At 45.1% G+C, this 57,671-nt stretch carries 53 protein-coding genes and 1 pseudogene (1 of these 54 running past the window's edge); 27 read left to right on the top strand and 27 right to left on the bottom strand.

Going from position 1 to position 57,671, the window contains the following annotated elements; translation table 11 throughout:
• The 6 genes from B5D06_RS02825 to B5D06_RS02795 all read right to left on the bottom strand — a co-directional run.
• Nucleotides 1-913: the 5' portion of an NAD-dependent epimerase/dehydratase family protein gene (locus B5D06_RS02825; protein ID WP_078736517.1), read on the bottom strand. The gene continues 116 nt to the left of window position 1, outside the view; the window shows 913 of its 1,029 coding nt (coding positions 1-913); the start codon lies at nt 911-913; its stop codon lies beyond the left edge, outside the window.
• Between the two features lie 339 nt (nt 914-1,252).
• On the bottom strand, nt 1,253-1,954 hold the full coding sequence (locus tag B5D06_RS02815) for an HIRAN domain-containing protein (protein WP_078736515.1): 702 nt from the start codon (nt 1,952-1,954) through the stop codon (nt 1,253-1,255).
• The gene (locus B5D06_RS02810) at nt 1,942-2,985 is read right to left on the bottom strand and encodes a HipA domain-containing protein (protein WP_078736514.1); all 1,044 of its coding nucleotides are present in this window, start codon (nt 2,983-2,985) and stop codon (nt 1,942-1,944) included. Before B5D06_RS02810 ends, B5D06_RS02815 begins: the two co-directional genes overlap by 13 nt.
• A 141-nt stretch (nt 2,986-3,126) precedes the next feature.
• Nucleotides 3,127-3,570 (bottom strand): methyltransferase family protein, encoded by a 444-nt coding sequence (locus B5D06_RS02805; RefSeq protein WP_078736513.1) that lies wholly within the window; start codon nt 3,568-3,570, stop codon nt 3,127-3,129.
• A 523-nt stretch (nt 3,571-4,093) separates the two neighbouring features.
• Nucleotides 4,094-5,557: a catalase gene (locus B5D06_RS02800; protein WP_184227876.1), complete on the bottom strand. Its 1,464-nt coding sequence runs from the start codon at nt 5,555-5,557 to the stop codon at nt 4,094-4,096.
• A gap of 38 nt (nt 5,558-5,595) precedes the next feature.
• Nucleotides 5,596-6,042: a flavodoxin family protein gene (locus B5D06_RS02795; RefSeq protein ID WP_078736512.1), complete on the bottom strand. Its 447-nt coding sequence runs from the start codon at nt 6,040-6,042 to the stop codon at nt 5,596-5,598.
• 490 nt (nt 6,043-6,532) lie between these two features.
• Between B5D06_RS02795 and B5D06_RS02790 the strand changes: the two genes are divergently transcribed.
• A complete protein-coding gene (locus B5D06_RS02790) occupies nt 6,533-7,183 on the top strand; it encodes a hypothetical protein (RefSeq protein WP_078736511.1) in 651 nt (216 codons plus the stop codon).
• 227 nt (nt 7,184-7,410) lie between these two features.
• Here the strand turns inward: B5D06_RS02790 and rplS are convergent, their stop codons facing one another.
• The 13 genes from rplS to B5D06_RS09110 form a co-directional block, all read right to left on the bottom strand.
• Nucleotides 7,411-7,776 (bottom strand): 50S ribosomal protein L19, encoded by a 366-nt coding sequence (rplS, locus tag B5D06_RS02785; RefSeq protein ID WP_078736510.1) that lies wholly within the window; start codon nt 7,774-7,776, stop codon nt 7,411-7,413.
• 202 nt (nt 7,777-7,978) lie between these two features.
• Complete coding sequence (ispG, locus tag B5D06_RS02780) at nt 7,979-9,763, bottom strand: (E)-4-hydroxy-3-methylbut-2-enyl-diphosphate synthase (protein WP_078736509.1); 1,785 nt, start codon at nt 9,761-9,763, stop codon at nt 7,979-7,981.
• A 304-nt stretch (nt 9,764-10,067) separates the two neighbouring features.
• Entirely contained in the window at nt 10,068-10,574 is a 507-nt protein-coding gene (gene purE / locus B5D06_RS02775; protein WP_078736508.1) for a 5-(carboxyamino)imidazole ribonucleotide mutase, read from the bottom strand.
• A gap of 42 nt (nt 10,575-10,616) precedes the next feature.
• Nucleotides 10,617-10,994: a glycine cleavage system protein GcvH gene (gene gcvH / locus B5D06_RS02770; RefSeq protein ID WP_078736507.1), complete on the bottom strand. Its 378-nt coding sequence runs from the start codon at nt 10,992-10,994 to the stop codon at nt 10,617-10,619.
• A 188-nt stretch (nt 10,995-11,182) separates the two neighbouring features.
• Nucleotides 11,183-12,235 (bottom strand): tetratricopeptide repeat protein, encoded by a 1,053-nt coding sequence (locus B5D06_RS02765; protein ID WP_078736506.1) that lies wholly within the window; start codon nt 12,233-12,235, stop codon nt 11,183-11,185.
• Nucleotides 12,236-12,455: 220 nt separating this feature from the next.
• The gene (locus B5D06_RS02760) at nt 12,456-13,034 is read right to left on the bottom strand and encodes a hypothetical protein (RefSeq protein WP_078736505.1); all 579 of its coding nucleotides are present in this window, start codon (nt 13,032-13,034) and stop codon (nt 12,456-12,458) included.
• 192 nt (nt 13,035-13,226) lie between these two features.
• Nucleotides 13,227-13,712: a hypothetical protein gene (locus B5D06_RS02755; RefSeq protein ID WP_159442676.1), complete on the bottom strand. Its 486-nt coding sequence runs from the start codon at nt 13,710-13,712 to the stop codon at nt 13,227-13,229.
• 101 nt (nt 13,713-13,813) lie between these two features.
• Complete coding sequence (locus B5D06_RS02750) at nt 13,814-15,016, bottom strand: C10 family peptidase (protein ID WP_143742592.1); 1,203 nt, start codon at nt 15,014-15,016, stop codon at nt 13,814-13,816.
• Nucleotides 15,017-15,228: 212 nt separating this feature from the next.
• The gene (locus B5D06_RS02745) at nt 15,229-16,509 is read right to left on the bottom strand and encodes a leucine-rich repeat domain-containing protein (RefSeq protein WP_143742591.1); all 1,281 of its coding nucleotides are present in this window, start codon (nt 16,507-16,509) and stop codon (nt 15,229-15,231) included.
• A 184-nt stretch (nt 16,510-16,693) separates the two neighbouring features.
• Nucleotides 16,694-17,266, bottom strand: a complete 573-nt coding sequence (locus tag B5D06_RS02740; protein WP_078736501.1) for a hypothetical protein — start codon at nt 17,264-17,266, stop codon at nt 16,694-16,696.
• A 163-nt stretch (nt 17,267-17,429) separates the two neighbouring features.
• Nucleotides 17,430-17,846: a protein-export chaperone SecB gene (locus tag B5D06_RS02735; protein WP_078736500.1), complete on the bottom strand. Its 417-nt coding sequence runs from the start codon at nt 17,844-17,846 to the stop codon at nt 17,430-17,432.
• Nucleotides 17,847-17,850: 4 nt separating this feature from the next.
• Nucleotides 17,851-18,252 carry a hypothetical protein gene (locus B5D06_RS02730; protein ID WP_078736499.1) on the bottom strand — a complete coding sequence of 134 codons (402 nt, stop codon included), beginning with the start codon at nt 18,250-18,252 and terminating at the stop codon, nt 17,851-17,853.
• A 118-nt stretch (nt 18,253-18,370) separates the two neighbouring features.
• Nucleotides 18,371-18,493 (bottom strand): hypothetical protein, encoded by a 123-nt coding sequence (locus B5D06_RS09110; RefSeq protein ID WP_260398601.1) that lies wholly within the window; start codon nt 18,491-18,493, stop codon nt 18,371-18,373.
• A 1,022-nt stretch (nt 18,494-19,515) separates the two neighbouring features.
• Here B5D06_RS09110 and B5D06_RS02715 point away from each other — a divergent pair.
• From B5D06_RS02715 to B5D06_RS02670, 10 genes are all read left to right on the top strand, one after another.
• On the top strand, nt 19,516-20,706 hold the full coding sequence (locus B5D06_RS02715) for a DUF4369 domain-containing protein (protein ID WP_078736496.1): 1,191 nt from the start codon (nt 19,516-19,518) through the stop codon (nt 20,704-20,706).
• Between the two features lie 6 nt (nt 20,707-20,712).
• The gene (locus tag B5D06_RS02710; protein WP_078736495.1) at nt 20,713-21,708 is read left to right on the top strand and encodes a GSCFA domain-containing protein; all 996 of its coding nucleotides are present in this window, start codon (nt 20,713-20,715) and stop codon (nt 21,706-21,708) included.
• 43 nt (nt 21,709-21,751) lie between these two features.
• Nucleotides 21,752-24,232 carry a bifunctional UDP-N-acetylmuramoyl-tripeptide:D-alanyl-D-alanine ligase/alanine racemase gene (locus B5D06_RS02705; RefSeq protein WP_078736494.1) on the top strand — a complete coding sequence of 827 codons (2,481 nt, stop codon included), beginning with the start codon at nt 21,752-21,754 and terminating at the stop codon, nt 24,230-24,232.
• A 56-nt stretch (nt 24,233-24,288) separates the two neighbouring features.
• A complete protein-coding gene (dnaG, locus tag B5D06_RS02700) occupies nt 24,289-26,262 on the top strand; it encodes a DNA primase (RefSeq protein ID WP_078736493.1) in 1,974 nt (657 codons plus the stop codon).
• A gap of 30 nt (nt 26,263-26,292) precedes the next feature.
• Nucleotides 26,293-27,519, top strand: coding sequence for a class I SAM-dependent rRNA methyltransferase (locus tag B5D06_RS02695; protein ID WP_078736492.1), 1,227 nt, complete (start codon nt 26,293-26,295; stop codon nt 27,517-27,519).
• 35 nt (nt 27,520-27,554) lie between these two features.
• Entirely contained in the window at nt 27,555-29,162 is a 1,608-nt protein-coding gene (locus B5D06_RS02690) for an AAA family ATPase (protein WP_078736491.1), read from the top strand.
• Complete coding sequence (gene mcrC / locus B5D06_RS02685; RefSeq protein ID WP_078736490.1) at nt 29,159-30,208, top strand: 5-methylcytosine-specific restriction endonuclease system specificity protein McrC; 1,050 nt, start codon at nt 29,159-29,161, stop codon at nt 30,206-30,208. The genes B5D06_RS02690 and mcrC overlap by 4 nt, the downstream gene beginning before the upstream one ends.
• A gap of 157 nt (nt 30,209-30,365) precedes the next feature.
• Nucleotides 30,366-31,436 (top strand): AAA family ATPase, encoded by a 1,071-nt coding sequence (locus tag B5D06_RS02680; protein WP_078736489.1) that lies wholly within the window; start codon nt 30,366-30,368, stop codon nt 31,434-31,436.
• Nucleotides 31,433-32,101 carry a DUF4276 family protein gene (locus tag B5D06_RS02675; protein WP_078736488.1) on the top strand — a complete coding sequence of 223 codons (669 nt, stop codon included), beginning with the start codon at nt 31,433-31,435 and terminating at the stop codon, nt 32,099-32,101. The genes B5D06_RS02680 and B5D06_RS02675 overlap by 4 nt, the downstream gene beginning before the upstream one ends.
• A 148-nt stretch (nt 32,102-32,249) precedes the next feature.
• Entirely contained in the window at nt 32,250-32,690 is a 441-nt protein-coding gene (locus B5D06_RS02670) for a hypothetical protein (RefSeq protein WP_078736487.1), read from the top strand.
• On the opposite strand, the gene B5D06_RS08945 is transcribed toward B5D06_RS02670, so the two are convergent.
• The gene (locus B5D06_RS08945) at nt 32,658-32,822 is read right to left on the bottom strand and encodes a hypothetical protein (RefSeq protein WP_159442675.1); all 165 of its coding nucleotides are present in this window, start codon (nt 32,820-32,822) and stop codon (nt 32,658-32,660) included. The two genes, B5D06_RS02670 and B5D06_RS08945, sit on opposite strands and share 33 nt — an antisense overlap.
• A gap of 433 nt (nt 32,823-33,255) precedes the next feature.
• Between B5D06_RS08945 and B5D06_RS02665 the strand changes: the two genes are divergently transcribed.
• From B5D06_RS02665 to B5D06_RS02615, 9 genes are all read left to right on the top strand, one after another.
• Entirely contained in the window at nt 33,256-34,302 is a 1,047-nt protein-coding gene (locus B5D06_RS02665) for an adenine-specific methyltransferase EcoRI family protein (protein WP_078736486.1), read from the top strand.
• 149 nt (nt 34,303-34,451) lie between these two features.
• The gene (locus B5D06_RS02655) at nt 34,452-35,624 is read left to right on the top strand and encodes an HNH endonuclease family protein (RefSeq protein WP_078736484.1); all 1,173 of its coding nucleotides are present in this window, start codon (nt 34,452-34,454) and stop codon (nt 35,622-35,624) included.
• A 67-nt stretch (nt 35,625-35,691) separates the two neighbouring features.
• A complete protein-coding gene (locus B5D06_RS09060; RefSeq protein WP_234989547.1) occupies nt 35,692-36,189 on the top strand; it encodes a tyrosine-type recombinase/integrase in 498 nt (165 codons plus the stop codon).
• Between the two features lie 887 nt (nt 36,190-37,076).
• Nucleotides 37,077-37,286 carry a hypothetical protein gene (locus tag B5D06_RS09130; RefSeq protein ID WP_078736483.1) on the top strand — a complete coding sequence of 70 codons (210 nt, stop codon included), beginning with the start codon at nt 37,077-37,079 and terminating at the stop codon, nt 37,284-37,286.
• A gap of 422 nt (nt 37,287-37,708) precedes the next feature.
• Nucleotides 37,709-39,007, top strand: coding sequence for an AAA family ATPase (locus tag B5D06_RS02635; RefSeq protein ID WP_078736482.1), 1,299 nt, complete (start codon nt 37,709-37,711; stop codon nt 39,005-39,007).
• A 4-nt stretch (nt 39,008-39,011) separates the two neighbouring features.
• The gene (locus tag B5D06_RS02630; RefSeq protein WP_078736481.1) at nt 39,012-39,614 is read left to right on the top strand and encodes an RloB family protein; all 603 of its coding nucleotides are present in this window, start codon (nt 39,012-39,014) and stop codon (nt 39,612-39,614) included.
• Nucleotides 39,615-39,637: 23 nt separating this feature from the next.
• Nucleotides 39,638-40,579: a nucleotidyltransferase family protein gene (locus B5D06_RS02625; protein ID WP_078736480.1), complete on the top strand. Its 942-nt coding sequence runs from the start codon at nt 39,638-39,640 to the stop codon at nt 40,577-40,579.
• Nucleotides 40,580-40,590: 11 nt separating this feature from the next.
• Nucleotides 40,591-42,246, top strand: a complete 1,656-nt coding sequence (locus B5D06_RS02620; RefSeq protein ID WP_184227885.1) for a ThiF family adenylyltransferase — start codon at nt 40,591-40,593, stop codon at nt 42,244-42,246.
• The gene (locus B5D06_RS02615; RefSeq protein WP_078736478.1) at nt 42,243-43,511 is read left to right on the top strand and encodes a DUF6602 domain-containing protein; all 1,269 of its coding nucleotides are present in this window, start codon (nt 42,243-42,245) and stop codon (nt 43,509-43,511) included. Before B5D06_RS02620 ends, B5D06_RS02615 begins: the two co-directional genes overlap by 4 nt.
• A gap of 468 nt (nt 43,512-43,979) precedes the next feature.
• On the opposite strand, the pseudogene B5D06_RS02605 reads toward B5D06_RS02615, so the two are convergent.
• Nucleotides 43,980-44,408: pseudogene (locus B5D06_RS02605) on the bottom strand (DUF3408 domain-containing protein).
• A 177-nt stretch (nt 44,409-44,585) separates the two neighbouring features.
• On the opposite strand from B5D06_RS02605, the gene B5D06_RS09055 reads away from it, so the two are divergent.
• The 3 genes from B5D06_RS09055 (at nt 44,586) to B5D06_RS02595 (ending at nt 46,671) form a co-directional block, all read left to right on the top strand.
• Nucleotides 44,586-45,074: an ISAs1 family transposase gene (locus B5D06_RS09055; RefSeq protein ID WP_234989545.1), complete on the top strand. Its 489-nt coding sequence runs from the start codon at nt 44,586-44,588 to the stop codon at nt 45,072-45,074.
• Nucleotides 45,075-45,199: 125 nt separating this feature from the next.
• Nucleotides 45,200-45,721 (top strand): ISAs1 family transposase, encoded by a 522-nt coding sequence (locus B5D06_RS09050; RefSeq protein ID WP_234989544.1) that lies wholly within the window; start codon nt 45,200-45,202, stop codon nt 45,719-45,721.
• A gap of 206 nt (nt 45,722-45,927) precedes the next feature.
• Nucleotides 45,928-46,671: a M15 family metallopeptidase gene (locus B5D06_RS02595; protein WP_234989543.1), complete on the top strand. Its 744-nt coding sequence runs from the start codon at nt 45,928-45,930 to the stop codon at nt 46,669-46,671.
• Between the two features lie 123 nt (nt 46,672-46,794).
• On the opposite strand, the gene B5D06_RS02590 is transcribed toward B5D06_RS02595, so the two are convergent.
• From B5D06_RS02590 to B5D06_RS02580, 3 genes are all read right to left on the bottom strand, one after another.
• Nucleotides 46,795-47,979 (bottom strand): hypothetical protein, encoded by a 1,185-nt coding sequence (locus B5D06_RS02590; protein ID WP_078736476.1) that lies wholly within the window; start codon nt 47,977-47,979, stop codon nt 46,795-46,797.
• A gap of 386 nt (nt 47,980-48,365) precedes the next feature.
• Nucleotides 48,366-48,569, bottom strand: coding sequence for a hypothetical protein (locus B5D06_RS02585; protein ID WP_143742589.1), 204 nt, complete (start codon nt 48,567-48,569; stop codon nt 48,366-48,368).
• Between the two features lie 133 nt (nt 48,570-48,702).
• Nucleotides 48,703-48,987: a cupin domain-containing protein gene (locus B5D06_RS02580; protein WP_078736474.1), complete on the bottom strand. Its 285-nt coding sequence runs from the start codon at nt 48,985-48,987 to the stop codon at nt 48,703-48,705.
• A 601-nt stretch (nt 48,988-49,588) separates the two neighbouring features.
• On the opposite strand from B5D06_RS02580, the gene B5D06_RS02575 reads away from it, so the two are divergent.
• The 4 genes from B5D06_RS02575 (at nt 49,589) to B5D06_RS02560 (ending at nt 52,289) form a co-directional block, all read left to right on the top strand.
• A complete protein-coding gene (locus B5D06_RS02575) occupies nt 49,589-50,113 on the top strand; it encodes a KdsC family phosphatase (protein WP_078736473.1) in 525 nt (174 codons plus the stop codon).
• Between the two features lie 69 nt (nt 50,114-50,182).
• Nucleotides 50,183-50,812: a Maf-like protein gene (locus B5D06_RS02570; protein WP_078736472.1), complete on the top strand. Its 630-nt coding sequence runs from the start codon at nt 50,183-50,185 to the stop codon at nt 50,810-50,812.
• A gap of 27 nt (nt 50,813-50,839) precedes the next feature.
• On the top strand, nt 50,840-50,986 hold the full coding sequence (gene rpmH / locus B5D06_RS02565; RefSeq protein ID WP_025842589.1) for a 50S ribosomal protein L34: 147 nt from the start codon (nt 50,840-50,842) through the stop codon (nt 50,984-50,986).
• 592 nt (nt 50,987-51,578) lie between these two features.
• Entirely contained in the window at nt 51,579-52,289 is a 711-nt protein-coding gene (locus B5D06_RS02560) for a DUF6808 domain-containing protein (protein ID WP_078736471.1), read from the top strand.
• Between the two features lie 389 nt (nt 52,290-52,678).
• On the opposite strand, the gene B5D06_RS02550 is transcribed toward B5D06_RS02560, so the two are convergent.
• The 3 genes from B5D06_RS02550 to B5D06_RS02540 form a co-directional block, all read right to left on the bottom strand.
• Nucleotides 52,679-55,420, bottom strand: a complete 2,742-nt coding sequence (locus B5D06_RS02550; protein ID WP_078736469.1) for a DEAD/DEAH box helicase family protein — start codon at nt 55,418-55,420, stop codon at nt 52,679-52,681.
• Nucleotides 55,413-56,996: a site-specific DNA-methyltransferase gene (locus tag B5D06_RS02545; RefSeq protein ID WP_078736468.1), complete on the bottom strand. Its 1,584-nt coding sequence runs from the start codon at nt 56,994-56,996 to the stop codon at nt 55,413-55,415. The genes B5D06_RS02550 and B5D06_RS02545 overlap by 8 nt, the downstream gene beginning before the upstream one ends.
• A gap of 127 nt (nt 56,997-57,123) precedes the next feature.
• The gene (locus B5D06_RS02540) at nt 57,124-57,576 is read right to left on the bottom strand and encodes a DUF6078 family protein (RefSeq protein ID WP_078736467.1); all 453 of its coding nucleotides are present in this window, start codon (nt 57,574-57,576) and stop codon (nt 57,124-57,126) included.
• Between the last annotated feature and the right edge of the window lie 95 nt (nt 57,577-57,671).

Here is a 57,671-nt window from a genome sequence, read left to right as displayed (position 1 = left end):
TCAAAACATACTGCCATGCGGGGATGCTATCCTCTACACGCTTCCAATAGGAAGCAAGGTTATCACGCCGAAAGTGCAAGATACTCTCCAGCTCATCTCCATCGGCATAATAGGCGCAGTGAAAGTTCTTCTCGGCAAAGGCCTTTGCGGGAAGGTTGAATTTACCCAATCCAAAGAGCCTGAAATTATTGACCAACAAGTCACGGAAGAAGATTCTATTCTCTGCTCCTCCACCGAGATTAAAGATTTTACCCTCGAGCAAATCAACCTGTTGTAGCGCATTGACAAAGGCACGCGCTGTATCTTCGGGCGAAATTATCTCTATGGGGGTGCCAAGTGGCATGCGATACATCAGTGAACCCATCTTGTGATTTTGAGCTCCCATAATGGCCGCAAGACGAAAGATAGTCCAACGTAGTTTACTCCCACGCACAATCTTCTCGGCCGCCACCTTGGTGACTGCATAGTAGTCCCGTTCGGAGGGCTTCAACGGGTCTGTTACACGAATCCAAGGGTCCTGTACACGATCGCCATAAACAGAGATGGAAGAACCATAAGCAAAGAAAGCATTGGGCGAATAGCTCTCCAAGTTGCTGATGAGGTCACGCGTACCCTCTACGTTAACACGCTGTGCCAACTGCCTATTTTCATAAGCCAAAGGCGGGATTACCGCTGCCAAATGAATCACGTAATCCACACCCCGACATACCGTAACCAATTGATTGGACTGCGTTACATCGCCATAAACCAACCTCACTCTATCCCTAAAAGGCTCCAGAGCGTGCCTGCTTTTGGGTGTTTCTATATCAAAAACCGTAACATCGAAGCACATACTCTGCGCCACAAGCTGTTTCAACACTTCGTAGCCTACGGTACCCGATGCTCCTGTTACTAATACTCTCTTCTTTTTCATAAAAAGGATTCTTCTACGCTAACCTCTTTACTTTTCTCTCGCATAACGAGACCCAATAAGGAAAGTGGCTGAGGATACAAGTCCCCAAAAGAAACACCCTCAACTACTTTCCGAGGAAGAGGGGGTATTGCATTATCCGCAAGTGTGGCAAAAAGCCTTTCAAAAAAACAAGAATAATAAACCTCTAACAAAATGGAGATAGAATACTCACCCCCTCTCTTATTTATTTAGACAAGAAGAACATTCGGAGGTTTATCCTTCTCTATACATTTTTTCACAAAAAGAGACTATCCAATAGATAGCCTCTGGAAAATAGATAACATGCGTTGCCCTCGATGCTTAGCGTGAAGCGGCTGGTATCTGACAGGAAATAAATACCTGCTTGATATTTTCAGTATCTATAATGTGTACGATATCAACCTTGAGGGGAGCCAATTGAGAGAACAAACAATTAATTCCCCGCTTTAGGTAGCCTATCTTTCTACGCTCTTGAGTCATCACGCAAACAGCCATCTCATCGTACTGGTTATCGGGTTCTGCCTCACAAATAACTCTCTCCCCGACAGACAACTGTTTGAGATCTATCTGGGAATAGCTTATACCTGCAATATCCGTAACAAATGTATAAGGAATAGACATCTGCTGTAAGACAGGCAAAAACTCAAATTCATCGTTAGCACTGCGCCCTTGAGTTGCCCCCAAAAGGTACAACTTATTGGGCATTAGCTCGGGCTTTATGCCCCAAAAAGCGAGTTTATGCTCGGCGTCTTCTCGTTCTGTATTGATAATTCGTCTAAGAAATAAATCAAAAGCGGTCTTCTGATCAATCGGGTTCTCTAAAGGAAGTCCGTGAAAACCCATAAACCCCTCCTTTTTGATTTCCGAGACACCTGCTCGGTAAGAGAATAGAGCCCCTCTCTCTTCGTCTAAAGTAATCTCTCCGACAATATGTCGACATTGGCCTAATCCAGCCCGCCAACTCACCAGAATGGTTCTAAAGGGACAATCTTTTACCCAAGCTGGGTCTACTATATGGCACATAATGTTTCCTCCATTTTAATGATACGCTCTATACGCTCCGTAATGAGCCGATACATAAACTCCTTTCGCTCCTTGCTCAATCTATATTGCTCTGGGACTTTATCGATACACTTCCTATCCACGTTGTCCAATATAAATCGAATCGTATCTCTGTGATAAGCCTTTCTCATCTTTTGTATTACCTCTCTCATAGGTTTCTCATAATCACAGTTGGACAAAAGGTATTTTATCGTTTCAAGAAAGGATATCTTCTTTTCCACTACTCTAATATCAGGCTTTCCAGAAAGGATATATTTTTCCATTGCCTCCGAATCGTGCACCATACGCACAATTTTATCTTCTACAATCTCTCTACCCAAGGAGCTTCCATTGTCGTATAAAGGAGAGAAACGCATCAACGCAGAAATAAGTTTCTTTATCACCCAATCAATCTTATCCCAAAATGGTTTTTCCTGCTCTCCAGACTTTGCGTTTTCACCCTCAGAAGCCTCTTCCAAGTTTTTTAGAAATCTGGAGAAACTATCTGTAATGATAAAAGCCCAGTTTTCTGAGTGTCGGTCTGTATTACCGATAATGGCATCAAAAAGCATACACTCAAACACCCGCTTCGACTCCTTCTCTAAGCCGTGAGATTTGAGGGTTCTGAGAATCAGTTCTAAACGATGCTCCTCCTTATAAGTATGGCTAAATAGTGGGTAATACTGTACAATTAGACTATACCCAGAGACCAGCTCTTCATCCAAAGCATGAACAGACTCGACCAAAGCTCCTACTGTTTGCACCTTACCCTCGGAAGTGATAATACCTAAATTATAGTCCGCCACAGAAAATCCCAAAGCTTTGCCAATTTTGCTTGCTACAATCTCTGACCAAAACTCAAAGGGATAACTCTTTCCCATTTTATTGAGCGACTTCTTAAAGTAATACGTCTTCCCATCCTCAGGACTTATCAACACGTTCTTATCTCGTGTCCCCTCGGCCTGAATTTGCTGTTCCGTCCATTGAGATACATCTACTATCTGGGCTAACATAAAACTAAAACCCTCCTCACAACAACAAAGTTATAGAGAAAAAGCAAAAAGAGGTACATTTCATTGTATGGAAAGATATGGGCTTGAGAAGAATCTCTCCACCTTTCTTTTGGATTTTTCAAAAGAAAGGCTCTATTCTGATTAGAGCCATCTGCGAGTTTTCTGACAGTACTTCTCGAAAGTTGCCCCAAACTTAGCCTTGAGCATCTGCTCTTCGGGGCAGATTTGAAAGTAGTTCATATATAGCACGAAGCCGACTACACCGAGTAAAGCGAGCATCTCGCCCAACCAAAAAGCCCAACCGAAGAGGATTATTGCCATACCCAAATACATCGGGTTGCGACTTAGAGCATAGATTCCCGAGTCTACAAGAGCTTTGCAGCCATCGAACTTCTGCGGGTGGACAGTAGTTTGTGCTTTCCGAAAGGCAACTACGCCCGCAAGGGCTACACCTCCCCCGAGAAGAATTGAGATGCCTGCCACGTAAAGTGAACGAAAATGTAGCAGCGAAAAGTTCCATGCAACACCCCACATCAACACGGCAAAGAGTGCGCATACAACCACTGGCGGAATTTTCAGTTTCATACCCTCTCCTATCACTTATTTTCAAACACCCCCTCTTACGACTTACTTTTAACACAAAAATATATCACAAATTATTTCCATTGATAGTTTGCACAGGTGCTAATGAAAGTTTATACCCGAGAGGAGTAAAGTTTACTCGGGAGGAAAGTGAAGTTTGCACGAGTGGTTTTGTGCGTTGGAATATATCCCTTTTTGGGAGAACCTCCATCAGAAGCCCCAGAAACCTCCTCCGACAAATAAAAGAGAGCCTGCCCATTCTTCCTTTATGGGAGAAAGAAAAGAGGACAGACTCTAAAAAAGAAACTAAATCACAAATCTTATCACATATCCAAGAGGGTTGTACAGACTCCCTAAGGTCTGTTTCAACAAACTTTTTCTTGCCAAAAGAGAAGGCCTATGGGAACACATCCGACCTTTTTGACCGAAAAGAATTTGATAGAGACACATTGCCGAAAGAGCTTTCCCCCAGCTTCGAGCCTCGGAAGGGTCGGGTCCCTCTTTGAGTCTCTCAATGCAAGAGCTTTTACAGCTCTACTTCGTCCATACTGATGCCCAAGGCCTTAGCAACCCCTTTTCCGTACTCTTCGTCGGCACGGTAGCAGTTGACAATGTGCCTTATTTTGATATGCTTAGGAATATCTCCCATAGCACGGGCCGTATTTTCAAAAAGTACTTGTTGCTGTTCAGGGCTCATCAATCTAAAGAGGGCACGAGGCTGAGAGTAGTAGTCGCAGTCGTCCTCTCTGAAATCCCACTGATACGCCGCCCCGTCAAGCTCGAGCATCGGTTCTTTGTATTCGTTCTGATCGGCCCAGTGTCCGTAGCTATTGGGTTCGTAGCCCAAACGAGAGCCGTAGTTACCATCTACACGCATCGCCCCATCTCTATGGTACATATTGAGGAAGGGACAACGGCTCTTATTAACAGGTATCTGGTGATGGTTCACTCCCAAGCGGTAGCGGTGCGCATCGCCATAGGCAAAGAGACGCCCCTGTAGCATACGGTCGGGCGAGAAACTGATACCAGGTACTACATCGGCAGGGTTAAAAGCTGATTGCTCTACCTCTGCAAAGTAGTTTTCAGGATTACGATTGAGCTCCAAGACACCCACTTCGATAAGAGGGAACTCCTTTTGAGACCATACCTTCGTGAGATCGAAAGGATTGTAAGGCATCTCCTTAGCCTGTTGCTCGGTCATAATTTGCACCTTCATAGTCCAACGAGGGAAATCTCCCCGCTCAATAGCTTCATACAAATCGCGCTGATGACTCTCACGATCCTTACCGATGATTGCCTCTGCTTCTGCATCGGTTACATTCTTAATACCCTGATGCGTGTGGAAGTGAAACTTAACCCAGTGGCGCACCCCCTCTGCATTGATGAATGAGAATGTATGGCTACCATAACCATGCATATGACGGTAAGAGTAAGGAATACCTCTATCACTCATCGTGATGGTTACTTGGTGGAGTGCCTCAGGGAGGAGCGTCCAGAAGTCCCAGTTGTTGTGTGCGCTTCGCATGTTCGTACGGGGATCGCGCTTTACCACGTGGTTCAAATCGGGGAACTTAAGAGGGTCGCGCAGAAAGAACACAGGTGTATTGTTACCTACCAAGTCCCAGTTGCCCTCTTCGGTGTAGAACTTAACCGCAAAGCCACGAATATCTCGCTCATGGTCAGCAGCACCACGCTCACCCGCTACAGTAGAAAAGCGAGCAAACACCTCTGTTTCCTTACCGATTTGGCTGAAAATAGCCGCCTTGGTATATTGGGTAATGTCGTGCGTTACGGTAAACTTTCCGTACGCTCCACTGCCCTTAGCGTGCATACGACGCTCGGGGATTACCTCACGATTGAAGTGCGACATTTTTTCAATGTACCATACATCTTGCAGCAACATAGGGCCACGTTTACCCGCTGTCGCAACGTTCTGATTGTCTCCAACGGGAGCACCCGCTGCGGTAGTCAATTTTTTGATTTCGTCCATAATCTTTTTATTATTTATTTCTTGCTTTTCTTTTGAGTTTATGTAGCCTTTTGCTGACCACGTACCTGCTGCGCTATACAATTCAGGCTACTTTTTTGCTCTTCGGTAAGCGCTCCCGTTTTGGACTTTAGGGTGTGTACCGCCTCTACGCCACCCAAAGGCAAGTGATGCTTCATGTTTTTGAACATCGACCCTGTGCGAAACTTGTAGGTCGTAAAGAGCAAAAGATGCTTAGGCAGGGGAGTTGTAAGTTGCTGCTGTGCGAACTGTACCCAACGACGATTGGGATGTTGATGGACAACGAACCATCCACTGGTCCAGCAGCCCAGCACCAAGAGTTCGCAGTCGTTCATCTTTTCGGGCGTAAAGTCGGCCGTCGAACAGAGGCTCACACTGAGCCCTTGACTCCAGAGGTGCATCGCAATCTCTCGAGCGTATTGTGCCGTTTTTCCACGACGACTGCTGTACAGGATAGTTGCCTTCATAGCTAATTTTCTTTTTTATTTGCGACAAAGGTATTAGCTCTCGTTGCGTTTCTTAATTGTATGTATTTATAGATTTATAGGCACTATCTATAAAAGTATATATAAGAGGTAAAAAAGTCGCTTTTTATGCGGAGAGAGGATAGCACAAACCCATCGTTTAACTCTTTTTGGAGTATTAAAATCGAGAGAGAAGCCCACCTCCCCAAGGGAGCCTACACGAATATCCCCTCTATTATTCTCTCATCATGTCAAAGATAGAAATTTATTTCACAATTTACACCTAAAGACACGTTACATCTATTTTTATATAAAAAGCCTCATAGAGATATACCCCCCCAATCACACTATGAATACAAGGGGAAATAGCGTACAGAGTAGACTTATAGCCTGTTTTCTCTAAAAATCTTCTTGTTGTAACGATAGAAAAAACAGACGAATTAGTTTTTTATATATATTTACCACGTAAAAAACTTCAAAAAAACAAGATTCTATGAAGAAGCTCCTATTCTTTCTATCCTTTGCCCTTCTTATATTGGGCAGTACCCTCTATGCACAAGAGACTAAAAAAGAGACACGTTTCCTCTCTCTCCATGGTCGGATAGGTATGACCAAACTCGTTACGGAGAGCAGTATGCGTAGCGAAATAACCCGTTCTTCCGAATTATTACTGGACAAGAGAGCGTTGGAAGAGGGTACACTTTCTCTAATGTACGGTACGCAATACAACCGTTTCGGGGTGAGCTACTCTATGCAGGAAATCAACTATGCTGCCAGCCCCATCCCTACGGGTGGAGAAAATCAATGGATGCTTAACACGCACCGCATACTTCTCAAAACAAGTCAGTATCGCCCCATCACTAAAAACCTCTTTTGGGTATTAGACGAGGGCTTCGGATATGCCAATCAAAGACTGGTAGGCAACCTCGGCAAGGGAGAGATGAACCATGGAGTAGCCATCGACTTGGGTACACATCTCGCTTTCAAACTGGGAGGATCGACTTTAGAAGTAGGTCTTTCGTACCAAATAAATGGGTTCTGGGGTGTAACGCAAAGCAATGGAAAAAAGGGGAGGAGAACTTTCCACTCCTTCATGCCTATGATATCTTATAGCATACCTCTTTGGACGCACCGTGCGAAATAAGAAGTACTTCTGAGCCTCTCGGAGAGAAAGACCTCTGAGTAAGACTTTTCTGACTTCGGGAAATACATCAAAAGCATTGTACACCACCTTTTTAAGAGGCACACGGCACAATGCTTTTTTATCTATCTATAAAAAAAGACACCCTAACAGCTTAGGATGTCTCTTTATGTTATCAGAGTAAGGCAACACCCATCGGTTCTACCCTCTCTTTCGTGCAAGTTTCTCTCTTACTTAACGCTCTTTGAGAGAGAACGACGCTCTTTGATACGAGCAGCACGACCCATACGACCACGGAGGTAGTAAAGCTTAGCGCGGCGTACCTTACCATGTTTTTCTACTGTAATAGCTTCGATAAATGGGCTATCGTAAGGGAAGATACGCTCTACACCTACTTCGCCAGAAACCTTACGTACAGTGAAACGACGCTTATCGCCATGACCACGAAAAGCAATTACAGTACCACGATACTTCTGAATACGCTCCTTACCACCTTCTGAGATGCGGTAATCGATGGTGATAGTATCACCTACTGTAAACTTGGGGTGCTCTTTGCCAGACTTGAACTCTTCGTGCACCAACTTAATGAAATCCATATTTTCTCTTCTTTTTTAATTAGTATGTATGCTACCAAACGCAATGTAACGAGCCGCTCTAACGGATTATGTCTCGACAGAGATTGCGCAAAGCGGAGGCAAAGTTAGCCAAAACATTCGATATACCAAAGAGTTAGCTCTTTTTGCCCCAAGTTCGAGTACCTTCGCTCGTTTGAAACGTCTGAATTTGTGTCGAGAGATCTTATTCGGCAGGCTCAATCCAATCACCATGCGAGCGGATGAGTTCGATGAGTGCCTCTACCGCCTCCGTCTCAGGGATGCCTCGCACTTGACACTCTTGCCCCTTGTAGAGGTCTATTTTGCCTGGTGCTCCTCCCACATAGCCGTAGTCGGCATCTGCCATCTCTCCTGGGCCATTTACGATGCACCCCATGATACCAATCTTCAAATTGGGCAGGTGTGCCGTAGCCTTTTTAACGCGCGCGATAGTTCCCTCTAAATCGAACAGGGTGCGCCCACATCCAGGACAACTGATAAACTCGGTGTGAGAGAAGCGTAAGCGCGTAGCCTGCAAGATACCCAAGCCGACAGAGTACAACTCCTCGGCTCTATAACAAGGCGACGATAGGACAATCCCCGAAGCGACCTCCTCTAACAGAAGTAACCCGATATCGGCAGAGGCGAAGAGTTGGATATCTTCCCAAGCCTCCTCCTCGAAACTACGATACAAAAAAAGAGGTGCCGTACAATTCTCCTCGGTCAGAAGTGCTACCGCTCTGCGCCACGCACCTACCGCATTGGCTCCCGTAGCGTGCAGGAGTAGTACTGTGCAGGCGTCGCTCTTCACTTTGACTATATCGGCAGGAGTCAATCGCTCGGCATCAAAGCATCGGAAGTGCACTCCCTCTGCTGCCTCGACAGAAAGATGCTCCCACTCCACACCATAGGGCAAGAGGGCATCCCCTGCGATGAGGGGTTTCTCCCCCCCTCTTATCTCTCCGCAGACCAACACTTTAGGGAGAGTTGTTCCTCCGTAACAATCTGCTACACAACGGCTCTCCGTACGGGGCAACATAGCAGGAGTGTACTCCAGAGCACCTGCATAGCTAAGCAGAGGAGCCTCGGCACGCTGGGTTACGTGGTACACCAATCGCTGTGCTACAGGCAACTCTGCCTCAGGGGCTTCGCTCAGAGAGACCCGAAGTGTATCGCCTATACCATCTAAGAGCAGAGAGCCGATACCGACAGCACTCTTGATGCGTCCATCTTCGCCCTCGCCCGCCTCGGTAACCCCCAAGTGGAGGGGAAAGTTCCATCCATGCGCATCAAGACGGGCTGCCAATAGACGCACCGCTTGTGTCATTACCTGCACGTTGGAGCTCTTCATCGAAATAACAATATCGTCGAACTGATGCGCCTGTGCCACAGAGAGATATTCCCAACAGCTCTCGACCATTCCCTCGGGCGTATTGCCCCAACGGTGGAGCATCCGCTCACTCAAAGAGCCATGGTTAATACCCAAACGCAATACCCGACCGAGCCTTTTGGCCTCTTCGACAAAAGCTCCGAACACCTCCGAAACCCGTTGTGCTCCCGCCTCATACCATGCCTCTTCGGAGGGATACTGGGCTCTATCTCCCTTACGATCGGCAAAGTTACCTGGATTGATGCGTACCTTCTCGACATGCTTTAGGGCTTCGTACGCCGCTTGCGGATTGAAATGAATATCTGCCACCAGGGGAATAGGGCAACCTTTCTCTCGCAAGACCCTATGAATCTCGCCCAGAGCTATAGCCTCACGCACTCCTTGAGCTGTAAAGCGCATATAGTCGCACCCCACGGCATAAACCCGCAAGGTCTGCGCCACACCCTGCTCCACGTCGTTGGTCGAAACATTGGCCATGGTCTGTATGCGTAAGGGGTGGAGGCTCCCCAAAGGAATACCCCCGATGGTAACCGTTTTCGTGGCGCGACGGCAATAATTCAGCGCACTGTGAGATGCCTCTGCTGTTTTCTGTTTTTGCATGGGTAACTTTTTCTTCTCTTTTTCAACGTGAGCTTTGGATTTTTATGGGATTTTACGGCGTTCCCATTCTTATACAAAGATACAGGGTGGAAAAGGTTGACGTCACAACTTCCACACAATCCCAAAGAGAGCCTATGCCATATAAACAATCCATGTATAACAAAGAAAGCAACCGTACACCTCACCTCCGTTGGGGTGGTATGTACCGTTGCTTCCTCTTAGACAAGTCTCTATTTATTTATGTTCTCCCCCCGATTGGGGATTCAAAGACTATATACTTGACCGAAATAGAACGAAAGCTTTTTCAGTTTACCTTGTATTGGAACTTGATTTCACTCAGGTCTTTATTGGCACGCACTACCTTCTCCTTGAGCGACTCTTTGAACTCTTTCATGCGCTTCATCAAGCCCTCATCGCCCAAAGCGAGCATCTGAGCGGCAAGTAAAGCTGCATTCTGTGCTCCATCTATCGCCACAGTAGCCACGGGAATACCAGGAGGCATCTGCACAATAGCCAAGAGAGCGTCCATACCATCCAACGAAGCTTTAATGGGAACTCCAATGACAGGTAGTGGCGTCATCGAAGCCACCACGCCACACAAATGGGCAGCCATACCAGCAGCGGCGATAATCACCTTCACGCCACGCGCCTCGGCTGCAGTGGCAAACTCGGCCACCTCATCGGGCGTACGGTGCGCAGAGAGAGCCAACATCTCGAAAGGGATCTGCAACGCCTCTAACTGGCGTGCCGCTTTCTCCATAACGGGCAAGTCCGAAGTGCTACCCATTATGATGCTAACGAGTGGAGTCATCATGCTTTTTCGGTCAATCTATTAAAACGTACTACCTAACGATTATCCCAAGAATGCTTGGTAAGCAGCAGCATCCATAAGAGCATCGATTTGAGCCGCATCTGCAATGCGTACTTTCACGATCCAACCCTTACCGTAAGGATCATTGTTCACCAACTCGGGTTGCTCTTCCAACTCTGCATTCAACTCGATAACCTCTCCCTCTACGGGCATGAGAAGGTCTGCTACGGTCTTCACAGCTTCGATAGAGCCAAATACCTCGCCTTGCGCTACGGTTTCACCTTCGGTAGGAACGTCTACGAATACGATTTCGCCCAACTCGCCTTGAGCGTAATCTGTGATACCAATAGTTGCTACATCGCCATCGAGGCTCACCCACTCATGATCGGTGGTGTACTTAAGATTTGCAGGAATATTCATATTTCCGTTTTCTATGATTATAATGTTGTAATTACTATTTGTCTATTCTGTGCCACCCTCTGCGAAAAGGGGGTAAAATGCGCCACAAAAGCACCTCGCAAAGATAGTAGTTCCTTTTTGAATAACAATACATTTCCGAGCGATGCGCCTCGCCTACGAATGCCACACACGCACCATCCCGCTCCAAGCTATACGCCTTCCGATTGCTCCGCCTCCTCGGCTCGTTCGAAATACTCATTAGCCTGCTCCTCATCCTTGCGAACATCTTCGAGGAATAGGGCATAGCTATAAAGAAAATCTGGATGATTAGGTGCTATCTCAAGAGCTTTTAGATAATACGTCTCTGCCCCATCATAGTCTTCAAGAACCTCTTCCAAGAAAACAGCATAGTTGCCCAGATTATTGGCGTGCTTAGGGTCGGCTTCAAGAGCCCGCTTGTAGTACTCTTCTGCCTTTTCATAATCTTTTCGAACATGCTGCAAGAAAACAGCATAGTTGCCAAGAGCATTGGTAGCCTTCGGGTCAACTTCAATCGCTCGCAGGAAGTACTCTTCTGCTCTATCATGGTCTTCGACAATATCGTCCAAGAAAACAGCATAGTTGCTAAGAGCCTTGACATCCTTCGGGTTGGCTTCGATTGCTCGCTTGTAGTACTCCTCTGCCCTATCATAATCTTCTCGGAAATTCTGCAAGAAAAGAGCATAGATGCCAAGAGCATTGGCATCCTTCGGTTCAACTTCAATCGCGCGCTGATAGTACTCTTCTGCCCTATCGTAATCTTCTCGGACATACTGCAAGAAAAGAGCATAGTTGTAAAGAGCATTAGCATATTGAGGATCGACTTCGATCGCCCACTTGTAGTACCCCTCTGCCTTATCGTAATCTTTTCGTACATCCTGCAAGAAAAGAGCATACATACCAAGAGCATTAGCATATTGAGGATCGACTTCGATCGCGCGCTGATAGCACTCCTCTGCCCTATCGTAATCTTTTCGTACATCCTGCAAGAAAAGAGCATAGTTGTAAAGAGCATTAGCATATTGAGGATCGACTTCGATCGCGCGCTGATAGTACTCTTCTGCTCTATCATGATCTTCGACAATATCGTCCAAGAAAACAGCATAGTTGCCAAGAGTATCGGCATCCTTAGGGTCGGCTTCAATCGCCCACTGAAAATACTCCTCTACCTTGTTGAGATTTATATTCTTCTCTTCCTCGGGTTGATTTTCTAAATTGCTCATACCATTTATACCGAATAATTGGAGTTTTGAGTAGTGGCTATTTTAGCAAGTTTTCAGCTTACGAAGACAATTACTACACCACATACTATACAGACGACAAAAGTATAAAACAAATCCTATAAATAATCTATTAACACTCTTAACTTACATAATAGAAAAGGGCAGACCCTACCGAAAAGAGCCTGCCTCTGCTATCAAAGCAAAAAGGTTGTGATGCGCCCTACTGCGGGTCTTTTGGGGTGTTAAACTGCACCTCGAAGTAGGGGAAGCGGTAGGGGGTACTCTGCTGCACGAGGCGACAGAGGCGGAAGCCCTTTGCCCCATCGATATAGTTGATAACGGGCACTTTGTTTTCCGTTATGCCAAGCTCGAGACGTCCACACTCTTTCCCTTGGGCATCGGCTATGGTAAGTAGGACGGCATAACTTTTCTGAATGCCCCACATCGCCTTAACAGATTGATTAGCAGGCATGAGAGGTTTCTCGGTAAGAGAGGGGATACCAAAAGTAACCTCTACGCTGTTCCTCCCCAGAATGGGCTTCTCATAGGGGGCATACAGACCTGCCTCGCTATTCTTTAGTGCAAAGTGGTAGGCACTCCAATCGTACTCAGGCTCGTCGCCATAGACGAAAAGCAAGGTGAGTGCCGCTGGGGCTGGTCGGTCGGGGTTAAGAGGGTCTTGTGCTCTCTTATCTTGCTCCCTTACAATGGGTTCTTTCTGTCCGTTGGGTCGGCAACTCACCAACCCCATACTGCCCCAAAGGAGGAGCAGTAGTCCTATTACTACATAATGTTTCATACGCTATTCTATATGGAGACTCTTGCCCACACCGCACTTACCCAGCGATTGTCGATATTCAGGTCGGGGCTCGCACCTCTCTGCACTTTTCCTCCTCTCGGTCTCAACACCCTGCAACAACGGCACGCAACAAAGCCTCCTCCAATTATTTTCTATCGAAGAGAGTCCTGCGACCCCCTTTTTAACTATTCCTTACAAGCCCTCTTCCGAAGTAAAACGCACCTCAAAGTAGGGCAATCGGTTGGGCGACTTCTGATCTACCCAACGGCAAAGCGACCAGCCATCGGCTCGTGCTACGGGGCCCACGATAGGCGCACCCGCTTCCTCTCTCAGTAGGAAGAAGATACTCGCCACTCTGCTCCCTTGGTCTTTGTAAACGATAAGCTCCATGGGCGTCGATTTATCCCTACCCCAAAAGGCATTTATCTCCTCTATGGGCTTAGGAATGAGGGGCTTCTCTGTCAAGGTGGGCTTACCGAAGAAAAGCTCTACCTCTCGACGATGAACAACGGGCATAGCAAAGGGAGCATAAGCCTCTGTCGCTACATTTTTGAGGGCAAAGTGATAGCAATCCCAATCGAAATCTGAGTGATGTGCATAAACCAAACTAAAGTGTAGCGTGGAGGGTGAGGGCTCACTGGGATAGGAAGAGGGGGTAGACTCCTCTTGCATGTTCATTTTTTCTTTCAACAAAAATTTATCAGCCCCCTTGGAGGTACATGCAACCAAAAGATAAGCACTAATCAAGAGCCAAAAGATGCTCAATGTTTTTATTTCTCTCATTTTTTTACCACTAATTTTACTCGTTTCCTTTTAGGATAAACCTGTGACATCTTTATAAAGTATTCATAATTTCGAATATCATTATCTGTTCGTAATTCTTCAGTTGTAGGGAATAGAGACCCTACATCTGTGTTAACACAAAAAGAATTTGCATAATAATAGCCATTCAAACTACGTGAGTTTCCCCATCCCCAATTTACATGCACCAATTCATACTCCTCCTCTTTTGTCCTCTCTTTGACTTTTGCATAACCATCTAATAACCATGCATGCCCCGAAGTAATCGTAATTTCACCTTGCCCTGAAGGATCTTTCTCTCCCCTAAATCCCTCCATATAGGTTAAATTGCCTTTTCGTAATGCATTCACCACCTCTTGAAGATTGTATTCTTGCATTCTAGGATTGCAAATAAATCCATTCCTCTGCGCTAATTCTAAAGCCTTTTTTGAGGACATACCAGTTCCCCTTTCTCCATAACTAGCATCACTATTTTGCCCAATCCACCACAAAACTTCCTCCACATCCGACAAAAGATTTTTAGGAGAAGTCCTAGTTAACTCTCCATTGTTTCTAATAGACTCTTCTGACAAACCATCCCAATCTATTTTTCTTCCAGCAATAGGATTTTCGATAGTGCCATAAAAAGTAAAAATCTGAGATAAAGCAACGGCGACACAGCCAGCATATTTATGATTATTCTTCGAAAAGTAGGGAGTTGACTGATTCCATCGAGTATGCACTTTATGTTCTATTAAGTCAACAACATCAAACCCCAAACTATCTAAAACATGGCGATCATAAGTGTATTCTATCGGTGATTGAAGAGGGTTGTCAGGGAAACTAATCAGGTCTTCTATGGCAAAACTAAGGATTTGATAGATTATAGTATCCACCTGATGATCAGACTGTTTCTGCACATCAAAATACCCTTTATCAACAATCGCTATAGGAGCGATTTTATCCCCTGTAGTAAGAATGGCAAACCCTTTATCTTCCGCAAAGTTAACCACACAAACACCAAGATTGCCTCTGTTCGAATCCTCTGAACGCAATCTCGGCATTGACAAATAGGAAAAATCTGAAACCCTCAAATCTTCTTTGGCACGTAACCCTGAGGCAAACAAAGAAGAGCGCAAAGAGAGAGCCTTACCCTCTAAGTACTCTTGAGTTTCAAAGACAGAACTCTGCCGTTGTTCCAAGACCTCCTTCCGAGAACAAGAGAGAAACACCCCTAGCAGAACTACAAAAAAACGATACAACTACAAAATCTATCCTTCATGAGAAAATAATAATATATAACTACTTGGCAAATGTAGATTTTTTATCACACACAAACACTCAACTGTCCCCAAAAAACAACATAGAAGTATCAATTAGCTATTATTGGAAAGAGATAAAAATCAGATGCTCTTTACTTCCCCTCGTACACGGCACCATGCGTATAAAAATTGAAGTCCCAATCAAAAGTCTTCGCCACTTGATAGCAGGTCCAGTTGCGCTCGGTAGCTATCGCCACATCACTTTTGAGACACGAGTTGAGCTCTCTCTCAGCGAGTGGATTAACTATCGCAATTTTGGACTTCTCGCCACGGATAGGGAGCGACGCAACCATTTGTGTCATAGATTTACCCACTATTTTATTCTCAAAGCAAGCTACATGAAAGAGCTTTGAAGAGTGTGATAAATCTAACTTAGAGAGCTGATTACGATAGCAGTAGAGAGACCTTAAAACAGGAAGTCCCGAGAGATCTAAGTGCGTCAGTTGATTATCATCAAGTTCCAAAATACTCAAGTGCGGATGCTCTCCGAGGTATATCGTTTGCAATCTGTTAACAGAGGCAGTAAGAGTTTGTAGGTTGCGATTGTTACGCACATCAAGGGTAGTCAAAGCATTCCACCTCACATCAATATGAGACAACTCACGATTATGTGTTAGGTCAAGAGCTGCCAATTCACAACTATGGCACTCCAAAACGTTCAATCGAGTCATATGGCGCACATCAATTCTCTTCAACGGATTGTTCGACACAGAGAGCGTATTCAGAAGAGCATTTTGCGAGAGGTCCAAATCAGTAAGCTGATTATCATTACAATAGAACGAATACAACTTTCTATTCTGCGTTACATCAAGGCTTGTTAGTTTGCTGTGAGGAACGAGTAAGTAGGCAAGATTGGGAGCCTTAGAAACATTGACATACTCCAAAGTAGGCTTTTCCGTCAAGTGAGAATTGTTGTAAATAAGGCTCTTCAAGAAAGTTGTAGGGCTCACAACGATAGATTTTATGCGGTTGCTCTCCTCCAGTTCGTTCAAATCGGCATCGGTTCGAGTAGACAAATCAAGCACAGTAATGGGTCCCTTAAGCTTAATAATGGGCTGTGTAACCGTATAAACCCAATAGTGTCGACCTCCCTTTTCGGTCCAAACACCCTCTTTTAAACCCTCCTCTACTTCAAAAGGAAAATTGACGCTCTCGTCCACTTTATAGGTAAAGGCGAGGGTCGAACCGACAGGCTTTTCCGTAACGATTGTTATTATATTGTCCCGCACCTCCTCCTCTCCAGGTATGAGAATGGGGTCAACAATAGGGTCAGGCTCTTGAGTACTGCGCAGACAACAAGAGGTTGTTACCAGAAGAAACACAATGCCTGCAAAGAAAGGAGCTCCAATGCCCTTTAATATCACGTGTTTCATAACATATAATATGGAAAATAGAAGTGTAACAAAAGTAGTAAAACTCTAAAAACCAACAATAGAGAGATGATTCCCACAAAATAAGGTAAAGACAAAGAGGAGAAAGAGCTTCTTCCCCTTCTCCTCTTAATTTATACATCTCGGCATCGGCTAATCGCCCGCGCCTCAAAGATAGCAACCCCGACTATTCGGTCCCCTTAAAATCAATAAAGAAAACTGAGCAAATACCATCTCGACAGTGCGCCATACGCTGAAACTCTTTGAATCCCTCGTGCCCAAAGAGTTCGGTAACCACCACCTTATTACCCTTTTCGGTAGCTTTCACCCGAAAGCGTATCTTTCCACACTCCTTAAAAGAAATATCGTAAATGGTCAGTTGGGCGGAAAAAGAGCCTTCGTTCCATTGTCTTTTGGTCTCTCCACCAGAGCGCAGCGGACGTTCAGCAAGAGAGGGTTTACCAAAACTAAGCATCACGCTATCCTCATCGTAAGCAGGATGCCCAATCGGAGCATAGAGCCCTGTTCCCAAATCGTGCAGGGAAAAGTGGTAATTACTCCATTGAATGGGCGAAGCTGGGTTATGCACAAGGATAACCTCAAACGAACGGAGAATACTCCCAGACGAACTACGCACACAGCTCACAAGAAAGAAGAGACTCAAAAAGAAAAGTGTAGAAAACAACCAGAGAGAGTTGCACAAACGACCTAAAAAGCGAGAGCCTCCCCTCACAAAGGGGGGTACAACTTTTGACTGCATACGAGGTTCCTAAATTTTAGTATGTCTTTATCTTTTGTTTTGCAAATAATAAAACGTCTGCGAACGCTTTACGACCGCCACACAAATATAAGAAAATAAAAGCAGGGAGGTACTCGAATCTCTCTGCCTAAGCTTTTCTATTCCAAAGACACGTTCTATAAAGTCAAGAGAGTAATTTTTCTCTTAACATTTTACCAACACCTTCCAAATTCCATGTCGGTAAAATAATCGGAGGCATTCCTCCCAAAGCCGTTATATTTGATATATAAGCACGAACGTAAGGGAATAGAATTGCAGGGGCATTTGTGGAAATATAAGGCAACAAATCTTGTATTTTATCTACCTCATATTCAAAAAAGCCCTTTATAACCATACTAAAGTCTAAGTTCTTTTCTTCGTCGCGAATCAATACTCTCAGGGTAAGAAGAAATGTCTTTTTCGCTTCGTCTATATCTCCTTCTGGTTCAATCCCTATTTGTACTGGCTCCTTAATTTCTCTACCTGTCAATCTCACAGAGGTATCAGTAACGAGATACCTTTTAAACTGGAAACTCGCAGGCTTTACACTTTTTTTGTCCATAATTTCAAGCTGCTAATGGATAAAAGGAAGTCTCCTCTTGGACTTTGTGCAATATGTGAGCAATCTCACATTGATAAGCTTTTTCTATGTTTTCCATCAAACCCATCGAAAAGTACTCATAATTGCGGTATCTTACCTCCTCGGCATCTGGGGAGAGTTTGAAATACGCCTCTTCATCGCAAAACAAAGGGGCATTATCTCCATAGAGCAGATTCAATTTGTCTTCAAAGGCCATCACCTCCCTCATAAACTCTTCGTCTTTCTCTATTTCCTCAACAGGAGCATAAGAAACGAGATAAACGTATAGCTTTTCACTGTACTCAAATCTTACAGTCAGCCATTTATAGCGATTTACCATTTCCTCAAACTGATTTCGCAGTCTGATTTCTAACTCAGGATTTCTCATATATTTCCAAAACAACTTTTTAATTTGGCAATCAATCCTTCCGCCAAATTTCTACACTCCAGGCTTTCCTCTACTGAGAAGTTGCCTATTTCATAATCTGCAATAATCCTTTTTTGCTTCAAAAGTCGAACTTGTCGAGCAAACTCTTTTCCTGTACGACAATCCGAAATCCTCTGTCGCACTTCCCCCAGAATATACTCGTGTGAGGACTGTTGTTCCGCCCTGCTTTTTTGTTTTTCATAGGGTATAGGAGTTCTTTCCGTATTTGCCAATATGTGCTTCATGTACTGTAAAACAGCATAATAAGAACAATGAACACTAATCGTACAAAAGGGGGATTTCTGACTGTTTATAAGGGACTGCGCAACCTCAAGATTACAGATGGCTTTTGACTTCATTTTAATGCCGTTTACAACATCCCTTTACTCTTGCATTGTTTATATTTACTTCACTCTCACACTGCAAATACAAGTGCAAATATATTAACAAGAAAGTAATTGACAATCTAAAACACAATGTAAACAACAAAACAGCGAACAAAGTTTGAACAAAAACAATCAAAAAGGGGGTGCCGTTCAGACTAATGAAAAGCGGAGTTTTGACAGGAGCAAAGTCAAGTTTAGTCCCGTGCAAACTTACGTTATCCTACGTGCAAAGGAGCGTTTACACGAGTGGAAATGTAGTGCTGCTTCCTTGCATTTTGCGTTTCCATTTCGAAGCCTCCTAAAAGAGCAAATGGGTGGTCAAAAACTTCCCATGGGCGCAAAGATAAAAAAGTGGAGAGATCCCAGTAAAATCGATAATTCGAGATAATTCGGAGATAATTATCCGATAATTACAAGATAATTCGCTTGAATTATGTGCAGAATTATCCCCTATATATAAAAGAAAAGAAAGGAAAGAGAAACAAAACAAAACTCACTAAAGAGGGAAAGTGGGTCGAAAAGGAAAAGAGAAGTGTGGGCGTTATTTTATAACTTTGCCCCCACAAAATGAAACCGCGTTTTACAAAAAGCCTGCGCTTTTTGGGGTGTGCTGACGCACGCGGACTTCGCCACGAAGTCCTCTCTCCACAGGGGTGTAGTTTTAGGAGAGCGTTAGGTGTGTGCCTACGGCGTTGTGCCGAATGACCGCCAGCAGACATCGCCACCTCGTCTCTTGCCACAGAAAAGGCGACCCCGACCCATAAGCAAGAGGGGAAAGTTGGCAGAGGGAGCGAACAGTGAACCGAGCGAATAACCGAGAAAGCCCACGAGAGCCCAAATGGTCAAAGAGATTTTGAATCGACACGTTATGATATTGAAAAGATTTTCTTTTGTTTTCTCACTTCTTCCCCTCCTCGCGTGGCTCCTTTTGGGGTCGTGCAGCCGCTCTTCACAGCGCAGTTTCGAGGTACAGGGAGTAGTGGAAGATGGCGCAGATACCACGCTATACCTCACCGAGGTGCTGGAGGCACTGCGCGTTGTAGACTCCGTTCGCACCGACAGCAAAGGGCACTTCAGCCTACGCTACGCCATAGAGCAAGACTCGATACTCTACCGCTTAGGACGAGGCAATCGGGGCGTCGTGTTCCGTGCCGACTCTGCCGATAAGATCACACTCTCTTTCCGCCTCGACAACCCCTTGGGGAGCTGTCTGCTCAAAGGCAAAGCAAGCAACGAAGCCCTGATGCAGATACAGCAGGCCACTCAAGTCGTAGAGGATAAGATCGAACGCATCACCCAACAGTGCCGCGTAGGCGAAATGAGCCTTGCAGAGGGCAATGAGCAAATAGCAGCACTGGTCGAAGCACACAAGAAGCACCTCTCCGAAAAGTACATCTACCCCCGTCCGAGTTCGCTCGAGGCCTATTTCGTACTCTTGCAAACCCTTAATGGCGGTCAGACGCTCTACCCGATTGACTTTTTTGCTCCCTCGACTATCGACCTGCACTCATTCGGTTATGTAGCCTCTGCATACGAAGCGTTCAAACCTGAGCACCCCTACACAAAGGGATTGAAAAACAGAGCCTTGCAACTAATCAAAATAGACAAACAACGCCGAGGCATGCCCTACGACAAACTGCTTGAGCAGGCTGAAGAGCGAGAATTTCCACCCCTAAAACTCATCGACAACCGTGGCGAGGAGCAAGATTTGGAGCAGGTCGTTGCCCAAAACGCTCGTGTACTTCTGGCTTTCGTCTCCTTCTCCATGGAGGGTATGCCGAGCTTCATTGCCGAACTGAATAGGCGTTACTCCCAACAATCGGAGCCTCGTACCGAGGTCTATATGGTTTCATTCGACAGGGATATGAGTCAGTGGATGCAGGCCACACGCAAACTGCCATGGCTCAACGTGTACGATGCTCAACAGACGAGTGTGGTACCCTTTAACGTAACGCAGCTCCCCCAGCTCTATCTGCTCCAACAAGGCTCTATGCAGCGCATCGGCTCACTCAAAGAGGGCTTTCGCTAAGTTGCCATGAAAGCAATAGCCCTTTCTACCCCCGTAACGTGGAGCGGTATAACGGAGACGAGACGCCTTCGCTATGGGGAGAAAATTCTCTCGTTAGGCTCCTGCTTCAGTGAACGTATCGGGTCGTGGCTTTTCCAGAGGGGGTTCGACACTGTGGTCAATCCTTTCGGCACACTTTACAACCCGATTTCGATAGCCCAGGCCTTAGAGAGTTTGGCAGAGGGGCAAGGTGCTTTTGACCCCAATATGCTCTTTGAGCATCAGGGCAAATACCACAGCTTTATGCATCACAGTCGCTACTCGAGGGCGACCCAAGAGGAGGCACTCAAGTGCATAGAGGAGGATCTGCAACGGGGGCGCGAGCAACTCTTGCAGGGCAGGTGGTTACTGCTCACTCTGGGTTCCTCTTTCCTCTACACCCACAAAGAGTTGCAGAGCGTGGTAGCTAATTGCCACAAACTTCCCGAGCATCATTTCACCCACACCAAGGGCGACAAATCGCTTTTCGTAGCACGTTTGCAGCCGATAATCGCCACCCTTTTGGAGCGCAATCGGGAGCTGGAGATTCTCCTCACGGTAAGTCCCATACGCTACCTACGCTATGGAGCGGCGGCAAGTCAGCGCAGTAAGGCAGAGCTACTCCTCACGGCTGAGGCTCTTGAGGATCTATTCAAAGGCAGGGTACACTACTTTCCCGCCTACGAAATCATGATGGACGAGCTACGCGACTATCGCTACTATGCCGAGGATATGATACATCCGACCGAGCTTGCCGTGGAGGTGATCCGTCAGCGTCTTCTGAACGGTTGGTTGTCCGCGAGCGAGCAAGAGCCGCTGCAGGTAGCCGAAAAACTCTTCCAACGCACCCAGCACCGCCCTATTCATGCCTCCGAAGAGGAGCAACGAACCATGCAGCAGATTTTAGAGCAGGAGGGCAAGCGTATCCGCCATAAATTTCCTAACTTAGTACTTCGTAACATTCTCCCCACGCTCGAGGAGTAATACCTAATGTAGTTACACGAGATACGACAGAAGTAGTAAAAGCATGATCTACACGATAGAGAAAATAGTACAGCGATTACGCCCTTTGCAGTCGATCGTACGCTTCGACGACACCATCGAGCATATCCTCACCGATAGCCGCTCGCTATCTCACACGAAGCACACGCTTTTCTTTGCCCTGCTGGGCGAGTCGGGCGATGGGCACCTCTACATAGAGCAACTCTACCACCATGGGGTGCGTAACTTCGTTATCATCAACCATATCGAAGAACTGGCAGAGAAGTGCCCCGAGGCCAACTTCATAGCCGTGAGCGACACCCTGCGCGCCCTGCAACGCCTCGCCATAGAGTGGCGCAACGCCTTTCAAATACCAGTAGTAGGGATAACAGGGAGTAATGGGAAAACCGTGGTCAAGGAGTTTCTTTACCAACTCCTCTGCGATAGTTACAACATAGTGCGCTCTCCCAAGAGCTACAACTCACAGCTCGGCGTGCCGCTCTCGGTACTGCAAATGCGAGAGAGCCATACGCTCGCACTCTTTGAGGCGGGCATCTCCAAACCAGGCGAGATGGAGCGACTTTTCCCCATCATACACCCCACGATAGGGATATTCACCAATATCGGCTCGGCACATCAGGAGAATTTCAATACTCTGGCACAGAAAATCGACGAGAAACTACAGCTCTTTGCCGACTGCGAGCGCATTATCTACAATATGGACGATAAGGACATAACCGACGGATTGCGCCGTGCAGGCCTTCTGGGGCAGAGCCGTGGGTGGAGTGTAGAGAACAAAGAGGCTACGCTCTTCGTTAAAAAGATAGAAACCAAAGAGAAAGTTACCGAGATAACGATAGCCCCTTTAGGCACCGATTTGGTCATACAAATACCCTTTGTGGACCAAGCTTCGGTAGACGATGTACTCCACTGCATCGTGGCAATGATGGTGCTCAAACCCAACTTTGTAGAGTACCCCGAGATATTCCTACGCCTCGAACCCGTGGAAATGCGTCTGGAGGTCAAAAAGGGCAACAACAATAACATTATCATCAACGACGTGTGCAGCAACGACATCAACTCGCTTGCCATCGCGCTCGACTTTCAGCAAAGAAGAGCCAAAGAGATGGGGCTTAAGCGCGTCGTAGTGCTCTCAGAGATACAGCAGAGCGGGCTCTCGGCACGTCAGTTGTACCACAATGTAGCCGATATGATGCAGCCTCTGGCGATAGATCACCTCTTCGTAGTCGGCAAGGAGATGACCCGCTTACAGGACTATCTGCCCGATCACAAGATCAGCTACTTTGCTCACACGGACGACCTTCTGGCGCATGCTGCACTGGAGGATCTATCGGATAGTTGCATACTGGTCAAGGGAGCGCGTTCGTTCCAATTCGAGCGTATCATAGATCGCTTGTCGTACAAAGTGCATCAAACGACCCTGCAGGTCAATCTGGAAGCTATCGTACAGAACCTCAACTATTACCGTTCGCTCCTGCCCAAGGGTACGCAGTGCATCGGTATGGTCAAAGCCAACGGCTATGGAGTAGGCTCTTACGAGGTGGCACAGTCGCTCGACGAGGCACACATCGATGCCTTGGCAGTGGCCGTAGCAGACGAGGGGAAAGAGCTGCGCAAGGCAGGTATTCTCTCGCCCATTCTGGTGATGAACCCCGAGGAGAGTGCCTTCGACACCCTTATCAACTATACATTAGAGCCTGTTATCTTCTCGCGTACCCTACTGGAACGCCTCTGCGCTAAAATCAGCAAGCAGGGATTCAGCCGTATAGCCATTCACTTAGAGATTGACACGGGTATGCATCGTCTCGGCTTCTCTCCCGAGGAGCTTATCGAGCTTGTCGACTTCTTTAAGGGCAACAATCTGGTTTACGTTAAGAGCCTCTTTACTCATCTGGCTGCGGCAGACGATCCCGAGCAAGATGCTTTTACCCTACGACAGATAGAATGCTTCACCGAAGCGAACCAACGCTTTGCCGAACTTATGGGTTATACCCCACTGCGCCACATACTCAATACGGCAGGCACGGAGCGATTTCCCGAGCAAGCAGCCGATATGGTACGCTTGGGTATCGGGTTGTACGGCATCTCCTCGTCGGGCGATACGCACCTGGCACCCGCCCTCCGCCTGCGCACCACCCTTTTGCAGAAAAAAAATATCCTCCCAGGCGATACGATTGGTTATGGTCGCAAGGGACTTCTCCCCGAGGGAGGTACTATCGGTATTATTCCTATCGGTTATGCCGATGGTTACGACCGTCGCTTTAGTCAGGGAAGAGGTTGGGTCAGCCTACGTGGTAAGCGTTGCCCCATTATCGGCAATATTTGCATGGATACCTGCATGATAGATTTGACCCACTGCCCCGAAGCGGAAGAGGGCGATGAGGTAATCCTTTTCGGTGATGCCCTCACAGATATTGGCGAGTTGGCACGCTCTATCGACACTATATCCTACGAACTGATTGCCGATCTCTCGCCCCGCATCCAGCGCGTTTACTTTCGAGCTTAAAGCGAATACTCCTTTTCAGCGCACGCCCCTACAAAATACTCTCTCCCTTGCAAAATATGATAGATGAGGTAACGAAACAACGTATTTTAGATGCCGCCAACATTGTCGATGTGGTGAGTGACTTCGTTTCGCTCCGCAAGTCGGGTGTAAACTACGTAGGGCTCTGCCCGTTCCATGCCGACCGCCGCCCCTCGTTTCACGTCTCGCCCTCGAAAAATATCTGTAAGTGCTTTGCCTGCAACGAGGGTGGAACACCCATTTCATTCCTGATGAAGCTCGAAAAGATGTCGTTTCACGAGGCTCTTCGCTATCTGGCACGCAAGTACAATATAGAGATTGAAGAGCGCGAAGAGACCGAGGAGGAGCGTCGCCGTCGCAATGAGCAGGAGAGCATGTTCCTTATACAAAAATTCGCCGCCGAATACTTTCAGCAACAACTACTCGGCTCTGAAGAGGGAGAAACCATAGCAATGCCCTACCTACGTCACAGGGGCATTACGCAAAACATTATCGAGAAGTTTGCCTTGGGCTATGCCACCTCGCAACGAGACGGGCTATGGCAAAAAGCAACGCAAGCGGGGTACAATCCCAAATATCTCTACGAAACGGGGCTATGCTTCGAACCGTCAGAGGGACGCACGGCAGGCGATCGTTTCCGCGAGCGCATCATATTCCCCATTCACTCGGTCAGCGGACGCATTGTCGCCTTTGGTGGGCGCATCATGGTCAATAAGGACAAAACCGCCAAGTACATCAACTCGCCCGAGAATATCATCTACTCCAAAAGCCGAGAACTATACGGACTTTATTTTGCCAAGAAAGGCATCTCGCAAGCCGACAAGGTCTACCTCGTAGAAGGGTATATGGACGTTATCGCCATGCACCAAGCAGGCATCGAAAATGTGGTAGCTTCCAGCGGAACGGCACTGACCACCCAACAAATACGCCTCATCCGACGCTTTACGAAGAATATCACCTTGCTCTTCGATGGCGATGCTGCAGGGATTAAAGCTGCCATTCGAGGGGTAGATCTACTCTTGGAAGCTGGCATGCACATCAAAGTATTGCTTCTCCCCGAGGGTGAAGATCCCGACTCATTCGTACGCCAACGCTCCGTTACCGAGTTCAACGAATACATACAACAGCACGAGGTCGATTTTATCTCCTTCAAAACCGAGCTATACCGCACAGAGATGGCAGAGAGCCCCATGAAGCGGGCGGCTGTACTCAACGAACTGGTACGTACCATCGCTATCATCCCCGATGTAGTGGAGCGCAGTGTATACACGCAGAGCATGGCACGCAACCTTTTTTTGGACGAGAAAACACTCCTCCAGCAGGTATTGATAACCCGCAACAACCTACACTTTCAGCAACAAAAAGCACCGCAAACACACTCCGAGCCCACCCGAGAAGAGCCCAATATACCCGCTGTTCAACCCCCTAAGATGCGCACTGATTTGACTAAGGGCGAGACTGATTTGCTCCGCCTCTTGGTGCGGTATGGCGAGCAAAAGGTACCAGTACAGAATGACGACGGCACAATCTACCAGATGTCTATCGGGAGCTATATCCAGGCGAGTATCGAAGAGGAGTTGGAAGAGAGAGAACCATCGCTCTTCTCCATCATGCTACACGAAGCGGGCGAACGTATGGAAACCTCCAGCAACTTCCGTCCCGCCACCTACTTTGCCAACCACGAAGAGCCAATTATAGCCGACTTCTCGGTAGACCTCCTCTCCGATCGCTATCAACTCAGCACTACTTCGCGCAAAGTACTCAACATCGACAACGACGACGAGATGCCCAGCATCGGTCAACTAATAGAAGACACCGAGCGATGCGTCAAAGCCTACCAAGCCGAACGCATACAACACCAAATACAAGAGTGCCACAAACGACTGCAGGAGGCACAAAACAGAGGCGACAACGAGGCTCTCATGCAGGCAATGAAAGAGCTTAACGAGCTCAATAAGATAAAGATGAGCTATGCGCACGATTTGGGCGAACGCATGATTTTAGGCTCCTAATCTCCCCAACAGCACAACGAATTTTAGACAATGACGACAGCAAAATATCCCTCCGTATATCTACGCAAAGGAAGAGACGAGGCGGTGCGCCGCTTTCACCCATGGATTTTTAGTGGAGCCATCGAACGCATCGAGGGCAAGGTCTGTGAGGGCGATCCCGTAGACCTCTTGGCACACGACGGCACACTCTTGGGGTGCGGCTTCTACGAGGGGGGCAGTATTGCGGTGCGTATGCTCTCTTTCGGCTCTTCGATAACGGACTTCGACACTTTTTTTGTGGAGCAAATAGAAAAGGCCTACCGTCTGCGCCACGCCTTGGGACTTATACAACCGCACGAAGTAGCAGGCACCCAACGCAACAATGTATATCGCCTCATCCATGGCGAGGGCGATGGTCTCTCGGGATTGGTAGTAGACATCTACGGAGATACTGCCGTAATACAAGCACATAGTGCAGGTGTGTATCGACATATCGAACGCATCGCACAGGCCATCGTAACGGTATGCCAAGGCGAAGTAACAGCCGTTTTCGACAAATCGTCCGCCACTCTTCCCGACCCCTCTATAGCCAGTGTAGGCGATCGCTTCCTCATAGGCAAAAGCACGGCACAACCCGTCTACGAAAATGGTTTGCAGATACTCCCCGACTGGCTCAGAGGGCAGAAGACGGGCTTCTTCATCGACCAACGAGACAACCGTCGCTTGGTGGGTCAATACGCCTCGGGAAGACGTGTGCTCAATATGTTTTGCTACTCGGGCGGATTTAGCCTCTACGCCCTGCAAGGGGGTGCCGAAGAGGTAATTTCGGTAGATAGTTCGGCTCGAGCCTTGAGCTTGGTAGAGCATAACGTGGCACTCAACTTCGGCGATGCCATAGCTGGCGGACGGCACGAAGGCGTGGTAGCCGATGCTTTCGAATACCTCAAAGGGATTGCCTACGGAGCCTTTGACCTCATCGTCTTGGACCCTCCTGCCTTTGCTAAGAAGCGTTCGGCACTGAAGAATGCCCTCAACGGTTACCGCAAACTGAACGCCCTCGCCTTAGAACGCTTAGCCCCTGGCAGTTTCCTCTTCACGTATAGCTGTTCGCAAGCCGTTTCGCCCGAGGACTTCCGCTTGGCAGTGCTTACAGCATCGGTGCAGGCAGGCAGATCGGTACGCATCCTGCGACAACTGGGACAGTCCACCGACCACCCTGTGAGCATCTATCACCCCGAGGGCGAATACCTCAAAGGCCTCTTCCTCTACGTCGAATAATCCCCCCAACCATCCCACAAATCAGCAATAACAATATGGGCGAAAGAGATAAATTGTACAACGCCTTCTTGCAACGCTTCCCCATTGAGTACTTGCCCAACATGACCTTGGAAGAGTATAAAAAACTTGGGGAGAAAGATACTTTTTGCTACTGGTTAGAATCAAAATTGGACAAACTCGGTTCTATATGGGGTGGTGCTGCTTACAAGTTTGGAATATACGAATACAAAGACAATCCAAAAAACGACAGTCAATATACCCATGATGAACAATATGCGTGGGAAAGAAAGTCGGGGAAAAAAGCCTCTGATGTTTTTAATAAAGTAAAGGAAGAAATTATACAGATCGCTCTCGCAGCACAGAAAGGAGATTGGAAAGCAATCGAGGCACTTGAGCAGAGCAAGACAAGAGCCTTAGGTCCTGCTATTATTTGGAAAATAGCCTTCTTGTATTCTAACAAGCAACTACTGCCTATTTATAATATGGATCCTGTGAAAAAAGAAGGATGGCTTCCTTCTCTTGCTCAATACTTTGGAATGCCCAACGCAGACAAAGCCTCCAGAATGGAAATACAGCATTTTCTATTAGAGAAGAAAGGCGACAAGAAGCTATTCCAGTTCTACGACGAACTATGCGAAATTTACAGAGTCCACTTTGCTAAGAAAAAGAAAAAGAAGAACAAGAAAAAGAATACGGCTTTGGTCACAGAAGACAAGGATACCGAAGAACACGTAACAGTCCCTTCTCCCCAAATAGTTTCCCCACAGCCTACCTCAGAGGAGTCTCTTGAGGCTTACTCTGACAAGCAATTTCTGCAAGAGGTCTATATGTCAGACCATGAGCTACAACGCCTCAAAGCCCTATTGAAAGAGAAGAAAAACATCATCCTACAAGGAGCCCCCGGAGTGGGTAAAACTTTTACGGCAAAACGGTTGGCGTATCTGCTCATGGGAGTCAAGGACAAGCAACGGATAGAGATGGTGCAATTCCACCAAAACTACTCCTACGAAGACTTTATCTTAGGCTACAAACCCAATGTACAGGGCAGTTTCGAGCTACGACAGGGCTTGTTCTACAAGTTCTGCATGAAAGCGCACAACAGCCCCGACAAGGACTTCTTCTTTATCATCGACGAAATCAACCGTGGCAATTTGAGCAAGATATTCGGCGAACTCCTCATGCTCATCGAAAACAGTTACCGAGGCAAAGAGATTAAGTTAGCCTACACGGACGAACCCTTTGCCGTGCCCAATAATCTCTATATCATCGGTATGATGAACACCGCTGACCGCTCTTTGGCTATGATTGACTATGCCCTGCGCCGTCGCTTTAGCTTCTTCGAGATGCGTCCAGGCTTCGAGACCGATGGCTTTAAGCATTATCAAGAGGGATTAAATAGCCCGCTATTAGACGCTATCATTCAAGGGATTATCGCTCTCAATGGAGAGATTAGTGCCGACGATTCGTTAGGCAGAGGCTTCTGCATCGGACACAGCTACTTCTGCAACCAAAAGGTCTTCTCCGACGAGTGGCTCAAAAACGTTATCGAGTACGACATCGAACCGATGCTACGAGAGTATTGGTTTGACGACACCTCCCAATGCGAGATGCACATCGACCACTTGAAAAAGTTGCTAAAATGATCATCAATAGGGAGATACCCATCAAGAATATCTACTATATGCTCTCCTATGCTTTCAAGGAATTGAGGCATAACAACTACGAGCATATCGAGGGCGAGGCGTTCGAAAACATCTATGATTTGTTGGCAGAAATCCTCTTCAAGGGTGTTTCCCATCTCCTAAAACGGGGGTTGCACAAAGAGTATATCCTCTATGAAGATACCCTCTCCACCCTAAGAGGCAAGCTCTCCCTGCCCGAGACCATCAAAGAGAAGATGGCACAGAGGGCTCGCCTCGCCTGCACATACGACGAACTCACCGCCAATAATTTGTTCAATCGGATTATCAAATCAAGCCTCACACGCCTCATCGGCGAGCGAAGTGTCAGGAGCGAACGGAGGAATGCCCTCAAAAAGTTGCTCTTCTTTTTCGATGACATCGAGGCTATCGAACTAAGCCGTGTGCCGTGGAGTCGCCTACAATACGACCGCAACAGTCGCACCTATCAGATGCTCCACAACCTCTGCTACTTCCTTTGGCAACGGGAACTCCTCTCCAACAAAGCGGGTAGCACCCAGATGGAGCACTTTAAGCACGATCAGATGCCCCTCCTCTTCCAACGCTTCGTCCTCGAATACTACAAACAGCATCACCCCGAGTGTCGCCCCTCTGCCCGACAGATTACGTGGAACTTCTGTGAAAACGGCTCTTCATCGTGGTCGCTCCTCCCCGCTATGCAGTCCGATATTACCCTGACTTCGGGCGAGCGCACCCTCATCATCGACACGAAGTATTACAGCCGAACATTGCAAAGCCATTACAACAAAGCGACAATCCACTCGGACAACCTCTACCAAATCCACGCCTACGTGATCAATGAAGACAAGGCACACAACGGCAAAGTGGACGGTATGCTCCTCTACGCCCAAACGATGGCAGAAGAGCAACCCGACGAACGCTTCGTCACTCCCGATGGCAACATCTTGATGGTCAAAACGCTAGATCTAAGCGCAGACTTCGCCACCATCAAAACCTCCCTCGACACCCTCCTCACCTACCCCCTCTAACCGCCTTGCATTCCTTTCCCCCCAAGAAACAACCTCGATCTGTGATGCAGACCGAGGCTTTTTTGTATCCCGATTGTAGTAGACTATTACACTCTTCGGTAGTACATCTAAAAAGAGTATATTTGTTGCTACATCGGAGATAAAATATGTAGAAAGTATGGACTACATCGAAATAAGTGGGTACAAATCTATAAAGCATGTCGAACTGACGCTAACCCCTATCAACATACTCATAGGTGCCAACGGGAGTGGGAAAAGCAACTTTATATCTTTCTTCGATTTTCTCAATAGGCTATACAATCAAAAACTTACTGAATATGTTGCTCTAAAAGGAGGAATGGATAAATTTCTCTTTCAAGGTCGTAAGGTAACAGATACTCTATCCTTTCATACCCAATTCAGCAAGGGGATCAATGCCTATTCCGCAACGTTAAAGTCAGGAGACGAGGGCTTTATATTTGTCAAAGAAGATTTGATATACAGGGGCTCTCACTCGAACATAATCAACTTTCAGAAAGAGGCAAAGCTCAAGACTTCAGATATGTATCGGGCTGCTTACATCCGCCACTTCTTAGATGCTTGCCGAAAGTATCATTTCCACGACACGAGTTCTAACGCTCCCTTTACCAAGCCGAGCAATACAGAGACAGATATACATTACCTCTACTCCGATGGAATGAATATTGCCGCTTTTCTGCATCATATCCACGAAACAGAGCCCATTGTCTACAATAGGATTATAAAAAACATTCAATCCGTAGCCCCCTATTTCTCCGACTTCTACCTTGTCCCCAACGCTGAAAACAACCTCAAACTACTTTGGAAAGATAAGTTCAGCGACATGACATACGGGGTTAATGATTTGTCCGATGGTACGCTTCGCTTCATAGCTCTCTCTGTGCTCTTTTTGCAACCCAACCTACCCGACACAATCATTATTGATGAACCCGAATTAGGCTTACACCCCTTTGCTATTGCCAAGCTATCGGGTATGATTAAGTCAGCTGCTCAACGCAACTGTCAGGTTATTATCGCTACCCAGTCTGCCGATTTAGTAAGCCATTTTGAACCAGAAGAGATTATCACCGTAGACCAAATCAATGGAGAAAGTCTTTTCAAACGCCAAAGCAGAGAATTGCTACAAAAGTGGCTCGATGACTACTATACAATAGATGAGTTGTGGAAAAGAAGTATGCTCGAAGGAGGACAACCTAATTATATCCCATGAAAAGACTTATCATTATCTGTGAAGGAGAGACCGAACAGGAGTTCTGCTCTATGCTGCTAACCCCCTACCTCCGCTCTAAAAGGGGGTATGTCCTCGTTCAAACCCCTCGAATAAAAAGATCAGGAGGAGGCCTCCTCACGTGGGAAAGATTGAAAAAAGAGATTGAAACCTACCTTAGAGAAACCGATGTCGTTGTCACCTCATTGCTTGACTTCTACGGTATCGGTCCCTCACTACATTTTCCTCTATGGAAAGAAGCCGATAGGATAACCGAGAAAAATCAAAGATTGGACTTCTTAGAAGGAGCTATGAAAGAGGATATTGACGAACGCCTCCAAAACAATTTCATCCCCTATCTACAATTACATGAGTTCGAAGGACTTCTTTTTAACAACATTGAGGTTTTTGAAACGCAATTTTCCCCCAAAGAATTGATTGGAAGGAGGGAGTTAATAGAGGTATTGGAACAGTACGATAATCCCGAAATGATAAACGATGGTCCCAATACACACCCCTCACAGAGATTAGAGCGTATAATCGACGGGTACGCAAAAGTAGTTTATGGGAATATTTTAGCCGAAGCGATTGGCATTGAGAGGATAAGGAGCAAATCTCCTCGATTCAATCAATGGATAGAAAAAATCGAAACAGCATGTGCATCATGATTCTCTAATAGAGGACTACCTTCTCATACAGCATAACGCCTTGTTCTTAGTTAGAGCGGGGCGTTTGTATTTTATCACACTACGGATTGGTGGTTTCTGCTTATTTCTATTACTTTGCAGCGGAAGAATTACAAAAAACAACTGTACGATGAAGAAATTGTTCCTTACATTATGTCTCGCTTTCACACTCCTCCCCTCTCTTAAGGCAGATCAGTTGGCCTACATTAGCAAAGCAGAGGCTCAACGTACCATAGCACTCCTCTCGAAGTATCCCGAAGTGCTTGTCTGGTGCGCTTGTTGTGATACCGAGTACTCCTACTGGTCTTTGATTAAGATTAAGAAAATCTATATGAGAGAGGTCGGTTATACCGATAGTTCGAGTGGAGAAAACTATTATGAGGTCATTGTAGAGGGGGTCAACCATAAGGGAGAGAAAGTTACGGAAGAGTTGGATCTCGCCTACGCCCACGTCAGAGGCGATGATGGTTGGGGCTACTGTGTCGGTCGATTAATCGGGGCTGAGTGCGACCCTTGCACCCCTCCTTTCCCATGGCTTTTAGATGCCCAAAAGCCCCAAAAGAAGCGTTAAAAAACACTCGCTAACCGTCCGAGGGCAACGTCCCTCTCGTGGAGATGATTTTGGCTCCGAATCGCACTGTTCGTTGCACAAAGCCGAAGCCATCTCCTTTTTTGTACCTACATGCCCAACAACTCGTTTCATCAACCTCTCCTTTCTTTTCTTTCCGATTTCCTTAAAGGCATCATAGGGAGCAGGCGTTAAAGGGAAAAGAGCCCATGCTCTCCTCTAAGCAGATTTACTTTAGAGCATTGTGAATGGCTCCCTCCTAAGCTATCGACAGACACGAACGCTGCTCCCTTTTTTAGGATAAATCAGATATCCTCCTTCTACTCTTCGAACTCCTTCTATTACGGAGCGGCATTGAAAGTTAGCACACGTTATAACTGAGGTTGAGACACGTGTAAAGTAGCGTTGTAACGGACCCTAATAAACACGACACAACAAGAAAAGAGTTAAAAAACTCTGCTTTTTTCCACCAACCGATACTTTTTTGTACTAAATAGTGGTTTCCCTTCTTCACCTCTCCTCATAACTTCATATTTTTGCAATGTTAATAAGACTTCTAAGGTTAAATATGGCAAACAACAACTTGAAAGAGGCAAAAGCTGCCAAGAATGATGAGTTCTATACGCAGTATCACGACATTGAAATAGAAATGAATGCCTACCTAGAATACGACCCAGACGTTTTTCGGGGCAAAACCGTTCTCCTGCCCTGCGATGACCCTGAGTGGAGTAACTTCACGCGCTTTTTTGTCGCCAAGTTTGAGGAGCTTGGCCTCAAGAAACTCATCAGCACGAGCTTTGCCCAGGAGAGTAAGAACTACAAATCGGATTGGCAACCGACGCTCTTCGAAACCGAAAATCCACGCTTTAGGGCCGAAAAAACGGCTATCTGTGGCAAGATTTTTACGCTCACACACGACACCAATCGTAACGGCAAAATCGAAATAGATGACTTAGAGTGGGAATATCTCGAGGGGACGGGCGACTTCCGCAGTCTCGAGGTAACGGCTCTGAGAGACGAAGCCGACATCATTATTACAAATCCCCCCTTCTCTCTCTTCCGTGAGTTTTTAGCCTGGATTGTCGAGGGCAGCAAGCAGTTTGCCATTATCGGCAATATGAATGCCATCACCTATAAGGAGGTATTTCCTCTGATTAAGAAAAATAAGATGTGGTTGGGAATTCCATTTCCAAATGGTAATGCATACTTTCGCCCAGCCCTCCAAGGGAACTATGCAACAGGAGTATATGATCCGAAGACCAACTTAGTAAAATTCAGAAACTGTATTTGGCTAACCAATCTTGAGCATGGTCGTCGCCACCAACCATTGACTCTTATGACAATGGCGGACAATCTGCGCTACAATAAGAAGATGAAAGAAAAAGAGGCTTATGACCGCTATGATAATTATGATGCGATAGAAGTTCCTTTTACCGATGCAATACCCTCAGATTACGAGGGAGCAATGGGGGTTCCTATCTCCTTTTTGGACAAATACTGTCCAGAGCAATTTGAAATCTTAGGGAATGAATATGACCTAAACTTAGAGCGTGGACGTGGCTACATCAGAGGGAAACGAATGTATAGCCGTATATTTATTAAACGGTTGCTTTGATAAAAATACGCTTATACACCTTTTTCCTTTGTACAAGGGCTTGTGCTATACCGCTTTCTATATGCCAAAGCCCATTAGAAAATCCTTTTCCTTCACTCTCTGTACACCCTAAGATTTCAACTAAGTAACTAACAAAAAAACGTAATACAATGCAAACAGAATTACATACAGAATGGAGCGTTGCAGACATCTGCAAAGGCTTTGTCTATAATGAACTAGAGGGTAAGGGGCTCTTCGGTCTTAATGGTCAGTTGACAATACAGCCCGAGTATCAGCGACATTATATCTACAAGGAGGGCAAGAAAGAGGTTGCGGTAATCAAGTCCATTTTGAGTCGTTATCCTCTAGGTTTGATTTACTTCAACCGTACCCCAGAGGGGCAATATGAAGTCTTAGACGGACAGCAACGCATCACCTCCATAGGTCGCTTCGTAACGGGGAAATTCGCTATCGAAGATGCGAATGGAAATATCCAATACTTTTCGGGGCTTCCCGCGGAGCAGCAGAAACTCATCTTAGACTCAAAACTATTGGTTTATGTCTGTGAGGGCGAAGAGCGAGAAGTAAAGGAGTGGTTCAAGACCATCAATATAGTAGGTATACCACTCAACGAGCAAGAGTTACGCAACGCCATCTATTCGGGCCCCTTTGTCAATGCCGCGAAGCGTGTATTTAGTAATTCACAGAATGCAGAGGTACAGAAGTGGAGCCACTACATCAAGGGAGAGGTTAAGCGACAAGGCTATCTAGAACAAGCCCTTCAGTGGGTCTGTGCTAGCAAGCAGATGAGCATAGATGCTTACATGAGTATGCACCGCCTCGATAGTGATATTATAGAATTAGAGAACTATTTCCGTTCGGTAATTGATTGGGTTACCACAATGTTTACAATGATAGAAAAGAATATGTGTGGAGTCGAATGGGGACGCTTATACGAGACATACCATAATTCATCCTACAGTATTGACCACATCACTCAGCGCGTCGAAGCATTACTTGCAGACGAGACCATTAGATGTCCTCGCAATATCTACGAATATGTACTTGGAGGAGAGCAGAACCCCAGCTTGCTAGATGTACGCTTATTTAATGAAAAAGACAAGAAAACTGCCTACAATAGACAGACGGAGGAAGCCGAGAAAGAGGGTAAATCGAATTGCCCCCTATGTGCCATAGGAGAGAATGCTAATAAAGATCGTATTTATAAAATCTCAGAGATGGATGCAGACCATGTAACAGCATGGAATAAAGGGGGAAGTACGACACTCGAAAACTGCGAAATGCTCTGCAAGACACACAACCGCTCCAAAGGCAACAGATAGTTGTTCGCTCCATCTCGGTACATAATTAAAGAGTTTATATGTCTATGAACTTTAAAATATGTACAAGATGCAAAAGACTTTCGAAGAGCTCTCGCAAATATGGAGCGAGACCAAGCGACCTCTCGTCAAGTACTCTACAATGTGTGCTTATCGGCTTGCACTCCAGACTCATCTACTACCTCACTTCGGACAAAAAAACAAAATCGATGAAGATGAAGTACAACGCTTTATTATTCACAAAGTAGAGTTAGGTTTAGCCAAGAAAAGTATCAGAGATATTATAGCGATTCTCCGCTCAATAATCAAGTATGGTGCGAGACACGGCCTTTTTGACGGAGAAGATTGGCAACTCTATTACCCCACGGTGGAAACAGATAATAGGTTGTCTGTTCTCTCTATTAACCATCAAAGAAAGCTGATGGCCCATCTACTCAAAGAGCCTAACTCCCAAAATATCGGAATACTCCTTGCTCTCTGTACGGGAATGAGAATAGGAGAAGTCTGTGCCTTGCAATGGACAGATGTGGACTTGCCCATCGAATGCTTCGAGTGTCTCAGACAGTAGGACGCATATACAACTGTGACTTGAGAGCGACGGAGTTTGTTCTCTCCACCCCTAAGACCAAACATTCTTTTAGAGAGATACCCATCTCAAAACAGCTATTCGAAGCATTGAGAGTTGTTAAAAAACAATCATCATCGGCTTTTGTTGTTGGTTCATTGGCACACGCTGTCGACCCACGATCTTATAGAGACAACTTTGCCCGACTACTCAAAAGACTTCAGATACCCCCTATAACCTTTCATACCAGTAAACATAGCAAAACTCACAAGTAGCTATATTCCAGCGAATTGAAACAACAAAAAAAGAAAAGTTGGTAACGATAAGGAAACCAGCGAAGTTCTAGATTCTTCCCTGTTTTGCATTTTCAAAGAATCGCTTTTGAATACGACAAAGGTAATATTATCTGTGGAGAAAGACGAAACTTTCTCCGTTTTTCTTTTCTAATAATTCTCTGTTCAAACAGCTTTATTCTTTTCGTCTCATTATTCATTGTTATGTCAGTCTTTCTTGTGAAGACTGCCTTTCATTTTTTTCGCTCTGTCCTCTCCGGTGTTCCTCTCCACGTTCCATTCTATGTATTCGCATCGGGATCGGTTGTTCGTTGTCAGCGGCAAAGGTAGTTTCGGGCTTTCACGGACAAAAAAGGTCGGAGCGGCAAGCCGTTACGACGACAATCTCCACACTTCCATTTCATTGCAGGTAGTATTCTCGCCGTAAAACCTTGTTTGTCCTGAGCCCTACCTTTTTACGCCACTGAAACGAAAACGACCGACCCGACGGAAAGACGCATAAAAAAATGTCGGAAACACGAGGACAGAGAAAATGAAAAATGGAAACTCAACTCCCTCACCTCTGGAATCCGCATAAAATCAAAAAAATCAGACAAGATGAAACTGAGATACAGAATATCAATTTGGGTGGCACTTGCACTCGCAGGCTCTCTCCTTTGGGGTGGAAGTGTCTGGCTTTGGCTGACAGGGATATGTGTGGGAAAACTTCTCTTTCGGCTGCTCCTCACCATCGTTTTGGCAATCGCAGTGTACATCTTGGCTTATGCCCTCATCATTGGGGGAATATTTTGGTTACTCATTTCTTAAATACGCTCATATATGAAAAGAAGAAGCAAGACAATCGCATAGCAATGCAAATACTATGAGGTGGACAACATCTTTGAGTATATGGTATCGGTTTTCCTCAACGGAAATATCTCCGCCTTTGGGGAATAAGATGTAATATTTTAACATACTGATATTTACGATATTGCAGTAACATAAAAGCAGATGACTTTCAATTTAGTATCATTTTAGCACTATTATTCAGCCACTGCAACAATCTAAACAACAAAACAAATTCTATCATAGGATTGGGAATGGGCTTGATTTGAATTTACTTCTAAAAATCACATAAAATACATCTTGCGACCATATTTCGTAATTTTTCTACTAAAACACGAATCATAGTTTGCCGTGTAAGATTTTATTTGTACATTTGCACCGTGTAATAGATAAATTCAACGAATATGATAGCAGAATTCAACATTGAAAATTTTTTCTCAATAAAGTCTCCACAAAAGATAAGCTTTGAGCCTTCGTCAGATACTTTTATGTCTGACGAATATTCGTATGAAGTTAAGGATGGGATAAAGTTGCTAAAAGTAGGCATCATATATGGTGCTAACGCTTCCGGCAAAACCAACATCTTGAATGCTGTTGAATTTTTCAGGATGCTTGTGCTTAGGATGCCCAAAGACCGAAACGAGAAAACTGGGGTTGTTCCTTTCATGCTGGATGATATATCAAGGGATGAAAAGACTAAGATGTCAATGGTATTCTATATCGGTCAGTCGAAGTATATCCTTGCTTTTGAATTGGATGCAAAATATATCCATTCTGAGACGCTGATTGTTTATGATTCTATCCGACCTACCAAATTGTATAGCCGCAGTTATGATGCAGCAACAGATTCCACGACAATAGATTTCGGTGTAAATCTGAAAATGACAAAGAAAAGTCAAGATGTGATTTCTGGCAACACTATTAATAATTGCAGTGTGCTTGCTGCATTTGGTAAAAGTAATGTCGAGCGGACGAAACTAAATGATGTGTACGATTACTTTGCCAAACAAGTAAAAGAAGTGCTGGCACCGGGTATGTTGCTATCGGGTTATGTCAAATCACGATTGGACAAAGACGAATCGGGCGACTTGAAGAAGTTCATCCTAAACTTCCTGAAAGCCTCTGACTTTAACATAGAAGATGTTGCATTACACGAGGAGGAGGAATTGATTACCCCTGAACTAGAGCAGCTGATTCAGAATGCCCCTATTGGTGATGAAGCAAAAGCCGACATACTTAGAAAGGGAAAAATCACAAATACCGAATTGACATTCAAACATAAAGCTGGCGACAAACTTTATGACTTGTCGGAAGAATACGAATCCAACGGTACAATGAGGTTTTTGGGTATGGCCGTAATTTTGAATTTCTTGCTAAAGACCAATCGGTTTGTTCCTATTGATGAAGTTGAAACAAGCATCCATTACGAACTGCTGGCTTATTTTATAAAAGTCTTTTTAGCGAATAGTGAAGGAACATCGCAAATGCTGTTGACAACGCACGACATTAATCTTCTCAATGAGGATTTCATTCGCCGTGATACGATATGGTTTACTGACAAAGACGAATTGGGCAAAACTAAAATAGTGCGTTTGTCCTCTTTGGGGCTACATAAGAATCTCTCTCCATATAATGCCTATAAACAAGGTAAATTAGTAAAACTGCCGTTCCTTGGCAGTCAGTATATCAACTTAAACGACTGACAATATGGGACGAACAGTAACAAAAAGTATCGCCATCATAGGCGAAGGAGAGACCGAGTGGTTCTATTTCGACTCTTTGAGAGTTGCATGTCACTACTCTTTCAAGGTTGCGCCAGACTTTCCGCAGCATAGCGACATCAAACATATTCTAAAATTGGTTGAATCCTATTTGAGCAAACAATATGATTTTATCGTATGTCTGTTTGATATGGACAGACTATTTCAGTTTCCATCGGAAATGCAATTGTATCAGCGAGCAAAGAAGAAATATGCTGCAAAGAAATATGCTGGAAAGGTGATGTTTGTAGAAACTAATCCTTGCACAGAGTTCTGGTTCCTGCTACATTTCTTGCCTAATATTGTTTGTCGGAGATATGAGAATTACAACCAACTGCTTCCTGAATTGCGGAAGTATATGCCAGGGTACGAGAAGACAAAACGGTATTTCATACGCACCAATCTTTACAAATATCTGACAGAGAATGGTGATTTAGAACGTGCGATGTCAAATTCCGAAAAGTTGTGCCAACTCTGTCAAGAATCACCAGAGGATTTGATAGCGTATTCTGAGGTGCATAGAGTGATAGAGTTGCTAAACGGCGTGTAAACATAATCAAATTTTTAAAGAATATGAGCTTTGATGAGAACAAACATTTAAGAGAAGTATTAGACACCCACAAAATGTGTCACGTGCAAGAGTTCGTGAATAAAGTCAAAAAACGTAGAGAGGAGATAAAGGCCAAGATGAATAATCACTATGGTAGCAACAAGTATTCATCGTTTGGCTCTGGCAGTTTTGCCAAGCATACCGCCACTAATGTTAAATTCGACCTTGATTTGGTTGAGCCATTCAAGCATAATGCCTTTGGAACATTACAGGAAATGTTTGACAGTATACACGATTTTCTTGCAGAAGAATATAAAAACAGCAATGTAACTATTCGCAAGCAAAAGGTTTCTATTGGCGTAAGTTTCCCTATTGAAGAGGGGGATGAAAAACCGGTTGAACTTGATGTGGTACCTGGCAGGGAACTAAGCGATGGTGACTATTCTAATTCGCACGATCTGAACCTATGTTTTAATGAAGACCATTGGGGATTCAAGAAGGGATCAAGCCAGAAAACGAACATCCAGAAGCAGATTTCACATATCGAAGGTAAGTCGAGTGAGCGCCAAATTATCCGTCTGCTTAAAATATGGAAAAAGCAGAAAGATAAGAAATACAAGTCGTTCGTTATTGAACTGGCCGTAATAAGAGCTTTAGACGGCTATGTTGGTGATATGGGTCTTTGGCCAAGATTAAAATACACGATGGAGTATCTACGTGACCACATCGCAGAAAGCAGTTTCCACCTTTCTGACCCAGGTAACACGAACAACGATGTAATGGAGGCTATGCTGGACTACGATAGACAATCGTTTAAATCGGATATGGAAAGTATGCTCAACAACATAGACAGTAATCCCAATGTGTACTTGCCTTACTACTTCAAAGTAAACGAGAGGTATAGCGGATATAAAGAGAAGGATGCGGGCACGGCTTACCCTACAAGTACAAAACGATTCGGGTAGTATAGAATATGATGACGGCAGATAAAATAAAGAAATTGATAGGTACCCTTTCTGGAGTTAGCCTTGTTGATGATTTTACCATCGATGAGGCTGGCTCGTTGAAAGGTCGTATTGCTGTGGCTACAGGCCAAGACAATACAAATTTGGAATGGAATGTAGAAATCAGCCCTACCTACCCGTTTAAAGCTATGGGCAGTGAACCTATCCATTTTCAAAATAAGAATCTGCTAGACTATCCGCACATTATGCAGGGTGGGAATCTTTGTATGCATCCTGCGGAATATGAGAATGCTGAAAGTCAGTTTGTGAACGACTTGAAACAGCTGAAGGAATGGGTGGAGAAATACTATGTAAGGGGAGAAAAAGATGCACACTATGAGCATCTGGTGGTAAACCATGATCTGATTCGCGAGCAGTATTATACTTTTTGCTTCGCAGAGACTCAAGAGGATTTTACTGAAGGAGATTATGGAGAGGTACACTATGCGGCATTACCAATAGGTCGAAAAAATGACAAGCCAGTCATCAACCATGTGGCACAAAAATTTGTGTCGTGCGTGCAGGTAAAGAAGAAGGAATTGTTCTGTAGGATTAGCAAGTCCTACCAAGAATTAATTTCGTTTGAGGGAGTATATTGTCTGTTGAACAACATCCCATCGGTGTACAACAAGTTTATTGTTGAGAATTACGATTCTATCAAGGGACTTTTCTCGCAGAGTCAGAAAAACTATATCCATAGTTTTGTGGTATCGCATAGAGACAAGTGTGATTTCTTCCCGTTGTTTTGTGGATATAGAATACCTGAAGGCGGCGTTCACTGGCAGGCAATGATGCTCTTCATGGATGATCTGCCGATAGAACCTGTGCGGGTGGGCACTGGTAAGAACAGGTTTTGGTTCACTGATTTTAGGCAAGGGCAAATCCAATGGGCAGAAACCGTGGATATTTCCTATAAGTATTTCTTTGGGCGTGGAGCTATGCCAGAAGAACTGGCTAACAAAAAAATGCTGATTATGGGTGTCGGGGCTATAGGAAGTATTTTGGCTGAAACTCTAACAAGATGTGGTGCGAAAAACCTGACTCTATATGACATAGACAACAAGGAACCGGGTAATGTTTGCCGGTCTGCATATCCTTTTTATACAGGTATAATTGAGAAAACCTTGGATATAACGAATTTACTGACGCAGATTTCGCCTCATGTTGAATGTTCCAGTTTGAAGTCTATTGCTGACTTAGTGATAAAAACATATGCGGCAGGGCATGAAGAAAAAAGTGCTCTTGCAGAGTTCTTTGACGGGTTTGATGTGATATTTGATTGTACTACGGATAATCAGTTAATGAGGATAATGGATTCCGTGGGTACGAAAGCTCTGCTGGTTAATCTATCTATAACAAATCATGCACAGGATTTGATATGTGCCTTTTCGCCCAATGTGACAGAAACAGTTTTGTTGATATATGGCTTGCTTAAGCACGATGCGGAAACCGACATGTATAACCCCACGGGATGTTGGAATCCAACCTTTAAGGCTTCGTATAATGACATAGAATGCAAAGTGCAAGTCGCCGTGAAGCATATTATCAAGATGTTGAGCAAGCAGGAAGCCTTAAGTAATTTTTATATAACAGAAGACGACTTGAATTTAAAGATAAACAAGTTATGAAGTATTATTTGGCAAGTAATGATTTGTATATAGAGATACCAACCTTAGTATTCAACCAAATAAAGTTGCAGGCTGAGGGCGAATATCCTAACGAGAACGGAGGAATGCTCGCAGGACGATATTCTACAGATAGGCATACGGTGTATATAGAAAAAGTTGTGGTGCCTGTGGAAAAATTGACTGGCAGGACAAAGTTTATGCGCATTACCAAGGGTTTGGAAAATGTATGGGAACAATTAGCCAAGGAGGGGTTGCAATATGTGGGCGAATGGCATAGTCATCCAAATGGTTCCACACAATATAGCAGCACTGACTTGGCGGCTATGATAGATATTGAGAAAGAAGTGGCCATTAAGAATCCGTTACTACTGATAGTCAGTGTTAGAAGTAATGGACTTAGTGCTCATAACTTTTATTGTTATATGAATAATCAATTGTTGGAATACAAGAAAATGATAGATTTAAGGGATTTATTTCATGGCTTGCAGAACCAGATGTTGGCTAGCCTGAATGTAAACAGGGAATTTATTGAACATCCTGGCAGCAAAGGTGATGCTACGGAGCAACATTGGATTGAGTTTCTACGGACCTATCTTCCTGACAGATATAAAGTGGATAAGGCTATAGTGATAGATTCGACAGGCAATGTTAGCGAACAGATGGACGTAGTCATTTATGATGCCATTTATACACCCTTCATATTCAAGCAGGATAGTTTTATGTATATACCGGCAGAAAGCGTGTATGCCGTGTTTGAAGTGAAACAGGATGTAAAAGGGTATATAGAATATGCAGCCCAGAAAGTTGAGAGCGTTCGTACGCTGAAAAGAACAAGTATTGGTATGGTTGCCTCAGGAAAAACTGCGGTCGCTAGACCACTAACTAAGATAATTGGCGGTATTTTAACTACGACTAGTTCATATAGTGGGAACGATACGGTAAAAAAGAAGTTAAAGGAATTGAAAGGGCTACAGACATTAGATTTAGGATGTCTCTGTGATACAGGCAGTTTTTATGTTGATTATAACGAAACAGAACCTGAAGGTATAGCTCCAACCTGCAGTATCGAGGATAATCGCAAGTATATAAGACAAGTGTATGAAAGCCGCAAAGTAAAAGAGGTTATGTTTAGCGACAAAGACGTGTCTCTCTTTACATTCTTTCTTCAGCTTGTAAACTATTTAAAGTTTATTGGCACTATTCCCGCTATAGATATTAATGCATATCTGAAAGCCATTCATGCAGAAATTGACGAAGATATTTAAGAGTAGATGCGATAGATTTCGTGTTTCGTGAAACTACTGCATAATTGCTCTTCGTTTCAATTTTACTCTTAATTTGTCACATTGGTTTTATCATAGATTTGATGAAGATATAATCAAGGTAGTTATACGTTATATAAAATACGGAGACCACCTTATTATATTATTCTTTTGAAACATAAACCTCTCTAATATCATAGTATTAATTTTTATCATCAATGCTAAATAATTCATAAAGCTAAGTATTTGCATCATCTGTTGGGAAACATAGACGGACACTCCCTTTTTCATGATATACCGTTTTCGAAAAGTCTCCTCGTAATCACCGACCTCTTGTTTCGGCTTTTCTGTCCTGTTTCCGAACGCTCTATAAGCGTAGTAGAGTTGTGGATAGTCACTTTGGATGATACACTCTTGTTTTCCGTTCGGGCTGCCTGCCTTACATTTTGTCTTGCGTTTTGTTTTTTCATCTTACAATAGCTTTTTGAATTTGAGTTCATTTAATCTGTTTATTTCGTCCTTATAGACTTCAAAGTGATGGAGAATGATGTTCTCCACATAGATGCCGATGGTCATATCCCTGTTTCTCATAGACATGACTATCTCTGCCAATGTGTCTTGCAACTCTTTGGCAATATAGATGGTCTTGCGATTTTTCAAAGTATTGCGACAGATGAAAAGCAACTCATAATCACCCTTGTCAGCCTTTCGCCTTTCTCTTCTTGGGGCTCTTGAAAAATCCTTTGATATTGGTTCGTCATTTGGACGTTCCAGTTCGATACACCGCTCTTCTGATTAAGAGCGTTTCATCTCACTCTCTTTTCTTTTCATGGGAATACCTTGCGAAATAAGTTCCCGAATGGCAACGGGATCAATCGTGCCGATTTTCTTCTCTGTCATCAGGGCAACCGCCAGGGCTCACGCATTTGAAATCTGAATGTCTTCATCCGAACAGAAGTATATGATAAATCATTAATATTCAGCATATTAGCTTTGTTTTTTCTTGTCCATATCGACACTTTTCAGTATCTTTATATCTGATTATCAACCAATTAATGTCATATCAGATATAGAATCATGGATAATATCTTCTCTATCCTTTCCACTATTCCAGACCCTCGTCATGGGAATCATTTGACATACCCCATAGACTACCTGCTTCTAATCATGTTCTGTGCAATTATGTCTGGCTATACAACTTGGGCTGACTTCGAATTATACGCAGAGCTGCATGAAGATGACCTTAAAGAGCTATACACAAGAATAACCTGGAGAAAGTTAAAACGATACACCCCTTCGCATGACACTTTCAGTTATGCTTGTGCTCTCCTAAATCCTGAAAAGTTTATCGAAGCTTTTACTGCTTGGCTCTCCTCGGTTTTTGAAATGATGGGGCAGCATATCTGCATAGATGGTAAGACTATGCGGGGAGTAAAAAAACTCAGTCCCGATGCAGAGGCACACTCTGTTACTGCCTATATTGCCGGACTTAGAGCTTCTTTCAATCAGGTCTATATCTCTCAAAAGTCTAATGAAATAATGCCATCAAAAAGCTGCTTGATTTGATAGACTTGGAAGGCAATGTGGTTACCATAGATGCTATTGGTACACAAAAAGAGATCGTAAATAAGATTGTGGACAGCTCAGGGGATTACATCCTGAATGTAAAGGGCAATCAGTAGGGGACCCTCTTGGAGGTAGAGGATTTTTTCAGTCCTTTTTACAAAGACAAAATCACTAAGATAGAAGAAGTCAATGCCAGTCATGGTCGCATAGAGAGCCGTGTGATGGAGTCGTTCGTTGAACCACAGAGATTTAAAGAGATTGAGCAGTATAAAGATTTGGACAAGTGGGTGGCACTGCATTCCATTCACAAGATGACAAGGACTAGACACAATAAAAGGGACAGCTCGGAGAGTGTCGAAATCTCTTACTTTATCTCCTCTCTTTCAGAGCCCGACAAAGTGTTTCACCTTATCAGAAACCATTGGGCCATAGAGAATAACCTACATTATTGTTTGGATGTGATTATGGGAGAAGATAAATCTTTAAGACGTAAGGGGAATGCTGCCAAGAATGTCAATATCATCTATAAAATGGCACTGTTCTTTCTCGAAAGATTGAAGAAAAAGAAGAAAAAAGCACTTGCTGCCATACAAAAGATTAATGCCACGAAAGACCCCTCCCATATTGTCAACATCGACTATCTATGAATTTTCAAATGCGTGAGCCCTGGGCAATAACAGGGATAAAGATATATTCAGTTTTGACCCTAAGAATATCAGACTTCAACAGAAATTCCAATAAGCCTCTTATGCTTTAGCTAAGGTAGTATGCTAAAAAGTATAAGCTCCGTATTTTTACCTCGGGGGCTTGACCCGATGAGGAGGCGTAAGAGTCTCAAATACTCCCTACCTTTGTGGCAAACGCAAAAGACAACTATATGATACTTCACACCCTCCTTTTATCCTGCGCCTGCACACTATTCTCTCCCGCCGAGACATCTTACACGGCTTCTCTATCGTACCCAACAGTACAACAAGCAGGCTCGAAGCACTCCTTAGACGCCCTTATGCTCCGCCATGGAATGGTAGAAGTAACCACCCTCGCCCCCGAGATAGTAATTGATCTGCGCTACGCAACAACCGACAACTTCACAGGACAACAACTCTATACCGACCTCAACAAAGCCTACTTAGAAAAAGGATTTGCCCAGCGAATTGCCAAGGCGCAAACTATTCTTTCCCGACGTCGCCCTGGCTATCGTCTTGTCATATTCGATGCCGCACGCCCCATCAGTGTACAGCGCAAAATGTATGCTTTGGTGGCCAATACTCCGCTCAAAATCTACGTTGCCAATGGAGACAGAGGCGGAAGACACAACTACGGTGTAGCGGTAGACCTCAGTATAGTAGACGAAAAAGGCAATTTACTTGATATGGGTACACCTTTTGACCACTTCGGCGAGGAGGCACATACCGACAAAGAGGAACAGTTGGTAAAGGCGGGACGTATATCGCCCCAAGCAAAAGCCAATAGAGAGTTTTTACGCCAAATTATGGCAGAAGTGGGGCTACGTTGCTACCATCGAGAGTGGTGGCACTTTCAGGAACGAATTGATATGAAAGAGGTACGCCGTCGCTACTCCCTACTCAACTTCTAAAGTCCCAACTCTCCTCCCGAGAACAAAACAGGGAAGACCCCAAAAATAGGAATCCTCCCCATCTATCACAACTTAATTATTACTAACTATTTCAAACCATTGGGCTTTTTCCTCTGCAGTGCTTTAATGGACAAAAACCTTTTGCCTTACAACGCCTGCATTGAATAGATAAGCCCCTGCGGGCACTCCCTCAGCTACAAGCTTGCAATAACCCTCTGCGTTGGTGCGATCTTGACATACCACCTCTCCTCTCATATTGTAGAGTTGTACAGCTACGTTGGGTTCTGCACGCTCTATTAAAATCTCTCTTCCATCTTTCAATACCGAAAGAATAGCAGTATTTGCTCCTTCAATACCCTCATTACTGCGAGGTTGGTTACCCTTCTCTTGAGAAAATGGATCAGTAGAAAATGTTGCCGCTATAATAACAGCTTCGCCAATCTCATGACGATAGGTAAAAGGAGTTGCCATAGGCTCACACACAACACCTAAGCGTCCTACCGTAAGTTTAGTTAGCCAACCGTGTCTTTCGGGAATGGTCTTCAGAGTTAAAATACCCTTTAGGGGCACTTGATCGTTATTATGCACCTGCTTATCTCCCAAGAATACGTATAGGCGACCTCCGTCTCCATAAGTATTTATACAGAGAGGTACCGTCTTCTGTGGGATGGAATTATAATGCTCAAACAATACATTTACAGAGGTACTCCTATCTTGAACTTGATAAAATACTTCAACAGGTTCATTGGTGTAAGGCACATCAAGCAAAGATTGACCGCCCTGCACTTTTATAGCAGTAAGAAGGTAGCTCTTAGCTGATTGTGCCCCAATGCGCAATATAGTACCTACAGGAACCTCTTGACCAGAAAATATTTTTCTATCTCCTACAGACACTCCCATAATACCCCCTTGCGTGCTCTGAATATTCACACGAGATTTTGCGTTTTCTTGAATCACTGTAAAAATTGCCTTGATGAAAGTTTCTCCCTCTACCCTATACTTTACAGAAACGCTCTGCACGGGATGGTTTACATAATGCTTTTCACCCACTCTTAGCACCGCCAAAGAGTAGTCCCTCACAGCTACGGATGCTTGGATTGTGATGGTAGAGCCATTCCTCACCATATCTCCATCGCGAAGTATGCGACTACCCTGCTTAACGACAACCGTACCTCCCTCGGGAGCTTTGTCGAACCAGACATTAACTAATCTGCGATCATCATTCTGCTGTGCAGAAGCTCCCATCGTGCTAAAGAGCACCAATATAGAGAGCGCGAACGTTATAAAAGATTTAATTTTCTGAGTCATAAATACACCTGCATTAAACAAAACTTTTTACACTTAAAAGAAACACTATGGAGCAGATACATCCCTCACATAGGTCATAGAGATACATAGCGCACTGTCTGCTCTCCCGAGGATAGGGTCTATATTGTGCATCTTTAGGACAACATAGAGCAGAGAACAACAAACCTTAACAGTACCGAGGCAACAATCCACTCTATCCTCACCGCAAATGTATACATTTTTATACAATAGAACAATTTATTGCAAAAAAATATCACAGCGAATGAAAAAGCAATTAGGCACAATAAAAAAGGAGCCTAACGCTCCTCTCAAAAACCTCCTTTGAAGTTAAGGGAGGAGAAAGCTCCCCCTGCGACAAAAAAAGTTGCCTCAAACACTCATCGCCATTACCTGCGACGATTACGACGCCTGCCATTATAGCGGGTAAAGCCCAACACCAATACCAAGTTGAAGAGTGCCAAGGCTCCAACGCCCAATACCACCCCCTGCATACTCTCGGGAAGATATAGAAAAGCGATTACAGCCCCCACCACGACCGCGATAATCAGCACGATAGCAATCAACATGATAATCCAGTACATTCTTTTCATAGTGCCTTTTGTTTTTGATGCTTGTCGCTGGCAAAGATACGATTTATATCGAGAGCAAGAAAGAACGTAGCCTACAGAAACAGAGAGAGACCCTAACAATGGCCTCCCTCTAAAAATTCGCATTCGACCGACGTTAGTGGCGGTGAATCAAGTAGACGAAAAACTCGCTATCGACTTTTGCCTCTACGCCTATCGTTGCCTCCCCAGCAAAGTGCAGCACCTGCCCCACGCTTAAGTGGTGTACCTCCTCGCCTTGAAGGGTAACTTCCACCTCGCCTTTTACCAGAGTGAAGAATACTTCCTGTCCTTTATGATCGTGCGCAGGTACCTTCTCGCCCGCAGCCAGCTGCAAGTGTACCAGTTGTAGGAGTGCGTTATTGACCAAGATTCCTCTTTTTGTATGAATTGTTCCCAGCATATTCTCGTTGTTTTATAGTTTATACTTTATTAGTCGGGCTAAAGGTACAATAACCACCGAAGAGAGGAAATACCCAATTGTAGGGAGAAAAACAGAATCACAAAATTGTCTAAGAGTGTCGCATACAGACCCATTGGAAGGTTCCCAAAATTCCCATCTCTCACAGAACAAAGCAATCACGACACCCATCAAGGCCTTGGAGTAGCTCCCATCATCTCCTTAAGAATTTTAATAAGCCGTGAGGATTATAAGCTCAAAAGTTGCTCTCTTATGTAGTATATTCCTATTTTTACATCTTATCAGACTGGCTATTCGCCTGATTTCTATATCTTTGCAAAGGAAATAATGGGTTGCTTCCCTACCTGTAATTCAAATCACCTTTTGGATTATAGGTTTTGAACGTTTAGATAGACCCTTGCATTTGTTTAGACAGGTCATAAGTAAAGTTTGCATAGGTGATAACTGGAGTTTGCATAGGAGAAAACTGGAGTTTGCACAGGAGATATAAAACGCTGGGATAGAGACCCTTTTTCATTTGAGAGTAAAGGCATACATAAAAAAATCAGAAGTTATCTATTTCTACCCACCAATAACACTCATTATGAGCCGTATAGCTTACGACCTAACCCAAATAAGAGCTTTCCTTTTCGACATAGATGGCGTACTGAGCCGCACCACAACCCTACTGGGTGAAGATGGCAACCCAATACGCACGGTGAATGTACGGGACGGCTATGCCCTGCAATATGCCGTAAAAAGAGGCTATGTAGTAGGCATCATTACGGGCGGATATATGCCCCCCATGGAGGTGCGAATGGCGCATTTGGGTGTAACCGAGTACTACCAACAGTCACGCAATAAGATGCGAGATTTACAGAAGATTATCGAGAAGTATCGGCTTGCACCCCACGAGATACTCTATGTAGGCGACGATATACCCGATATGGAAGTGATGCGCTACGTAGGCTTGGCAGTAGCTCCTGCCGATGCCTCGGTGGAAGCCCTCAATGTGGCGAGCTACATCTCTCCCGTCAAAAGCGGCGAGGGAGTGGCTCGGGACGTCATAGAGCAGACCCTAAGAGCTAAAGGCGAGTGGGCTACCCAAGGCGAGGGGCTCAACTGGTAAGCTTTCTCCCTAAACTACCTCGAAGCCAACAATACAACATGATAAAAACAACACAACAAACAACATTCAATGATACAACTTCCCTATAAAATCATATTGGGTTCACAGTCGCCCCGACGGAAAGAATTACTCGCAGGGTTAGATATCCCTTTCGAAGTACGCACCATGCCCAACATCGACGAGACGCCACCTACACACATTCCGCCCCATGAAGTAGCCCGTCATCTTGCCTGCCGCAAAGCTCAGGCCTATCGAGAACATCTCGCATCGGACGAACTACTCATCACGGCAGATACGGTGGTTCTCACCGAAGAGGGGGAGCTACTCGGCAAACCACACTCGCCCGAAGAGGCACGCCACATGCTCCAAACGCTAAGCGGTGTAATGCATCGGGTCATAACAGGGGTAGCCTTAATGAGTCCCTTAGGTAAGGGGTACTCTTTTTCGGCAGAGAGTAAGGTTTGGTTCGCGCCACTCAGCGAGGAAGAGATCGAATACTACCTCTCGCACTACAAGCCCTACGACAAGGCTGGCTCCTATGGAATACAGGAGTGGATTGGCTACGTGGCGATAGCTCGAATAGAGGGTTCTTTCTATAATATTATGGGGCTTCCCGTACATCTTGTGTACAAAGAGTTGAGTAATTGGTTGCAAAAAGAAAAAGAATTAGTACCTTTGCACCCTGATTGCATTGTATAATAGAGTTTACATAAGTTACATACAACGATGAAAAGAACGTTTCAACCCTCCAACAGAAAGAGAAAGAACAAGCATGGCTTCCGCTCTCGCATGGCTACCGCTAATGGTCGTCGCGTTTTGGCTGCACGCCGTGCTAAGGGTCGTGCCAAACTAACTGTTTCGGACGAATATTAAAAAGAGGCTTAGCTTCTTTCATCTTTCCTAAAAAGAACCCTGCAAGTGATTTGTTCCTTTGCGTAGGGTAGCAAAATAATTCTCTTACAAAAATCGATGAGTGTAGTTCCTCCGTGGAGCTACACTCTTTTTTGTTCTCTTTTCTCAGCCTTTTTCGGTGCAAACTCTCGGGGGAAATCAAGAGAGAGCGTCATAGAAGTCTCCAAACATAATTTCCCAACAGCAGATAGCGTAGCATTCCCCCCCCCCTCCTACTACCCAAAATGTGAGATGAAGGCAAAGCTAATACTGTTTTAGAAGAGGTAAAGTTAGCCCTCCCGAAACCCAAGCTATACTGCCTAAAGGAAGGGATTTACTCCTCCTACCTCAAGTAACTTTCTAACATTCATCAAAATAAAAACAAATATTTTTATCCACCTTTTCAATCTTTTTTGTATATTCGCGCCATAAATACATCTACAAATAGGAAATATAAACAAATACTCTCTCTGAAAAAGCGGGCTATCTAACGGATTGAGAGTGTAGTTGTTTCCCCCTTGTAGATGGAGTGTTTACTTTCTGATGTATATTCAATAAAAAAAACAAAACTGGTATGAAAAAGAAAATCATCTTGGGCTCAGTCTTAGCTCTACTCGTTGTGGCACTTCTGTTTTCATTCGCTTGGAATATAGATACCCGTCGCAAACTACGTACAGCAAGGCACAACATTGAGGCTGTACAAGACAGCATTCGCTATTTCAAAGCTGCCAATGGCAGTTTGTATGCCGAGAAGAAATCTTTTATCTCTACCATCAAAGAGCTGAGAGATTTGAATAAAGAACTCTACGACAAGGTTGAAGACCTCAAAAAGCGGGTACGAAAAAGACCTGTTTCTGCGGTAGATGCGAGCATTGTAATACGTGATACCATCTATCAAGAGAGTAGTCTAAAGTACACATTAGGAGACTTAGTGAATATTCACTTTGCCGACGAGACGATCGATGCCAATAGCCTCATACGCATTGATGCCGATAATCTCCACCTAAAGCAATTTACCTATCAAATAGATGTACCTCTTGAAGTCTACTTTACCGAGAACTATGAGGTGATTGCTCGCAGTCCGAACAGTAACGTGACATTTAGCAAACTCAACAGTTTCGTAGACCCCTCTGTACTGAAACGCCGCAAACCCAAACGCTGGGGACTTGGCCTACAGGCAGGTGTGGGCGCAACAATGAGCTATAACTTCAAGCAAAAAGACTTCTCTTGGGGTGTAGGTCCCTACGTAGGGGTCGGTCTTAGCTACCAATTCTTACAGTGGTAACATTAAACGGAATAGGGTTCCTTCGGGAATCCTCACTCCGCTTCTATTCCGCGCCTCCATCTTGAGCAGTGCTATCCTCTGTTCAAGGTGGGGTTTCGCTTGCTCGCTTCTCTCGCAGACACAGGTTTCCTCTTGCAAAGTAGAAAGAACAAAAGCAGACAACAACCCGAGAGCTGATACTACGGCCTTCGGGTTTTCTTTTGTAGCACCCTGTCCATTGTAGAGCAATGCCTCGTCCTTTTGTCATCAACCCTTCGGTTCCTCTTCCGTAGCGACTTGCCCCCTCTCATCGCAGAAGACAAGGAGGGAGGAGCACATATAGAAATAGTCTGTTGCCATGCTATCAGCTGAGAAGGAGACTTATAAAGTCTACCCTTATCATTGAGTTGTCAATTTCCTTTACTTAAGTCGCAAACATACTTGAAGCTAAACGTTGGCTCTATGTCGAGATGTGAAACGAGAAGATAAGTCCATGGTTTACCACCGTGTTTTGTGGTGTAATCCGTTGCCAAGAGGCAGTATTGCCTTGCGGCTTCGGCTTTGGCTTGCACCTCTTCATTGCTCAATTGCGTGTTCGCTTTCGTCTCTACCAAGTAAATACCATCGGTAGTCTCCACTACGAAATCAGGTTCATAGCGACGACTCTCTCTGCCCCAGTGGATATTGAACTGCGTTGCTGCTGGGCGCAACCATGTGATCACCTCGCCGTCTTGCTCCAAGATCTGAGCAAAGTTGCGTTCTGTACCACTGTCGAAAGCATAACATTCATGGCAAGCTTTTGTAAAGCCATGGAAGATGAAGCGGCGGATTTGATGCAAAGAAGGTAAGGCCTCATAGAGCGTCTTGCGAGGGTAACCAGTTCGCTCTCCAAGATGAATAGGCTCGATCCGAACAAAGGGGAGGACTTTTGCCTCTCCATAGCTTATTACTTCCTGAATAAAGTGCTCTCGTATCTGCTCGTACAGACGAGAGGCAATGAGTTGACAATTCTGGTCAATCGTACGGATAGCAACTTCATCATCTGTACTATAGATACGTATATACTCTAATACTTGACCGAGGATATAGAGCAATTCCTCTCTCATCTCTGAGTAGTCTATCTCTGGCTCATCAAGAAGTAGCATTAATAGTTTGTGCTTGATATTTTGCGTGCGACCACTCTCCACGACCTCCAGTAGTTCCTGCTTGTTATCGACAAGGTCTCGGCGTACGATACGCTCTTTGCGCTCTATAAAATCGAATTGCCCTTTGGAAAAATCGACGTCGAAGTGTTCCAAGCCATAATGTATCTCCTTAGGCAAGATGCTAATACGAGGGATCTCTATCAAATTACGTTTGAAGCGAGTGATGGTTTCCTTCACAAAAGCAGGGCTAAGCTCCTCTTGGATAAGAGGGGTAAAAATCGTAACCTTCCTTGCCACTGCTTCTTTGGCTCTATTCACAAGCACTTCCAATTTCTCTTCATTCTTTGCGATTTCCTCTATCGATGCCGATTGCGTTTCTATTGCCACTTCACTGAGTACCGCTTGTATTGCCTCCGTAGCATCGCATAGAGCCTGAGCCTTCTCTCGCTCTTGATCTGTTGTGGCAGTAGCGACTTGAGCCTGATATTGCACAACAGATTCGTTCACTTTGGGTTCGACAGTTACGATGTTTACGGGTTCGGCATCCAACTCCTCTGCATCCAGTTCTACATATTGACAGCGACGCAAGATACTGTTCTCTTCATTGGCAGCATCCACTATCTTTTGAAAGTTGTCGTGGGCAATGATGGTAAGTTTATCGATATGGTCCACTCCCGTGCGCTTACCTCCAAAAGGTAGACGTAACCCCCTGCCGATGGTTTGCTCAATGAGGGTGTGGGCGTTCGCGGCACGGAGGGGGATAATGGTGTAAAGGTTGCGCACATCCCATCCTTCGCCCAGCATATTTACGTGTACAACAATCTCAATGGGGTTCCCTGTCTCCTCAATGGTTAGGAAAAGCTGTGCGAGGTCATCTTCGCCCTTGGTAGAGCTATCTACTTGTAGCACTTTTCCCTTGTATCGTCCTCCGTAGAAGTTATCACTTTCTAAGTATTCAGCTGTTTCTCGAGCATGCACAATATCTCGGCAAGCTACCAACACAAAGGGCTTTATATGAGGTTTATCGTAAGTACGTGCATAGATCTCCAGACTTGCCATAGTGTGCTGATGCACCGAGAGACCATCTTCCAGTTTGATACGCTCTACCTCGGCGGGTGTAAGTCTTTCGCTACGGAAGTTAGCTCGTTTGGCAATGGCAGGGATCTTTACATATAAGCCCTCTTGAAGAGCTTCTGCCAGATTGTACTCATAGATGATGTTTTCTACGGGCTTATTATTTTTGAGAGGAGTGGCTGTCATCTCTATCCCGAGGACTGGGGCAAGCTCATCAATAGCCAAGCGGGAAGCATCGGCATAGTAGCGATGTGCCTCATCCATAAGCACCACAAGGTCGGGCAGGGAGGCAAGGTAGTCATAATAGCTCGTACCGAGATACTCCGACAAACGCTTCATCCGTGGAGCCAACACCTCACCTCCTTTCTTAGAGGTCTTGTTGTCGGAGTTAAACTTGGCAATGTTGAAGATATTAATTTCTATATTCTTAAAGTCAAAAAGCTGTGGCCCACTCGTATCGGGACGAAGGGTGAGATAATTTTCTCCCGTAATGACTATAGGAGGATGGGTCACATATTCCGCCAAGCCTTTGAATACATACTTATCATAACCAGAATCACCAAAATCACGCAACAATTTGTTGTAGAGGGTGAGATTGGGAGCGAGGATAAAGAAGTGCTTGATACCATGCACTTGATGTAGGTAATAAATGGTGGCAGCCATGAGGCGTGTCTTGCCAATACCTGTGGCGATGGAGCAGGTAAACGAGGGGAAACTACGTCCGAAACCTTTGAGCGAGGGGACTACTTCGCGTGCTTTTGCCAACTCGTCGCTTAGGAAGTCTTTTTGCTCTGCTGGGTCACTGGGACGTTTCGTGAGCGTAAGTCGTTCCGTGATGTTGGCTATTACGTCTAAGCATTTGCCCAAAGGCTCTCGCATCGAGAGGCGACTTTTCACCTGTCGTAGTGTTTCGTTTTTGTCTCGCTTATTCATTGTCTTCTTCGTCTTGGGGTTCTACTTCGGGCAGGGTTATGATATTGAGGCTATAATCTTGCTTAGGCTCAAATACACATCGACCGAGGAGCATACGGGGAATGCGCTTCACAGAGATACGAGGGAAGCGACTACCCAAACCTGCCGTGTGCGAAGTACAGCAGATGAGCAAGGTTTCGCCATCGGCGAGGAGCGAGTCGATATACTCCAGCGTTTCCACGGTCAGATGCTGTGTAGTGGTATAGATATAATCCTTCTCTGTACTGTGTCCCTGCTTCCAAAAGACTTCGGGGTCGGGGGCATAACGAAAGCCCTCGTGCAACGCCATGGCTGCGGCAAGCATATCGGCATTGTATTCGGGACTGATCACCATCACTCCGTTTTCGTCTTCGTTGAGTAGCGTAGGGGCAAGCTCACAGAAGCGGTAACCTCCGCCTCCAGTCCACCCCACCGAAGTGGTAATACCACCCTTGTCCGTACCGTCGATTACTTTCCGAAGACGTGGCACGCAATGGGTGTAGGCATGGTCACCCAGCTCAACCCCTATATATCGTCTGCCCATCTTGTGTGCTACGGCTGCCGTGGTACCGCTACCGAGGAAGCTATCCAGCACGAGGTCGCCCTCTTTGCTGGCGAGGGTGAGTACTCGTTCCAGTAAGCGTTCGGGCTTGGGAGTAGAAAAAACATCTTGAGCATTAAGAGCCTTGACTTCTCGCTTGGCTTCCTGCGTATCGCCTACTTCGGTACGAAGCCACAAGCTCAAAGCAACAACCCCCTCTTTAACCTCTGATAAGAATCGCTTTATTCGAGGTACATTGTCCCCGTTTTCACCGAAATAAATCCGATTGTCCTCAATTAACTCTTGCAAGCGACTTTCGCTGTATCTCCAACTAAATTCTTCTGGAGGAAGAACAACTCTTCCCGAAGGTGTAACTATTGGATAAACATTAGATTCAACCCGGGGACCGACTTGTATAGGTCCTGAAGTCCACGGACCTCTTGGGTCGTTGTCGGGATTCTTGTAGCGGCTGTTGGCTTCTTCACTACGAGGGAGTTTATTCAGTGTGAAGCCCTCTGCGTTGCGAGCATAGATGAGGATAGCATCGTGCGCACGAGATACGGTCTTCTTAAGATTGATGGGAGCATACGAACGTTGCCAAATTATTTCGTCCACAAAGTTGTTGCGTCCAAAGACTTCATCACACAATACTTTGAGATAGTGGCACTCGTAGGCATCAATACTTATCCAAATGCTACCATCGGTCGAGAGCAATTCGCGGAGTAGTTCTAAGCGTTGCTTCATCAGCGATAGCCAAATGGAGTGCTCTACATTGTCATCGTAATGCTCAAAAGCCGAGCCAGTATTGTAAGGCGGGTCGATGTAGATGCACTTGACCTTGCCCGCATAGCCCGAGGCCACGAGCGATTTGAGGGCGAGGAGATTGTCGCCATGTATGAGAAGGTTGCCCGTGTTGGGGTCTCCATAACTGTATTCGGGGTTCTCTATAAGGATACGTGGCTCAAGGACGTCCTCTTCGCCTTTGCCTATCCACGTGAGTTCGAGTTTTTGTTTCATATCGTAAGTACTACGTTGTCCTAATCATCTATTCTTTTACTAAAGGCTTCTGTTCCTTTTCCATTATAGGAAAACCTATTTTCCAAGAAGGGAAAAACATTTTTCCAACAATGGAAAACTTCACTCCCTATTTGAGTAGTTTATGCGCTGCTTTACCCTCTACTCTCCGAGGCTTGGTATAATGCTCTTCGAACCCCTTGTATTGAGGTTTATTGCCAGGAGCCACTGTTTCAAAGATACCCGTAATGGTGGCTTGCTCCTCTGGACTAATCGCTTCGTAACCACAGCGCATACGCACCACCTTGCTATACCCAAAGTGACTGATGAGAGCAGCATGAACACGCTCTAATTGGTCAAGGGTCATCTCCCGATAAGTCCAAACTAAGGCACGGGCAAAACTTCTGAGTTTGTGCTCTTGATGGAGCGGACAATACTCATAGCCACCAGCCTCTTCGATGAGCTTGGGGTTGGTGATATTGAGTTGGGTAGCCCCCTCTTGGAGGCTTTGCAGAGCGTTGTGCCATAGGGTGCAAGCTTCTCGCTTAGGGCATTGGGGGGTGTAGCAACTATCGTAGTCCATAGCCTTTATATGCTTTTAATAACTGTCGCATCAACTGTATCATTTACCGTGTCATTGACTGTCGCAACTGTCGCATCAAGTGTATCATTTACCGT

The sequence above is a fragment of the Porphyromonas circumdentaria genome (assembly GCF_900167105.1).
Lineage (GTDB): Bacteria > Bacteroidota > Bacteroidia > Bacteroidales > Porphyromonadaceae > Porphyromonas > Porphyromonas circumdentaria.
The sequence above is the reverse complement of the archived record's forward strand: the minus strand, read 5'-3'. Positions and strand labels throughout refer to the sequence as shown.

What these genes read in the sequence shown, in the direction of transcription:
- B5D06_RS02730 (WP_078736499.1), bottom strand. Translation starts at nt 18,252, where the DNA reads ATGAGAAATCCTGAGTTAGAAATCAGACTGCGAAATCAGTTTGAGGAA.
- B5D06_RS02680 (WP_078736489.1), top strand. Translation starts at nt 30,366, where the DNA reads ATGGACTACATCGAAATAAGTGGGTACAAATCTATAAAGCATGTCGAA.
- rplS (WP_078736510.1), bottom strand. Translation starts at nt 7,776, where the DNA reads ATGGATTTCATTAAGTTGGTGCACGAAGAGTTCAAGTCTGGCAAAGAG.
- B5D06_RS02695 (WP_078736492.1), top strand. Translation starts at nt 26,293, where the DNA reads ATGACGACAGCAAAATATCCCTCCGTATATCTACGCAAAGGAAGAGAC.
- ispG (WP_078736509.1), bottom strand. Translation starts at nt 9,763, where the DNA reads ATGCAAAAACAGAAAACAGCAGAGGCATCTCACAGTGCGCTGAATTAT.
- B5D06_RS02710 (WP_078736495.1), top strand. Translation starts at nt 20,713, where the DNA reads ATGAAAGCAATAGCCCTTTCTACCCCCGTAACGTGGAGCGGTATAACG.
- B5D06_RS02715 (WP_078736496.1), top strand. Translation starts at nt 19,516, where the DNA reads ATGGTCAAAGAGATTTTGAATCGACACGTTATGATATTGAAAAGATTT.
- B5D06_RS02630 (WP_078736481.1), top strand. Translation starts at nt 39,012, where the DNA reads ATGGGACGAACAGTAACAAAAAGTATCGCCATCATAGGCGAAGGAGAG.
- B5D06_RS02745 (WP_143742591.1), bottom strand. Translation starts at nt 16,509, where the DNA reads ATGAAACACGTGATATTAAAGGGCATTGGAGCTCCTTTCTTTGCAGGC.
- B5D06_RS02740 (WP_078736501.1), bottom strand. Translation starts at nt 17,266, where the DNA reads ATGCAGTCAAAAGTTGTACCCCCCTTTGTGAGGGGAGGCTCTCGCTTT.
- B5D06_RS02765 (WP_078736506.1), bottom strand. Translation starts at nt 12,235, where the DNA reads ATGAGCAATTTAGAAAATCAACCCGAGGAAGAGAAGAATATAAATCTC.
- mcrC (WP_078736490.1), top strand. Translation starts at nt 29,159, where the DNA reads ATGATCATCAATAGGGAGATACCCATCAAGAATATCTACTATATGCTC.
- B5D06_RS02800 (WP_184227876.1), bottom strand. Translation starts at nt 5,557, where the DNA reads ATGGACGAAATCAAAAAATTGACTACCGCAGCGGGTGCTCCCGTTGGA.
- B5D06_RS02675 (WP_078736488.1), top strand. Translation starts at nt 31,433, where the DNA reads ATGAAAAGACTTATCATTATCTGTGAAGGAGAGACCGAACAGGAGTTC.
- B5D06_RS09060 (WP_234989547.1), top strand. Translation starts at nt 35,692, where the DNA reads ATGCAAAAGACTTTCGAAGAGCTCTCGCAAATATGGAGCGAGACCAAG.
- B5D06_RS02690 (WP_078736491.1), top strand. Translation starts at nt 27,555, where the DNA reads ATGGGCGAAAGAGATAAATTGTACAACGCCTTCTTGCAACGCTTCCCC.
- gcvH (WP_078736507.1), bottom strand. Translation starts at nt 10,994, where the DNA reads ATGAATATTCCTGCAAATCTTAAGTACACCACCGATCATGAGTGGGTG.
- B5D06_RS02620 (WP_184227885.1), top strand. Translation starts at nt 40,591, where the DNA reads ATGACGGCAGATAAAATAAAGAAATTGATAGGTACCCTTTCTGGAGTT.
- B5D06_RS02795 (WP_078736512.1), bottom strand. Translation starts at nt 6,042, where the DNA reads ATGAAGGCAACTATCCTGTACAGCAGTCGTCGTGGAAAAACGGCACAA.
- B5D06_RS02585 (WP_143742589.1), bottom strand. Translation starts at nt 48,569, where the DNA reads ATGAAAAGAATGTACTGGATTATCATGTTGATTGCTATCGTGCTGATT.
- B5D06_RS02670 (WP_078736487.1), top strand. Translation starts at nt 32,250, where the DNA reads ATGAAGAAATTGTTCCTTACATTATGTCTCGCTTTCACACTCCTCCCC.
- B5D06_RS02570 (WP_078736472.1), top strand. Translation starts at nt 50,183, where the DNA reads ATGATACAACTTCCCTATAAAATCATATTGGGTTCACAGTCGCCCCGA.
- B5D06_RS02760 (WP_078736505.1), bottom strand. Translation starts at nt 13,034, where the DNA reads ATGAAACATTATGTAGTAATAGGACTACTGCTCCTCCTTTGGGGCAGT.
- B5D06_RS02665 (WP_078736486.1), top strand. Translation starts at nt 33,256, where the DNA reads ATGGCAAACAACAACTTGAAAGAGGCAAAAGCTGCCAAGAATGATGAG.
- B5D06_RS02790 (WP_078736511.1), top strand. Translation starts at nt 6,533, where the DNA reads ATGAAGAAGCTCCTATTCTTTCTATCCTTTGCCCTTCTTATATTGGGC.
- B5D06_RS02810 (WP_078736514.1), bottom strand. Translation starts at nt 2,985, where the DNA reads ATGTTAGCCCAGATAGTAGATGTATCTCAATGGACGGAACAGCAAATT.
- B5D06_RS02560 (WP_078736471.1), top strand. Translation starts at nt 51,579, where the DNA reads ATGAAAAAGAAAATCATCTTGGGCTCAGTCTTAGCTCTACTCGTTGTG.
- B5D06_RS02815 (WP_078736515.1), bottom strand. Translation starts at nt 1,954, where the DNA reads ATGTGCCATATAGTAGACCCAGCTTGGGTAAAAGATTGTCCCTTTAGA.
- B5D06_RS02550 (WP_078736469.1), bottom strand. Translation starts at nt 55,420, where the DNA reads ATGAATAAGCGAGACAAAAACGAAACACTACGACAGGTGAAAAGTCGC.
- B5D06_RS02705 (WP_078736494.1), top strand. Translation starts at nt 21,752, where the DNA reads ATGATCTACACGATAGAGAAAATAGTACAGCGATTACGCCCTTTGCAG.
- B5D06_RS02625 (WP_078736480.1), top strand. Translation starts at nt 39,638, where the DNA reads ATGAGCTTTGATGAGAACAAACATTTAAGAGAAGTATTAGACACCCAC.
- purE (WP_078736508.1), bottom strand. Translation starts at nt 10,574, where the DNA reads ATGACTCCACTCGTTAGCATCATAATGGGTAGCACTTCGGACTTGCCC.
- B5D06_RS02580 (WP_078736474.1), bottom strand. Translation starts at nt 48,987, where the DNA reads ATGCTGGGAACAATTCATACAAAAAGAGGAATCTTGGTCAATAACGCA.
- B5D06_RS02755 (WP_159442676.1), bottom strand. Translation starts at nt 13,712, where the DNA reads ATGAACATGCAAGAGGAGTCTACCCCCTCTTCCTATCCCAGTGAGCCC.
- B5D06_RS02615 (WP_078736478.1), top strand. Translation starts at nt 42,243, where the DNA reads ATGAAGTATTATTTGGCAAGTAATGATTTGTATATAGAGATACCAACC.
- B5D06_RS02735 (WP_078736500.1), bottom strand. Translation starts at nt 17,846, where the DNA reads ATGGACAAAAAAAGTGTAAAGCCTGCGAGTTTCCAGTTTAAAAGGTAT.
- B5D06_RS09110 (WP_260398601.1), bottom strand. Translation starts at nt 18,493, where the DNA reads ATGAAAAACAAAAAAGCAGGGCGGAACAACAGTCCTCACACGAGTATA.
- B5D06_RS08945 (WP_159442675.1), bottom strand. Translation starts at nt 32,822, where the DNA reads ATGAAACGAGTTGTTGGGCATGTAGGTACAAAAAAGGAGATGGCTTCG.
- B5D06_RS02540 (WP_078736467.1), bottom strand. Translation starts at nt 57,576, where the DNA reads ATGGACTACGATAGTTGCTACACCCCCCAATGCCCTAAGCGAGAAGCT.
- dnaG (WP_078736493.1), top strand. Translation starts at nt 24,289, where the DNA reads ATGATAGATGAGGTAACGAAACAACGTATTTTAGATGCCGCCAACATT.
- B5D06_RS09130 (WP_078736483.1), top strand. Translation starts at nt 37,077, where the DNA reads ATGAAACTGAGATACAGAATATCAATTTGGGTGGCACTTGCACTCGCA.
- rpmH (WP_025842589.1), top strand. Translation starts at nt 50,840, where the DNA reads ATGAAAAGAACGTTTCAACCCTCCAACAGAAAGAGAAAGAACAAGCAT.
- B5D06_RS02575 (WP_078736473.1), top strand. Translation starts at nt 49,589, where the DNA reads ATGAGCCGTATAGCTTACGACCTAACCCAAATAAGAGCTTTCCTTTTC.
- B5D06_RS02655 (WP_078736484.1), top strand. Translation starts at nt 34,452, where the DNA reads ATGCAAACAGAATTACATACAGAATGGAGCGTTGCAGACATCTGCAAA.
- B5D06_RS02805 (WP_078736513.1), bottom strand. Translation starts at nt 3,570, where the DNA reads ATGAAACTGAAAATTCCGCCAGTGGTTGTATGCGCACTCTTTGCCGTG.
- B5D06_RS02590 (WP_078736476.1), bottom strand. Translation starts at nt 47,979, where the DNA reads ATGACTCAGAAAATTAAATCTTTTATAACGTTCGCGCTCTCTATATTG.
- B5D06_RS02545 (WP_078736468.1), bottom strand. Translation starts at nt 56,996, where the DNA reads ATGAAACAAAAACTCGAACTCACGTGGATAGGCAAAGGCGAAGAGGAC.
- B5D06_RS02635 (WP_078736482.1), top strand. Translation starts at nt 37,709, where the DNA reads ATGATAGCAGAATTCAACATTGAAAATTTTTTCTCAATAAAGTCTCCA.
- B5D06_RS09055 (WP_234989545.1), top strand. Translation starts at nt 44,586, where the DNA reads ATGGATAATATCTTCTCTATCCTTTCCACTATTCCAGACCCTCGTCAT.